The 57,671-nt window shown below is 37.3% G+C and carries 40 protein-coding genes (2 of these 40 only partly in view); 6 read left to right on the top strand and 34 right to left on the bottom strand.

Annotated elements, in window-relative coordinates; translation table 11 throughout:
* The 3 genes in view from G525_RS0109715 to G525_RS22245 are tightly spaced (at most 57 nt apart) and all read right to left on the bottom strand, a layout consistent with a single transcriptional unit that may run on beyond the window.
* Positions 1-238 carry the beginning of a mevalonate kinase family protein gene (locus G525_RS0109715; RefSeq protein ID WP_027125999.1) on the bottom strand. It extends 692 nt beyond the left edge of the window, so 238 of the gene's 930 nt are visible here — the first part of the coding sequence; its start codon is at positions 236-238; the stop codon falls past the left edge of the window.
* Between the two features lie 57 nt (positions 239-295).
* On the bottom strand, positions 296-1,414 hold the full coding sequence (locus tag G525_RS0109710) for a diphosphomevalonate decarboxylase (RefSeq protein ID WP_027125998.1): 1,119 nt from the start codon (positions 1,412-1,414) through the stop codon (positions 296-298).
* A gap of 34 nt (positions 1,415-1,448) precedes the next feature.
* The gene (locus G525_RS22245) at positions 1,449-1,595 is read right to left on the bottom strand and encodes a hypothetical protein (RefSeq protein ID WP_157491912.1); all 147 of its coding nucleotides are present in this window, start codon (positions 1,593-1,595) and stop codon (positions 1,449-1,451) included.
* Between the two features lie 301 nt (positions 1,596-1,896).
* Here G525_RS22245 and G525_RS0109700 point away from each other — a divergent pair, with 301 nt between their 5' ends.
* Entirely contained in the window at positions 1,897-4,101 is a 2,205-nt protein-coding gene (locus G525_RS0109700; protein WP_027125997.1) for a response regulator, read from the top strand.
* A gap of 9 nt (positions 4,102-4,110) precedes the next feature.
* Here the strand turns inward: G525_RS0109700 and G525_RS0109695 are convergent, their stop codons facing one another.
* From G525_RS0109695 to msrB, 13 genes are all read right to left on the bottom strand, one after another.
* A complete protein-coding gene (locus G525_RS0109695; protein ID WP_027125996.1) occupies positions 4,111-5,340 on the bottom strand; it encodes a BaiN/RdsA family NAD(P)/FAD-dependent oxidoreductase in 1,230 nt (409 codons plus the stop codon).
* Positions 5,337-6,023 (bottom strand): glycerophosphodiester phosphodiesterase, encoded by a 687-nt coding sequence (locus tag G525_RS0109690; protein WP_027125995.1) that lies wholly within the window; start codon positions 6,021-6,023, stop codon positions 5,337-5,339. The genes G525_RS0109695 and G525_RS0109690 overlap by 4 nt, the downstream gene beginning before the upstream one ends.
* Positions 6,024-6,107: 84 nt before the next feature.
* A complete protein-coding gene (locus G525_RS0109685) occupies positions 6,108-6,971 on the bottom strand; it encodes an acyl-CoA thioesterase (protein ID WP_027125994.1) in 864 nt (287 codons plus the stop codon).
* 65 nt (positions 6,972-7,036) lie between these two features.
* The gene (locus G525_RS0109680) at positions 7,037-8,353 is read right to left on the bottom strand and encodes a DUF2254 domain-containing protein (protein WP_027125993.1); all 1,317 of its coding nucleotides are present in this window, start codon (positions 8,351-8,353) and stop codon (positions 7,037-7,039) included.
* Positions 8,354-8,389: 36 nt separating this feature from the next.
* Positions 8,390-12,085 (bottom strand): metallophosphoesterase, encoded by a 3,696-nt coding sequence (locus tag G525_RS0109675; RefSeq protein WP_027125992.1) that lies wholly within the window; start codon positions 12,083-12,085, stop codon positions 8,390-8,392.
* 219 nt (positions 12,086-12,304) lie between these two features.
* The gene (locus G525_RS0109670) at positions 12,305-13,525 is read right to left on the bottom strand and encodes a bifunctional alpha/beta hydrolase/OsmC family protein (protein ID WP_027125991.1); all 1,221 of its coding nucleotides are present in this window, start codon (positions 13,523-13,525) and stop codon (positions 12,305-12,307) included.
* Between the two features lie 12 nt (positions 13,526-13,537).
* Complete coding sequence (locus tag G525_RS0109665) at positions 13,538-14,053, bottom strand: peptide-methionine (S)-S-oxide reductase (RefSeq protein ID WP_027125990.1); 516 nt, start codon at positions 14,051-14,053, stop codon at positions 13,538-13,540.
* A 91-nt stretch (positions 14,054-14,144) separates the two neighbouring features.
* A complete protein-coding gene (locus G525_RS0109660; RefSeq protein ID WP_027125989.1) occupies positions 14,145-14,840 on the bottom strand; it encodes a hypothetical protein in 696 nt (231 codons plus the stop codon).
* Positions 14,841-14,964: 124 nt separating this feature from the next.
* Positions 14,965-15,459, bottom strand: coding sequence for a peptide-methionine (S)-S-oxide reductase MsrA (gene msrA, locus G525_RS0109655; RefSeq protein WP_027125988.1), 495 nt, complete (start codon positions 15,457-15,459; stop codon positions 14,965-14,967).
* Positions 15,460-15,545: 86 nt separating this feature from the next.
* Positions 15,546-17,108 carry a protein adenylyltransferase SelO gene (locus tag G525_RS0109650; RefSeq protein ID WP_027125987.1) on the bottom strand — a complete coding sequence of 521 codons (1,563 nt, stop codon included), beginning with the start codon at positions 17,106-17,108 and terminating at the stop codon, positions 15,546-15,548.
* 87 nt (positions 17,109-17,195) lie between these two features.
* Positions 17,196-17,465 carry a GNAT family N-acetyltransferase gene (locus G525_RS0109645; RefSeq protein ID WP_027125986.1) on the bottom strand — a complete coding sequence of 90 codons (270 nt, stop codon included), beginning with the start codon at positions 17,463-17,465 and terminating at the stop codon, positions 17,196-17,198.
* 34 nt (positions 17,466-17,499) lie between these two features.
* Positions 17,500-18,060, bottom strand: a complete 561-nt coding sequence (gene msrA, locus G525_RS0109640) for a peptide-methionine (S)-S-oxide reductase MsrA (protein ID WP_084647740.1) — start codon at positions 18,058-18,060, stop codon at positions 17,500-17,502.
* A gap of 3 nt (positions 18,061-18,063) precedes the next feature.
* On the bottom strand, positions 18,064-18,522 hold the full coding sequence (msrB, locus tag G525_RS0109635; protein ID WP_027125984.1) for a peptide-methionine (R)-S-oxide reductase MsrB: 459 nt from the start codon (positions 18,520-18,522) through the stop codon (positions 18,064-18,066).
* A 146-nt stretch (positions 18,523-18,668) separates the two neighbouring features.
* Between msrB and G525_RS0109630 the strand changes: the two genes are divergently transcribed.
* Positions 18,669-19,949 (top strand): Pycsar system effector family protein, encoded by a 1,281-nt coding sequence (locus G525_RS0109630; RefSeq protein ID WP_027125983.1) that lies wholly within the window; start codon positions 18,669-18,671, stop codon positions 19,947-19,949.
* A 65-nt stretch (positions 19,950-20,014) separates the two neighbouring features.
* Here the strand turns inward: G525_RS0109630 and G525_RS0109625 are convergent, their stop codons facing one another.
* The 10 genes from G525_RS0109625 to G525_RS0109575 form a co-directional block, all read right to left on the bottom strand.
* Entirely contained in the window at positions 20,015-22,396 is a 2,382-nt protein-coding gene (locus G525_RS0109625) for a GAF domain-containing protein (RefSeq protein ID WP_342662752.1), read from the bottom strand.
* A gap of 169 nt (positions 22,397-22,565) precedes the next feature.
* Positions 22,566-24,227: an alpha-amylase family glycosyl hydrolase gene (locus G525_RS0109615; protein ID WP_027125981.1), complete on the bottom strand. Its 1,662-nt coding sequence runs from the start codon at positions 24,225-24,227 to the stop codon at positions 22,566-22,568.
* Between the two features lie 2 nt (positions 24,228-24,229).
* The gene (locus G525_RS0109610) at positions 24,230-25,651 is read right to left on the bottom strand and encodes an alpha-amylase family glycosyl hydrolase (RefSeq protein WP_027125980.1); all 1,422 of its coding nucleotides are present in this window, start codon (positions 25,649-25,651) and stop codon (positions 24,230-24,232) included.
* A 5-nt stretch (positions 25,652-25,656) separates the two neighbouring features.
* A complete protein-coding gene (locus tag G525_RS20665; RefSeq protein WP_035479388.1) occupies positions 25,657-28,038 on the bottom strand; it encodes a glycoside hydrolase family 31 protein in 2,382 nt (793 codons plus the stop codon).
* 76 nt (positions 28,039-28,114) lie between these two features.
* Complete coding sequence (locus G525_RS0109600; RefSeq protein WP_027125979.1) at positions 28,115-29,095, bottom strand: alpha/beta hydrolase; 981 nt, start codon at positions 29,093-29,095, stop codon at positions 28,115-28,117.
* Positions 29,096-29,212: 117 nt separating this feature from the next.
* Entirely contained in the window at positions 29,213-31,063 is a 1,851-nt protein-coding gene (locus tag G525_RS0109595) for a glycoside hydrolase family 13 protein (RefSeq protein ID WP_027125978.1), read from the bottom strand.
* A 41-nt stretch (positions 31,064-31,104) separates the two neighbouring features.
* Complete coding sequence (locus tag G525_RS0109590; RefSeq protein ID WP_027125977.1) at positions 31,105-33,411, bottom strand: glycoside hydrolase family 65 protein; 2,307 nt, start codon at positions 33,409-33,411, stop codon at positions 31,105-31,107.
* 174 nt (positions 33,412-33,585) lie between these two features.
* Positions 33,586-34,242 carry a beta-phosphoglucomutase gene (pgmB, locus tag G525_RS0109585; protein ID WP_027125976.1) on the bottom strand — a complete coding sequence of 219 codons (657 nt, stop codon included), beginning with the start codon at positions 34,240-34,242 and terminating at the stop codon, positions 33,586-33,588.
* Positions 34,235-35,767, bottom strand: a complete 1,533-nt coding sequence (locus G525_RS0109580; RefSeq protein ID WP_027125975.1) for an MFS transporter — start codon at positions 35,765-35,767, stop codon at positions 34,235-34,237. The genes pgmB and G525_RS0109580 overlap by 8 nt, the downstream gene beginning before the upstream one ends.
* Positions 35,768-36,050: 283 nt before the next feature.
* Entirely contained in the window at positions 36,051-37,091 is a 1,041-nt protein-coding gene (locus G525_RS0109575) for a LacI family DNA-binding transcriptional regulator (protein ID WP_027125974.1), read from the bottom strand.
* Positions 37,092-37,377: 286 nt separating this feature from the next.
* Here G525_RS0109575 and G525_RS0109570 point away from each other — a divergent pair, with 286 nt between their 5' ends.
* From G525_RS0109570 to G525_RS0109555, 4 genes are read left to right on the top strand one after another with little or no spacing between them, the layout of a single operon-like run.
* Complete coding sequence (locus tag G525_RS0109570; protein ID WP_027125973.1) at positions 37,378-40,281, top strand: SusC/RagA family TonB-linked outer membrane protein; 2,904 nt, start codon at positions 37,378-37,380, stop codon at positions 40,279-40,281.
* Positions 40,282-40,324: 43 nt separating this feature from the next.
* Positions 40,325-41,911 carry a RagB/SusD family nutrient uptake outer membrane protein gene (locus G525_RS0109565; RefSeq protein ID WP_245577764.1) on the top strand — a complete coding sequence of 529 codons (1,587 nt, stop codon included), beginning with the start codon at positions 40,325-40,327 and terminating at the stop codon, positions 41,909-41,911.
* Between the two features lie 12 nt (positions 41,912-41,923).
* Positions 41,924-43,276 carry a SusE domain-containing protein gene (locus tag G525_RS0109560; RefSeq protein ID WP_027125971.1) on the top strand — a complete coding sequence of 451 codons (1,353 nt, stop codon included), beginning with the start codon at positions 41,924-41,926 and terminating at the stop codon, positions 43,274-43,276.
* Positions 43,277-43,334: 58 nt separating this feature from the next.
* The gene (locus G525_RS0109555; RefSeq protein ID WP_027125970.1) at positions 43,335-46,193 is read left to right on the top strand and encodes an alpha-amylase family glycosyl hydrolase; all 2,859 of its coding nucleotides are present in this window, start codon (positions 43,335-43,337) and stop codon (positions 46,191-46,193) included.
* A gap of 168 nt (positions 46,194-46,361) precedes the next feature.
* On the opposite strand, the gene G525_RS0109550 is transcribed toward G525_RS0109555, so the two are convergent.
* The 8 genes from G525_RS0109550 to G525_RS20655 form a co-directional block, all read right to left on the bottom strand.
* Positions 46,362-47,417: a peptidoglycan bridge formation glycyltransferase FemA/FemB family protein gene (locus G525_RS0109550; protein WP_027125969.1), complete on the bottom strand. Its 1,056-nt coding sequence runs from the start codon at positions 47,415-47,417 to the stop codon at positions 46,362-46,364.
* A gap of 385 nt (positions 47,418-47,802) precedes the next feature.
* Positions 47,803-48,153: a DUF488 domain-containing protein gene (locus G525_RS0109545; protein ID WP_027125968.1), complete on the bottom strand. Its 351-nt coding sequence runs from the start codon at positions 48,151-48,153 to the stop codon at positions 47,803-47,805.
* A 215-nt stretch (positions 48,154-48,368) separates the two neighbouring features.
* Positions 48,369-48,497, bottom strand: a complete 129-nt coding sequence (locus G525_RS22770; protein WP_281170392.1) for a hypothetical protein — start codon at positions 48,495-48,497, stop codon at positions 48,369-48,371.
* Between the two features lie 308 nt (positions 48,498-48,805).
* On the bottom strand, positions 48,806-51,586 hold the full coding sequence (gene acnA, locus G525_RS0109535) for an aconitate hydratase AcnA (RefSeq protein ID WP_027125967.1): 2,781 nt from the start codon (positions 51,584-51,586) through the stop codon (positions 48,806-48,808).
* 501 nt (positions 51,587-52,087) lie between these two features.
* Positions 52,088-53,440 (bottom strand): Na+/H+ antiporter NhaA, encoded by a 1,353-nt coding sequence (gene nhaA / locus G525_RS20660; protein WP_051209876.1) that lies wholly within the window; start codon positions 53,438-53,440, stop codon positions 52,088-52,090.
* 428 nt (positions 53,441-53,868) lie between these two features.
* A complete protein-coding gene (locus tag G525_RS0109515; RefSeq protein ID WP_035479439.1) occupies positions 53,869-55,179 on the bottom strand; it encodes a DUF3472 domain-containing protein in 1,311 nt (436 codons plus the stop codon).
* 243 nt (positions 55,180-55,422) lie between these two features.
* On the bottom strand, positions 55,423-57,132 hold the full coding sequence (locus G525_RS0109510; RefSeq protein WP_027125965.1) for a RagB/SusD family nutrient uptake outer membrane protein: 1,710 nt from the start codon (positions 57,130-57,132) through the stop codon (positions 55,423-55,425).
* 11 nt (positions 57,133-57,143) lie between these two features.
* Positions 57,144-57,671 carry the 3' portion of a SusC/RagA family TonB-linked outer membrane protein gene (locus G525_RS20655; protein WP_084647739.1) on the bottom strand. Its footprint extends 2,478 nt past the window's final position, so only the last 528 of its 3,006 coding nucleotides appear in the window; its start codon lies off the right edge, out of view; the stop codon is at positions 57,144-57,146.

The raw sequence follows: 57,671 nt of genomic DNA, 5'->3' as shown, positions 1-57,671 counted from the left end.
TTACATCTTCTTCCAGAGCTTCGATATCAAAAGTCACCAATTCAGGATTGATGTTTTTCAAGTAATCTACGTACCTCTTTAGATTGCTGTTCGATGCTATTGAAGCTTCAGATGTGAGTCCGTCAGTTTTTAAAGCACCATTATAAAAATTATATGGAATAGATAATCCTTTGGAATCTTTGATGATGCCATACTCGCCAAAAAGCAGGATTTTAGAGTAAAATAGAGGTCCTTTCATGTTTCAGTCTTCAGTTTGCAGTCCACAGTAGCAGTGACTTAGTTGCAAATATACGGATTAAAATTGTATTTGGTTTGCTCCAAAACCAATTTGATCGCAAATATAATGTCCATTTTGACAATACCCAACTAACTCGTCTTTAATAAATTGTAAAATTTCTTGGCTTTCTCTTTTCGGATAAAGCACGTGTACATTCGCTCCCGCGTCCAAGGTAAAACTAATATTTAACCCAGTTTCTTGTCTGAAATTCCAGATTCTATTGATAATTTCCAAAGTATTAGGCTTCATCAAGATAAAATAAGGCATACTGGTCATCATCATGGCATGTAAAGTCAACGCCTCACTTTCTACCAAAGCGTTAAATGCCTCCAAATCTCCAGTCTTTAAAATAGATTTTAGACTCTCAAGATTTTGATGCGCTTGTTCAAATCTGTTTTGAGCGTAAGGATGGTTATGCATTAAGTTATGCCCTACCGTGCTGCTCACTTGCTTTTCGCCCTTATCAACCAATAATATAGTATCTTGATATTCTTTGAAATCTTCATGAACAGGGTAAGGAAATTTCACTCCAAACAAGTCTGTGCTTCCTTCAATTGATTTGGTTTCGCCCCAAACAATTAAATCACCTTCAATACTCCGGCACGCACTCCCTGAACCCAAACGCGCCAAGAAAGATGCTTTTTGGTTGAAATACTCTTGGTCAAAGGATTCTTCTACTGCTCCCGCAATGACATCAGCATCTAACAACTGCTTTTCAACACTCATTAAACACAAGGCTAAGGCACTCATGCCACTTGCCGAAGAAGCGATTCCTGAGCTATGCGGAAATGTGTTTTTGGTTTCTATTTTAAAGTGGTACAATTTTAAAAACGGCAGATAAAGTTCTATGCGTTCAAAAAATGTTTGGATTTTAGGCTTGAAATCTTCTTTTAGCGCACCATCTAGGTAAATATCAAAAGAAAAGGCATTATCAACATCGTTCTTTTTGATAAAACTTAAAGTTGTAATCGTTTTACACATATTCAAGGTAAAACTCAGAGAAGGATTTTCAGGAATTTGATCCTTTTTCTTTCCCCAATATTTTACTAAAGCGATGTTACTGGGAGATTCCCAAGTGATGCGTCCTTGGTCTATATTTGCATCATAAATAGGCGGAATAAAATCGTGTTCAGTCATTTGTTATTTGATATTACTACAAAAGTAGGAAATCCTATCGGTCTTTTTCCTCAGATAATGACATTGCCATCAATTTCATCATCGTAGTGTAATTTTTCGTGGTTGCTGTAATATTCAGTTTTCTCTCCACAACCGTCACGTTGAAGTTGGCCTGATCAATGGCAGCGACAGCATAAAACAAATACAGCCCTCTTTAATTATGAACTTTTCATTTTCATGGCATTCAAAAGCTTTTTTTAAAGGAGGATTTTAGAAATCTTACCTGTTTTTCCAAACAGGCATAATGACCGTATATATACCAAGTTTTAACTGTAGACTTTCATAATACACACAAAGAACTGACCATCAATACATTGAAAAACACCATGTAAATAATTACAGTGCTACACTATTTTTATGGAGTTTAGATGGTTTTTAATCGTTAAAATCCGTACGTTTGTCGGTGTTTATATGTGCCGTTTTTGTAGAGACATCCCCAAATCATGAATTTATATAAATATCTTTTTATATTAATAACACTCTGTTATTTACCTCATTGTAGTTATTCACAACGCGATATATATCAGAATACTGATCCCTATCATTTAGAAAAACTTATTTCAGCAGACAGCATTTATGAAGCCACACTATTATTAAATGAGGAATTGAACTATGCAAAATCTCATAATCTTTCGTTGTCTGTAGCATCGGCAAATGAAAAATTAGGCGATATTTTTTATAAAATAGAGAGCTATGAAACAGCCTCATCATACTATCTGAAAGCGTTTCAAGTATTTGACTCCCTCAACCAAAAAGAAGAAGTTGACCGCATCTTATCCAATTTAGCGAGGAATCACGTTCATGCAAGGAATTACAAAAGATTTGATAGTATTATCCCAATAGCTCTGGAATATTCCGAACAGCTCAATAGCATCAACTTATTTTATAACTTAGGATCAAAAATCATCAAAAATTATTCGGTCAGGAATTTTGAAGCCTCTCAAAAATACGCAGAAGAAGCGCTTTTAAAGCTGAAAACATTCTCTTTTTACAATGAGAAAGACATCGCTGAAAAACCGAAATTAGCAATGTCCTTTTCATATTACCAAGCTTTATCGCTGATTAATTTAAAGCAATATGATAAAGGCTATGAGCTTCTTTTTGAAATTGATCCTGATCAATTGAGTATGAACGTGCAACACAATACCGTGCCTTTAACCCAAATTGCGACGTTAAATTATTATAAATTCAGGTATTTTAATGAACATACTACAAAAGCAGACTCTGCGAACAACTATTTATTGAAGTCTGATTTTCTTAAATATAATGTCATCAAGGAATTTCAAAATAAACTTTCAAAAAACGGAGATCTTATTTATCGGATTATCAACACCGAAAACCAGCTCGAGCTCGCCGAGGCAAAACGTGAGCAAGATAAAACACTTGCAAATGCATTTCTAATTGCCACAATTATCTTGAGTTTAGTACTTGCAGCAATGGGTGTTTTCTTTTATTATTATTATTCTAACAGGAAGCAAATTAAAGAGATCAATTTAAAACTGAAGCATTCCAATAAAAAGCTAAAACTAATAGACAAAGAACGGCTTGAATTTTTCTCTATTTTGAGTCATGAATTAAGAACACCAATTTATGGCATTAGCGGCCTTGCCACCTTAATAGAGCAAGAACAATCTCCAGAAAAAAGAAGAGGTTATCTTAATGCACTGAGCTCCTCGAGTCATTATATCTCAGTTCTTATTGACAATGTCCTGCAAATTTCAAAATTAAAATTTGAACAGAAAAACTTACATTTAAAACCAACGAACATTTTCCAGCTTGCTCAAAAAATTGCAAGCTCTATAAAGATTTCCTCCGACCAGAAAGGATTGGAACTTTATACTAATATGGAAAAGACTAACCCTGATGAACTATTGTTAGCAGATAATGTTGCGTTGAGTCAAATATTAATAAACCTAACGTATAACGCTATTCGATACACATCAAAAGGGTTTGTATCAATTAATATTTCTGAACAACACCGCACAGATACCCACGTCAACCTACTTTTTGAAATTAAAGATTCAGGTATCGGAATACAACAACAACATAAGAACATAATTTTCAATGCGTTTGAAAATAAGACGTTTTTAGAAAAAAACAGTTCAGGATCAGGATTGGGTCTTTATATTGTGAAAACCTTACTAAAAAGTCATAATTCTGAGATCAAGTTTTTATCAGAAGCAAATCAGGGAAGTACATTTTATTTTGATATTAATTTTGAAATTTCTGACGTGCCAAAACAGCAAACCCAATACGTCCATGAAGATCCTGATTCCCCTTCAAAAATACTTATTGTAGATGACAACACTATCAATTTAATGATCACCCAAAAAAATATTGAGAAAATTTCAGGTTTTATTTGTGAAACAGTCACAAATGGAAAAGAAGCCATTTGCTTAATTAAAGAGAAAGATTTCGACATGGTTTTAATGGATATTAACATGCCAGATATGGATGGTTTTGAGGCTACCAAACACATCAGAATGTTCAATCCCAGTATTCCAATTTTGGCGTTGACTGCTTTAAATTCCAATGAAATTAAAGATAAAGCCTATGCTTGCGGCATGAACTACGTCATTACAAAACCTTTCGATTTTGACGAATTCAAAACCATAATTTTGAGATACAACCAAGTACTTCAAGACTAATTCAATCTCCTATATCGCTTTAGAAACGAGGTAAGCCCCTGTCCAAGCATTCTGGAAATTGAAGCCTCCAGTTACGGCATCAACATTGATGACTTCTCCAGCAAAAAACAAATTCTTGTGAAGTTTGCTTTCGAAAGTCTTAAAGTTGACTTCCTTTAAATGAACACCTCCGGCAGTTACAAATTCTTCTTTAAATGTACTTTTTCCGTCAACCTGAAAAACGGCCTGTGTTAATTGATTGGACAAATTTTCCATTTGTTGTCTGTTCAAATCAGCCCAACGGATTTCTAGATCAATATTTGAAGCCAGAACCAGCTTATGCCAAAGTCTTTTTGGCAAGTCAAATTGTGCCGATTTAAACACTATTTTCCTTGCTAAGTGGTGTTTCAGTGCTTTTAAATTTTCCAAACAATCTTCGAACGATTGTTTAATAAAATTAATTTCAATTTGAAATTTATAATGGCGATTTGCCAATTCATTCGCACCAAAAGCAGACAATTTCAATATGGCTGGTGCGCTCATGCCCACATGGGTTATAAGCAATGGCCCTTCTGAAAACAAATCGGTCCCAACAACTTTTACGTCTACATTTTGGGCCACCACGCCTGGAATATCGATAATCCGTTCATCCTTAATATTAAAAGTAAAAAGCGAAGGCACAGGATGTGCAATACGGTGTCCCAATTCTTCCAAGAGCTTCCATATTTTGGGATTGCTGCCCGTTGCGACCACCAATTTTTTACATATAAAATTACCCGATTGTCCTTCAACCTTAAAATTACAATCAAAATTTTCTATTTCTTTTACAGATATTAAGGAGATATTTTTGACACTCTCATTATAAATTATCTCAACCTTATGTTTTTGGGCTTCATTTAAAAAACAATCGATAATGGTTTGAGAAGAATCGGTAATTGGAAACATCCGTCCATCATCTTCGATTTTTAGTTCCACACCTCGTTTTTCAAACCATTCTATGGTATCGCCAGTCATAAATTGATGAAAAGGCCCCAACAATTCCTTTTCACCTCTTGGATAATTTAAAACCAATTCTGAGGGTACAAATTCGGCATGGGTAACGTTGCAACGTCCGCCACCGGAAATCTTTACTTTTTGAAGCCCCACTTTTCCGCGCTCTAGAATAGCAACTTTCAGCTCCGGATAGCGCTCAGCGATGTTAATGGCCGCAAAAAAACCCGCAGCACCCCCTCCAATAATGATAATGTCTCTTACAATCATATGCGATCAGGGAAATCAGAAATAATACCATCCACACCATAAGATTTCATAAGCGCTATGGCTTCAATGTCATTTACCGTCCAAGTATTAACCTTATAGCCTACTTTTTGCAGTTCTTTAACTTTATGCTGATCCAACAATTTATAAAATGGATGTATAGCTTTTGCTTTAATGGTTTCTGCAACATCTATGGCGGTATCGATGTCAAATTCGGTCAAAACAGCCAAGGGTATATTCTTGTTTATATTATATACTGTTTTTAATTCGTCATGCTTAAAACTAGAAACGATAAAATCTTCAAATTTCCATGCTTTTGTTTCGGTATATAATTGAATGCTTTTACAAGCTTCAAATGCTGTTTGCGGTCCTTTTAACTCAATATTCAGCACACACTTCTTATGAACCAAATCTAAAACTTCCAACAATGTCGGAATTCTGAATTGCCCGTTAACTTTGAGCGATTTGAGCTCTTCTAATGATTTCATGGCAATGTCTCCCTTGCCCTCCGTCAATCGTTCCAAAGTAAAATCATGAAAAACGACCAATTGCCCGGTTTGACATAAATGAACGTCAATCTCAATCGCATCCACACCCAAATCCAATGCTTTTTGAATAGATGCCAGGGTATTTTCTGCAACATATCCTTTTGCACCTCTATGACCAATTTTTAATGGATTATTCAAAATAAATACGTGTTATTCGTTTCTGTGGTTTCTTATTTTAATACCTGATTGGAATCTAGAATTTCAAAATTGGAATTCATATAACTATCCTTTCGGTCTCAGCAATCCTTCTTGGGCTACTGATGCAATTAGCTGTCCATCCCTTGTGAAGATATTTCCTTTTGCGAATCCGCGGGCGCCTGATGAATTTGGAGATTCAATGGCATATAACAACCAATCATCAAAATCAAAATCTCTGAAATACCACATCGAATGATCTAAACTTGCGGTTTGTGTATTTCCCCAATGCGCTTTACTGGCATGACGGTTCATGACCGCAGCCAAAATATTATAATCAGAAATATAGGTGAGAACTTGCTGTCTTGTAGCTAAATCCAGATGAGAGGCATCGCCTTTTAATTTAAACCACACATTGGTAAATGCCGGTAAATCTTCTTTATTGAACGGATTTACTAGCTCTACAGGTTTGAATTCAACAGGACGTTCTGCCTCCAAAAATCCCTTTGTTTTTTTTGGAATCACCTCACCAAATTGATCCAATATTTCCGTCCAGCTCATTAATTCTTCCGGCTGCTTGATAGTATCGTTGATTTCAATTTGATGATTGTGGCCTTCTTCCTTTTTTTGAAATGAAGCAGACAGGATAAAAATGGTCTTTCCATGCTGTTCAGCGGAAACGCGTCTTACAGAAAAACTTCCACCGTCTCTGACAATATCCACGTTATAAATAATGGGTAACTTTAAATCACCTGCCTCTAAAAAATAGGAATGCATTGAGTGCAACACCCGTTTATTGGTAATCGTTCTCGTTGCGGCATTAATGGCTTGGGCCAAAACTTGACCTCCAAACACGTTGGGACTTCCGACAGATTTACTAAAACCCTCGAATTGAGTGGTATTAATTTCCTCTAAATTAATAAGCTCAATTAACTGTTGAACATTGGTCATATGATATGTTTTTACGCTTTTCAAAGGTATTTAAATGAATTTAGAATGAAACCCCAGAACCTCTATTAAATATTAAAGTCAGATGAATTTATAGATTTTAGTTTCGCCATGCTATTTTCAATTACTGCTAAATCAGCATCATTCTTTTGATTTGCTATGGCATCTTGATATAGGTTTTTAATTTCCTTAATAATGATTTTTCTATAAATCTTATCAAATGCATCGGCATGGTCCAATAAATATGTGAGCATCATGAACAGCTTTTGCACGACTATGACGTCGTGCTTACTATACGTCCGAAGTGCCGCCATTACATTGTACATCAATGCTTCAAAATTCACTGTTTTAATACTCACATAAGCATTGTCATCCTCATCAAACAAGTAACTGGTATCTCGTTTTTTCATCCGAAGCGCAAACAATTCGGTCATATAATCAATGGCATTAATGGCCGTTCCAGGATCATTGATGCCGGGAGACATTGCTTTTAACGCAATTTCTGTGATTTGTTTAAAAGCCAAAACATAATTTTCTTCAACAAGTTCATTTTTTGAAAAATTAAAATAGCCCAAAACCTCATCAATAGCATCATTATCTAAGTCATTTCCAGAATACTTAAAAAGAGGCAACTGCTTAAGCACATAGGTTCCTTTTATTTGAACAATCTCGATTTTCAGTTTTTTTTCTTCAGCAAAATGCGCCAATGAATTTAGGCTCACATCCTGAAAATAACCCGACTTCTTAGCCACAACGGACTTCCAATTGGATGTGTCAGGGAATTTAGTTTCAATAGTCTTTTCGTTTTCAATCAGTTGACTTAAACGTTCGTAGGCCTTATCATAAATCTTATCCATGATTGTTCCAACCTGAATTTGCTGTGATATGGAATGGATAAAGTAAATAAATGCGGCCAAACAGACGGTCATAAAAATAATGGCCAACAATACTGAAAACCCAGGGAGTTGGTATTTATCGCCATGGGGTGTAATAGAAACTAAGGTGAAAATACAGTATAACAAGGTGGAATTATAAATCCCTAAAATCACTTGATGCCTTCTGTTGGAAATCAGGCCTGGAAGCAACCTTGGCGAAAAATTACTGGAAGCCTGATTCAATAAAATCATCACCAAAGAAAAACTGAAAACCATAATGGATATTAATCCTCCAATAAAGGTGGTCAAAAGATCTCTGGCTGTATCAATATTATTGATCACCAAAATTGGTGCATTTTCAACTAAATATTTAGAAACCCCCCAACTCTCAAGATAATACATGAAGAACGCAAACAGCAAACCAACCAAACTGATCAATGAGGGATAGAACGCAATATTACTTTCCAATTTGATAATATATTCAAGAATATTATAGAGATGCTTTTTCATAAATTGCTGTACTTATGGTCCGGTTGAAGGGACGTTTTAAAAATTAAACCCTAGACCAAATGAAAATCGTGTTCCATCTTCACCCGTGAATAGATTGAGTGTGCCCGAGAGTGACTTGGCGGCCGTAATTCGCAGTCCACCGCCATAGTCATTATGCCATTTGTTGGAATAATCACCTTTCCACCAGACACGTCCAAGGTCTCCACCTCCAAAAATAGTAATTTGCAGTGGTAACAGTCGCGTTCTAATATATGGAAAACTATACCGAAGATCTGCACTTGCAACCATGGAATTTTTTCCTGTAAAACGTTCTGCTCGATATCCTCTTAATCCTGTCTCCCCTCCAATATTTGCTGCTTGATAAAACAAAAAGTCATTTCCGAAGCGCACTTGAGCACGCACATCAGTCTTTAAAACCAAGCTTTTATCTTTAGTCAAGGCATTATAAAAACCAACGTCAGAATTGAGATAGCCGTACACCTCATCAACATCCTGTAGGTTGGTCCTTACGCCAAGATTCAAATTAAACGTCATTCCTTTTGTTGGATTTATTTTATTGTCAGCACTAAGGTAATCGTACTCAGCCTCCAAAGCACCAAAATAATGTCTTTCGTAATATTCCTCATTGCTTGGCGGTTGATATGTGGCTATATACCGTTCAGGAGAATCTCCTAGTTGAATACCGTCAAAAATTGCTCTAAAACCATAATCACTACCAAAGGCTGAACGTTTTACAATTCCAATTTGGCCATTGTAGATACTTTTCTTAACACGGTTGAAATTGAAACTATCAGCATCATAAATTGATTCATTGCCATATCCGAAAAAATTATCGGTGTAGGCTGGGGATGTTATTGTGCCTTCAACAATTAAATTCCAATCCAGATGGAAGTTGGCAAACTCTCCCAAATAATCCAACTTTAATCCATTGGTGTCAAAAGCATATTGACCATCAAAGCTGTGTTGTTGAGAAAACGGATTACGCTGAAATCCATTAACCGTATATACGACCGAAGCTCCCAATAAAACACCATCATCAGGATTGACACTCAATCCAGGTGTAAATGTGGTGGTTTTTGTTAGATTCTTCTCAAAATTATAGACATTTAAATTATAGACATCCGTAAATTTTATGGTGGCACCGTTTTTTGCCAACACTGTATTTTCTTTTGACTTATGATCGTATACTTTAATTCTCTTTCCGGATTGAATATCATAGATGTCATTGCCCTGACCACCGATAATTCTGGTAAATATCAAGTTTTCACCCTTTCCATTAACCACAAATTGATCGTTATCATTCAACCCATAAATCCAAAGTTCCTTGGTGACTTTACTATCATAAATTCGGTCAATAAAAGCCTCACTAATGCCGTCTTCCTTAAGTCTGGAGATTTTAACCTGGGTCAAACCTTTACCAAGTCTGGTAATTTCAAAATAATCTGCTTTGTCCGTTCCTGTTAAAACGACCAATTCATTTAAATAGTCATAATAGCGCTTTGCAATATCTTCCAGGTTTTCGCGACGCCCTTTCAGCTTTAATTTAATGTCCCCAATAATACTATCCTGAACCTCAATTGGCACATTTTTAAACGCATTCTCTATAACGGCATTGGTTATATTTTCTTGAAGAAACTTAGCTTGCTTCAACCAATTTGCCCTGTCCGATTGTTGCAGAAGCACCCGATCAAGTTTTACTCCTGCGCTATTCATCCATTTGATGTCCTTCAAAGTGTCATCATATATCTGAAGTTGCCTGGAAGATCCTGAGATTATTTTTGCAACATCCAGCAACGAACCATCAAAATTCGAGAACACCTGATCCCTATTTCTAGGAATTGGCTTATAGACTTTATCACCATTATCTTGATTAAATCTGGCCCATTGCCATTGATCTTGATGCCTATCCCAATCGCCAACCAGCATATCAAACAAACGTGCTCTGATGTAGGCACTCTCATCAATCTGATATTTTTCGTCTTCCCTTACCTTTTCGATAATATCGTAGGTACTTTCAATATCATCAGCAAATCCAAAATTACGTTCGTCCGTGTAGGATTCTTCAGGCCGTTCTTCAATCATATAGAGTTCTCCCCCAAAATCCGTGTTGAATTCTCCCAAATAGGTATGTTTCGGAATAAAAAATATGTTTGGATTGGTGTGGTATATTTTAGCGGCGTCAGACAGATCAGGAATGGCCATAAATGCATATGGATGGCCTGCTGTGTAAAAATCTAGAATGATTGATTCAATCTCAGTACGCTCATAATCATCTGCAACATAGGTGTTTTTAATAAGTACTTTTTCTAAATATTGGGTAGCATTTTTGCGAAGCGCCCTCATATTCAGTTCTTTTCCATCTTTTGTTTGGAGCCGTAAGGATTTTATTTGATGGCCACCTCCGGCACGCACAATTTCCAATCCGCCGTATAGTGTATCTAACGTAGCAACGGGCACTTTTATAGGTTTACTGTACAGGCTTCTGTAGCGCTCTCCCAAAAGCAATTTATAAATGGACGATTGATCTGTTTCTTCATCTGAATAAATGGAAACTTCCACTTCTTTGGGAAAAGTATCCGCCAATTTTGAAATGTCATAATGTGCTGTAGGTGGATAAACCTCCTTTTGAAACAACAGCTGTGGTTCATTATTTTCTGAACCAAAATATTGCACCCAAGAACTCCCATCCTTGAAAACCGTTAAGACGGCAAACCCTTGAAGTCCGTAGGCAAATATCCCATGATATTTTAAATTGACTTGGGATGTTTTTGAACCAGATCCAGAAACAATTTGCTTTATATTACCGTTGTCAATATATTGTAAGGTATGCTCATGACCTGACACAAAAACAATATTTCCATTTTCAGTCGCCAAATTTTCCAAACGGTTCACTAAATCATTATAGAGTTCATTATATCTATCCTGAATAGAAACACCACCTTGCGACCTTATTTGAGCTGCCAATGATGCCAAACCTGGCATTGGAATCTTCTTCTGAATGGGGTACAAATGCTTTTCTAATGCAAACTGACCGCCGTGAGTACTGTTAGTGTACATAGGATGGTGCATTGCAAAAACTATAGTCTTTCCTTGGGCATTTTTTATCTCATTCTCTAATTCGAGCATCAAGCGTTCTCGTGTTTTAATGACACAATCATCATTAATGGTAGGATGTTTATCCCAATTTTCAAGATACCATTGGGTGTCAATGATAAGCATCTGAATAGTTTCACTTACATCAATACTTTTAAGTGGACAACCGGCTTGTGGGAAAAAACTATTTTCATCAAGCGCCTCCTTGATGTAGTTTTCTTCCAATTTCACCCCAGTCACACCGTCAGCGTACCATTCATGATTCCCAGGAATAAATATACTTTGCCCCTCAAAGTTCTCTACTGCTTTTACTTGAGCGTTGAGCATGTTTTCTGCCGCATTTCTATATTTATGTTCTGTATGTGGAAGGCCAGCAGGATAAATATTATCTCCCAAGAACAAGGTGTAATCGTCTTTAGTATCTTTATCTGAGATGTATTTATGAAATGCCGTCAAGCCTTGGGACATCCCGTTCATTGGGGACAACCCAGCATCACCAACTAAATAAAAGACTTTATCAACTTTTTTGTTTGGAAATATGTTTTGTTGATCGCTTTCGTCCAAATATTGAGGTTTATAGGACGCACAAGCATTAATAAATAAGGCAGTTAAAAGAATGAAACTGAGTTTTTTAATCATATTCAATAATAGTTGTCTTATTTTTTGAATGTTTTCCGGAATTTGCAAAACGAAAAGAGGAATGGCGGTCTGTTATATTTTATTTATTATTGAAAATTGCGGACTAGGCCAAAGCTCAAAATTATTCTACAAACCCAAAATATATAAGAATGTCCTCGGTTTTTAAAACTTACAAAGTAATTTATTCCACGGACATGTCAAATGGAATCCGGTGTTTTGTCATGAAAGGACCTCGGTTTCAATCACAATTTCACTTAATAACGTTCTATGTACCGGACATTTTGAAGCAATCTCCTTTAATTTTTCTTTTTGGGAATCATCCAATTTTCCTATAAATTTCAACTTTTTTAATAGGTGATCAAGACGCGTTGGCTTGTCTACATCCAATATCAAGTCTTGACTGTGCTTTTTGGAATAGGTGATATAAACAAAAACTTCCTGTAGATCCCACTTCTTTCGTTCAGCATATAACTTTACGGTCATGGCCGTACATGACGCTAATGCAGCACTTAAAAAGTCATAAGGAGAAGGCCCAAAATCATCTCCTCCAAAAGATTCTGGTTCATCTGCGATGAAACTGTGTTTTTTAGTTTGCATAGAAGTGGTAAACTTATCTTCCAACAGGTTAAGATGTGCTACCAATTGTTCGTCTTGGGTATCTAAAATTTCGTTGTTTGTGGTATCAAAATACCTTTGCACCCAAGTTCCAATCATGTCTCCAACATAGTTGCTATCTTTTTCAACTAATAATAAATGATCGGCATCATCAAGGCTAACAAAGCTTTTAGGATGAAAGGCATTTATAAAAAGTTCCTGTGCATTATCAATTCCCACGGTCTTGTCAAAAGGTGCGTGCATGATCAGAATGGGCTTACGAAGCTGTTTGGTAATTTTAGGCAGATCAGTCTTGTCAAAATCATCCACAAACTCTTGATTTATTTTAAACGGCCTTCCTCCTATATTGACCTCCACATCACCTTTTTGGGCAATCTCATCAAACTGGTGAGAAAAATGTCTTTTTACGTGTTCTGTGGTTGATGGTGCCCCAATAGTAGCGACCGCTTTCACATTATCGAGCTGTGATGCTGCTACAATTACAGCCGCTCCGCCCAACGAATGACCAACTAACAAGGAAGGTGCTTCATAATGTGTTTCCATATACGCATTGACCGCCAGAAGATCATCCACATTAGCAGAGAAATGACTGTCTGCAAACTCACCTTGGCTCTTTCCTAATCCTGTAAAATCAAATCGGACCACACCAAAACCATGATTGGTCAATGCCCTACTAATATTTTTAACTGGTTTTAAAGAACTGCTACACGTGAAACAATGAGCAAAAATGACGTAATTATTTGGTTTCTGATTGGCAGGAAGTTCTAAATAGGCTTGTAGCTGAAGGCCTTTGGAATTCTTTATATTGAGTTTCTTACTTTGCATGATCACTGTCGTTTAATCGTTTATATAAATGCTTTTATTTTGGTCAACAAATTTTGAAAACTGTTTGAAAAGCAGTTTGAGTTTGGGATTAATATAAGTCTTACAGAACGGTTTTTCTGGATTTTTAAAATAATAATTAGTAATTTCTTCTCTTGAGGTTTTAAAATCATGAAAAGAGAGCACTTTAGTTATTAATTCGCCATTATATTCACTTTGAAACTTATCGAGTAAAGCCTCTGCATCGGTGAATTGTTGGTCATTAAATGTATAAATCGCAGACCGGTACTTATCACGCATGGAATGATTGGAGGCACTGTTATGCGTCAACAAATGTATTTCAATCAAGGTGCCTAATGTGACGCATTTACTATTAAAATGAACGATTACAGCTTCAGAGAAGTAACGGTTAGCATCAATAGAAGCAACATAACCCTGTTCAACTTTCTCCACACCTATCAACGACTGAAAAACTGCTTCAGTACACCAGTGACATCCGCCACCAAACGCTATTTTTTGACTTGTTGTCATTCTGATCTTTTATTTAAACCTTTAAGGCATTTACATAAACCTACAAGGTTTTGAAAACCTTGCAGATTGGATCAACTTAGTCAACCATTTGCTACATTTTAATTTCACAAACACATCTAAAACCTGTATAGTCATAAGGAGGCCTATCGTTAAACACCTCTCCTGATAATGTCATTTCTTTAACCGGAAAAACAGTAAATTCCCTGGTAATATTTTCCTTCCTTATTTTAAACAGTTTCTTTTTAAATATAACAGCCTCACCCGATTTAGAGAAAAAATCAAAACTATCAATAAGTTCATTTTTTGTAGCTAATCTGTAAGAGATTTTATGAGATAACGTTTTGTTTGATGCATATTCTTCTTTATTATCCCAAAGATGTTTAACCATTTCAGTTCGCCATCTACAATAATCATGGACTAATTCTATTGGCACATTCAACACGGGATGATCACTAAAAAGATAGTCTCTATGATACCCTACTTTTATCAAATAAGGTTCATTTATATATAGCGAAATCAAGTAAGGTGACAGATAGTTTATTCTATTCATAACCGGAAAACCTTTTTCATTTGTATCCGATGCAAACTGACTAAATGAAGAATAGCCTTTTGCATCCAAAGCTATTTTCACCGTCAAATACTCTTCAAACATAATATTTGTAATGGGTGAAGTATCGATATACAAACTGTCGTTTAATTTAATCGTACCAGGGGGCATTGCTAATTCGTTTTGCGCATTTAAAATGCCAATACTAAAAAGTAAGAGGATAATAGAAATTTGTTTCATAAAAATGATTCCGATTGAATTCAATTAATTAAGCATTCAGAAGAGTCAATTACCAAAACTAAACTTATATTACTGTAAAATCTCTTTTCTTCCTTTTATCAGATCTAATCCTATGGTTTTTATATCAAATAAATGGCTGATCAAATCTTTCGAAATGGCAAGTATATCCGTTTGGTTTTTTCTGCAGATAATCTTGATGCTCCGGTTCTGCCGGCCAAAATTTGGAATAAGGTTCCAAGGTAGTTGCAACTTTACCATCCCATTTATTGGAGGCATTTACAATTTTGATGACGTCTTCTGACTCGGACTTCTCTTCTTCATTCTGAAAAAATATGGCAGAACGGTAACTTGAGCCTATGTCATTTCCTTGACGGTCAACAGTAGTAGGATTGTGGATTCTAAAAAAGTAATCCAAGATGTGCTTAAACGAAGTTTCAGTGGGATCGTAAGTAATTTCAATGCCCTCTGCATGTCCGGGATGGTTTCTATAAGTTGGATGGTCATTTTCTCCACCAAGATACCCAACTTCTGTATCGATAACTCCTGGACGCACTCGAAAAAGGTCTTCCATTCCCCAGAAACAGCCTCCTGCAATATATGCTTTTTTATGTGTACTCATTTTTGTCTGTTTATTTTAAAGATTGTTATATTTATTTTGTCCTGAACTTTCAAAAAGTTCTGTAATTCTTGTCAAATATATTGAAATTAAGAGCTGCAAGACAACATGGAACAGCCCACTTTATGCCTTGCCCATTCCGGACGCTTTGCAAACCATTTCTCATGCTCAGGTTGCTCGTCATAAGGTTGTTTGAGAAGTTGAAAAAGTTCATCAATGAGGTGATAATCGCCCTTATCAGCATCATCAATAGCTAATTGCGCCATATAATTGCGTAGCACATATTTAGGATTGACTGAATTCATTTGATCTTTTCTTTCCACATCTGATACAGTTTCCATTTCCAAACGTTCTGAATAGCGCATCAACCAAGTATTCCATTTTTCATTTAGACTCCCAGTCACTTCGATTGGATTATAAAACGCATCCTTTATGAGCGTTAAGCCTTCAGAAGCATGGCCTTTTTTAAAGGCGCCCAAATCTCGAAAGAAAATCGTCATATCCGTTTCGGTCAATTGCAATAGGTCTTCCAAATCCTGAATCAGGGATGTATCTGAATCAACTTCTGATTGCAATCCTAATTTAGATCGCATCATTTTTAACGATTCTGTCTCAAAATCAGTGGCATAGGTTTCTAAAATAGTCTCCATTGCCTTTGCATCTTCAATCAACGGATAAAGCGCATTGGCAAGTTGATACAAATTCCACAAGCCAATATTGGGCTGATTGCCATATCTATAACGTTTATGTTGGTTATCGGTGGTATTGGGGGTCCATCCAAAATCAAAACCTTCCAACCAACCATAGGGTCCATAATCAATCGTTAAACCAAGGATGGACATATTATCCGTATTCATCACCCCATGAACAAAACCAATGCGCTGCCAATGAATGATCATCTGCAAAGTACGTCTGGACACTTCAGCAAAAAACTGAAGATAAGTCTCTTTGGATGGTTTTCCTAAATGTGAGAAATGCTCATTTATTGTAAAATCAACTAAGATTTTTAAATTTTTATGATCTTGTCTCGCGGCAAAGATTTCATAACTTCCAAACCGTAAAAAGCTTGGCGATACCCGACTGACAATAGCCCCTTTTTCATAGTCGGGATTTCCATTATATAACACATCACGCAACACTTGATCTCCAGTTAGGGCCAAGGATAAAGCTCTTGTTGTAGGTACTCCCAAATGATGCATGGCCTCACTACAAAGATATTCTCTAATTGACGAACGCAAGACTGCCAATCCATCGGCAGACCGAGAATACGGTGTCTCACCCGCACCTTTCAATTGGACAACCCAACTCTTTTGGTCGTGTTCTACTTCAAATAAGTTAATGGCACGGCCATCTCCCAATTGTCCGGCCCAATTCCCAAATTGATGGCCTGCGTAACACATAGCATAAGGATTTGTATGTTCCAAAACCTCATTCCCTGTCATTATTTTTAAAAACGTTTCAGATTCAGCATCAGATTTTGTAAGACCTATGCTGCTCAGCATTTCTGGGGACACATGGAGGAGCTCAGGATTGGATGTGGATTTTGGGGTAACATAAGAAAAACACGCTTCAGCAACCTGGCGTCTGCTGTTTTCTAAATTCGAATCTGCAGGCAATTGCGTGGTAAATTTATTTTTGATATTAAGTTTCATTAATTGAGTTGTTTCTTAATACCTGTGTGGTTTTGAAAACCTAATAGGTATGTTCTATTCTCCTGATATGGCTTTGGAGCAATCCCTCTAACCAATAATAGCATTCCATTTTTCACTGTTTCTAGCCACTGATTTTATGTAGCCACAAACGGCTATGGCGCTATAACCTTCATCAGTTAATTTCTCAAAAGTTTTTTCTACCAGTATTTTACCAATGCCCTGTCCTCTAATATTGAATGGCACTTCACTATACTCCAAATACATTTTACCATCCTTTAGTGAATAGTCCACTTTTGCTATCTCGCCATCAACTTCCATGGTAAATTGTTTATGATCTTTATCGTGTACTACTTCCATTTCTTTCTGTTTTTATAATTAATAATAGGAAAGTTTATGCTGATTTCAATTTATCAGCATGCATTTTCCGCAACTTTGCCAACTTAGGTTGAATCATTGCAATGCAATATGCTTCTGTAGGATTGTTAGCGTAATATTTTTGGTGAACATCTTCTGCCAGATGAAAAGTTTCTGCCGGGCTAACCTCAGTAAAAATTGGGTTTTCATAATAAGATGCAATTTCTTTGACCACCAATTGCGCTGTGTCTTTTTGACTCCCGTCGTAATAATAAATTACACAACGGTACTGTGTGCCCAAATCAGCACCCTGCCCATTCAATATGGTCGGGTCATGACTTGTCATAAAAACGACCAGCAAATCTTCGTAACTTATGACTGACGCATCAAACTTGACCTGAACCACTTCAGCATGACCGGTCAACCCAGAACACACTTCTCTGTAGGTAGGTTTCCCGGGAACAGTACCACCCATATAGCCAGAAAAAACATTTTCAACGCCTTTTATTTCATTAAAAACCGCCTCAACACACCAAAAACAGCCGCCACCAACGGTCATCATCGCTATTTTGCTATTTGACACAACGGGCTCATCCATAAATTAAACTGGCTTTTTTGAAGTGTCCATGACCATCGATTCAGAATTGACACAGTAGCGCAATCCACTTGGTTCTGGTCCATCAGGAAACACATGTCCTAAATGTGCATCACAAACATTGCACATCACTTCTACCCTCACCATTCCAAATGATGTATCTTTTTCATATTTAATGGCATTCTCCTTTATAGGTTGGGTAAAACTTGGCCAACCAGAACTGGATTTAAACTTAATAGTAGAGTCAAACATTGGCGTATTACAACATACACAATTGTATTGACCTTCATCATAAACACTGCAAAGCGCACCCGTTCCAGGAGCTTCCGTTCCTTTGCCCCTTGTAATCCTAAACTGTTCAGCGGTCAATTTTTCACGCCATTCCGCATCAGATTTCTCAATTCTTCTATCGGGTTCTGGATTCCCATTTACTGCAAAATCCATCACATTTTTCCATGTAATCATATTATCTGAGTATTTTTCTTAAAGTTAAAAATTATTGTACGGTTTTGGTCGGATTTTAACGTTTTGCATTACAAATAGTTGTCATTGCATTCATTTTCCTTATTTATTTTTTAGTACTTTGTATCACAATTTTTTACATAAAATTCATGTCTCATATCATTACAAAAACAGAGAACTTTGTATTTAATCTGTTTAAAGAAAACTTACCAAACACCTTTCTTTATCATAACTTCACTCATACAAAGCGTGTCTTGCGCAGCGTCAATGAGATTATTGAAAACTCTGATATTAATGCTGAAGATTCTGAAATTCTCCAACTTTCTGCCTTACTTCATGACACCGGTTATATCAAATTAAGAGAGCACCATGAGGAGGAAAGTGTTAAAATAGCGACCACCTTTTTAGAAGATCAACATGTGGATAGGCATATTATAGATGCCGTCAATGAATGTATCATGGCTACAAAATTCAGTGATTCTCCAAAATCTGAACTTGGAAAAATAATAAGGGATGCTGATTCTTCTCATTTTGGAAAAGATTATTTTGATGAAGCAAGTGAATTTTTACGAAAAGAGTTGGAATTGCAAGATGTAAAAACCTATAACACTTCAGAATGGCTAGCGGAAAACATTAAAGTACTGTCACAAAAACATCAATATTACACCGATTATGCTTTGAGAAATTGGCAAGAGCAAAAGGAAACAAATTTAGCAGGCCTCATCCAATCCAAGAGAAAAGAAAAAAAGAGACTGAAGAAAGAGCAAATGAAGGCGCAGTTAAAGGCCAAAGCAAAAGATGCAAGTCCGGAGCGTGCCATTCAATCGTTTTACAGAACTACCTTAAGGAACCATATGAAGCTCAGTGATATTGCGGACACCAAAGCAAATATCTTGCTTTCAGTCAATGCTATTATCATTTCATTGATGCTCTCCACGTTATTCTCAAAATTTGACAATCCTGCCAATCAGTTTTTAATTGTGCCTACCATTATTTTAATGCTTTCCAGCATTACCTCTATGATTTTATCCATCATTGCGACGCGTCCAAACATCACCAGTGGCGAATTCACTAAGGAGGATGTGGAAAATCAAAAAGTGAACCTTACTTTCTTTGGAAATTTCCATAAGATGAAACTCGAGGATTTTGAGTGGGCAATCAATGAGCTTTTAAAAGATAAAAATTACGTCTATAACTCCTTAACAAAGGATCTCTATTTTTTAGGAAAAGTACTCGATCGGAAATATCGGATTTTAAGAGTCACGTATACCATCTTCATGGTAGGCATGATCATTTCAGTAATTGCCTTTGCGGTATCCTTTAAATTTACGCCAAATGCAGATTTTGAAGAAGTTATAAAATCATCAGATGACAAAGCAATCAATATAATTAAATTAGAACCGTTTACTTTAGAGGACTATTTTATTTAAGACCACTGCTAACCGATAAGCAAACAAGAACGCTTCTTATAGAACAAAGGCGTGATTAAATGATATTAAGACCGGATTTCATTCATTAAATCATCATAGGAATAATAATAATCATCCTTTTGATCATTGTATAATATTGGAACACGGATGGCCTTTAAACCGGCCAGTCCTTGAAGATCTTCTAACTCCAACAATTCAACAGAGGTGTCAAACACTTTTTTATGCTGTAAGAATTTAATATAATTTAGATACGCATCCTCATCCTCTTTTTGAGAATATATGATGGTCAATTTGCCATTGACGGTCACACGTTCATTTGTGCCTTTGATGAGCGCTTTGTCCACGCGCTTTTTTGCAATTTCATAACCCGCATTGAAAGTGCCGTAAACATCAAATTGTTTCTCATCCATTCTGAATTGAATAGTTAAAGGCTTATTGAAAACTAACACCATAGATGCTACTTCAACGGAAGCGGGATACTCATTTTTATTTCTATAAAACTCATTCTCCATTTCACAAATGACCTGAAGTTGCCAAAGCCTCAAATTATAAAGGTACAAATTATGAAAATCGGCCTCTTTTGCAATGGACTGACCGATATACATATTATGATCGACACCATCGGTTTTATAGCGCTCAAAATAATGAGGATATACTTCTTGCGCTTCCACCTGCTTAGAATCAAGAATATGGGTCATGCTTTTGTTGATCATCGTGATGGTATCATCATAATTCTTTCGATTGAAATAAATAAGATTTAAACGTTCATCAATTTTTGAAAAGTAATTCTCGATGTCATTGCGGACGGCATCATTCTTTTGTTTTATAAAATTAAATAATGGATGGATTTCCTTTTCAAAAAAATCACTGATTTCTTGCTCACTATCAATTATAAAATGATTATCAAGAATATTTAAAAAACGCTCCAATTGATGCAACAAATGCTCATAAATAGGTAAATTTTCAATTTTTAATTGTGTTTCCAATATATTTTTGGATAAACTCAGCTGCAAGGACAAATCTTTTCGAGTTGCCATATTTCGAGTTTCTGAAGAGCCTATAACATCAACTTGTCCAAATAGCGGATAGACATCTTCAAAAGTAATTTCCTCAAAAGCTACATTTTTGCCTTCAGTTCTTTTATTATTAAGAAATACACGGGCGGCATCCTCAAATTTCCAAGACACACTCGGGTGGATAGAGGTGCACTCCTGCTGAATAACAGCCTCTATTAAATTCTTTTCTTCTTCTTTTGAACGCAATAAAGACGATACAATAAAGGGCATCACAGAACTCAATAAGTTTGCGTTGACACTATTAAGCTCACCTACTTTATGAGAAACTATTTCCAATACGCCCAACAGTTCCCCTTGACTTGAGAGCGGTGCAAAAATGGCACTCTTGATGTTTTGGTCATACAGGTTTTTATAAAAGGCTTCATGAGACTTATGATAACATTCTTCAACATCATAAACTGAAAAATAATCCTTCTCTGTGATAAGCGATTTGTACGAAGCTTGACAAAGCGCATTTTGGCAAGGCAAGATTGCAGTATCAGTGAGCAAATAACTCTCAATGATCTCCCCTTCAACACGTTCAAAAGTTTGACTTTTCTTATTAAAAATTACAAATCCTACTTTTAGATTTTTAATATTGAACAATGATTCAAACGTAACTTGAAAATCACCTATAAAATTATCATTCTTCCGCTTTCCAGAAATTAATAAAGTAGACTTGATGTCAGAAATTGATCGATCATCAGTAACGTCAAAAATGTTATTAATCGTAAAGCCTTTATAAATATAGCTTAAGGGAGGAAATTTCTCTCGCCACAACTCAATATCGTCAAAATTACTCAACAACAAGCGGTAATCTTCTGCAGTAATTTCCGGTGCTGAATCTGTTTTTATAACCTCAGCAAAATCGGCATTGAACAAGATTTTATAAGTCCTTAAAATTCTATTTGCATCAGGAATCTCATAAAACAGAGACCTTCTAAAGTTCATCTGATAGCCATAATAAAAGTACAAAATGATGGTACAGGCCACCCTGTAATGATCATCTTCAGGCATATTTGAAATTTTCAAACGAAAATCTGGACCGGCATTTTCAACAATTGACTTAAACCTGGAAGACGCATTAAAGTTTAGATCGTGCAGAGGCATTGATGCCGTTTTAATCTCATTGTGCGTGAGCACTTCGCTGAAAGAATCTTCAAGAATGATCTGGATTTCATTTTGATAGGTCTTAAGTAAGGAGGGATCGCTAAAACCAGCTCTTAATTCTGGAGCTGAATTTCCCGCATTCAAGACACGCTCCGCTTTTTGTACCATAAACGGATCATCGCTTTCGGCAAGTCTGTCATAACGCTCCAAAAGTTTGTTAAAACTTATTTTAAGCGCAAGGGGCGAATCTAAATGGTCATTGATATCTGTCATGATTTTCATATCTCCCAAATTTACGCATTTTTGAGTAGGCCATAAAAAAAGAATCGGGAAGCTCAAAGTAAAACTTCACGATTCTTTGATCTATTAAATCACTATGGACCCATAAATTTAAGGTCATGAAAGAAGACCTTTTATCAAAAAATCATCTCTAATGTCCGAAAAATTGAATCTATTTTAATTCTAAGAGCACAATATCAAATTCAGAATCTATTTGAACGCTACCATTCTCTACAATTACATCTTGATTTGAATAAGCATCATGCAGTTGCGCACCCTCTTCAAACAACCTGCCAACATTCAAGATTTTAGAGCCTTTAGGAAGTTCTAAACCTATAATGACGACATCTTCATAACCTTCCATTTGATAACTCCTATAAAACACATAAGGCGCTTCCGTTATCATTTGATGAACACCAGCGCCAACCGCGGGATGATTTTTTCTAAACTGTCCCAGTTTTTGCCAATGGTTTAAGATGGACTTGGTATTTATATCTGCATCTATCTCATCCCAATTCATAAAAGAACGCAAGGTGGCATCTCCAGTTGTTCCTTCAATACTCAAGGACCTCGCCGATTCATCTCCATAGTAGGTTTGTGAAGTTCCAGGAGCTAAAAGTAATTTCGTGCCTGTTTCAAACGCTTTTTCTCGCGACGCATCAAATGGTTCGCCATCATCATGGGAAGACAAATAATTTAAAACACTATAATCCTTTAAAGGACCATAGAGTGCGTCAGTATATTTTTTGAAAAGGCTTTCGTAATCTAGGCGTGCCGCATCATATTTAAATTCAAAATTTATCAAACTGTTGAACGCTTCATCAAAATAATTAATGGATCTTCCACCCAGATTATAAAATTTCTCCGCTGAAATACCATAACCATAAACCTCTCCCACCAAGTAAAATGCATTCTCATCCAATACCGCTTCCTTATTGGCGGTTTTCCATTGGTTGAATGCAAAATCACACTCTAACCTGAATTCTTGCCAAACGGTTTCCTCAGTATGCTTTACAGTATCTACACGATACCCATCAATACCAAATTCAGTGATATAATCCGTTAACCATTTTATGATATAAAACCGAGGTGCTCTTGGATAGCCCGTACGCTCAAAAAATGCATCCAATTCGGCCACTTCCTGTTCATAACGCCCTTCTGACTTCCATTTTTCAACAAGTTGTGGCGGCAAGTCAACGGCGTCGTCACTTTCTGTTTTAATATCTGGCAGATTTTTAACCAGCGTACATGAAATGGTCGAATCATAGGACGTATAATCGCAAGTAGGATCTGTCCGCACCCAATCGTCGGGCCAAACAGGATCCACAGGAGTAACCGGCCCCGTGTGATTGATGACGGCATCCAATAGAATACGAATCCCTCTTTTGTGGGCCGCCGCAACCAAAGCCTTTAAATCTTCCTTGGTTCCGAAATTTGGGTCAATGGCTGTCCAATCTTTAGTCCAATAACCATGAAATCCGTAAGTGATTCCCGTGCCCTCATCCGTTCCTCCATGGATTTGCTCCACAATGGGCGTCATCCATATAGCACTGACACCCAAGTCGGAAAAATAGCCGTCTTCTATCTTTTGTGTGATGCCTTTTAAATCGCCTCCTTCAAAGCCTCTTAATGTGCCGGTTTCCTTTGTCCGGTCAAAATTTACATCGTTTGACGTATCGCCATTATTAAAACGATCTGTCAATAAAAAATACAGGTTAGCACCTTCCCAAACGAAAGGTACTTCTTTCTTTTCATTCATTGTTATCAGTTTATTCTCTTCTTTACAGCTTAATAAAACGAAGCTACAAAGAAAACACCACAAAAAATTCCTCATAATTAATTTGTTAAGATTCGATATTCCCAAGGCTCTAAAACAAGCACATTATCATTCATCTCAATAGGTTCATTAGTCATATAATCTGTAAAACTTCCTTTTAGAGGCGCAGAAAATGATTGCTCTTTATTTGAAAAATTCCCAACAAAAGAGACTGTGATATTGTTTTTGCTCCGTTGAAATGCCAACACCTTATCATTTGTAGTTTCCAAATTCTTGTATGATGCTGGATTTTTCCCTCCATTTAATGCAGGATTTGTGTTTTTCAACTTCCCAAGCTTTTCAAGCAGTGGCCACATTTTTGCTTTCGTTTTAGGAATGGAATCCTTTTCGAAAAACTTCAATCGGTGGTCCATATCATACTCCATTCCCGAATAGATCAATGGCATTCCTGGAATCACATAACTGAACGCGGTCATTAATGGTGCAGCGTCTTTCATACGTTCATTGATGGTTCCATTCCAAGAATTCTCGTCGTGGTTAGTCACGAAGTTCATGATGATATCATCTTTTTCGTAAAGCGAATCCATTTGGGACAAGCGTTCTTTCCAAGCGTTTAAATCTTTTTCGCCTTTAGCCATAGCGTTCATGACGTGATGGGTGTCCCATCCATAAACCGCATCAAATAAATCTGCTTTTGCCAATTCAGGTTCCCAAGCTTCAGCCAACATAAAGATGTCCTTTGTTTCTCTAAGCTGTGGAATCGCTTCTACCCAGAAATCGGTTGGAACAGATCCTGCCACATCACATCTAAATCCGTCAATTCCTTCTTCCTTTAACCAATATTGCATGTCGGCAATCATCTCTTTGCGCATCTCCTTATTGTCATAATTTAAATCGGCTACATCCGTCCAATCCGTATCTACAGGATGTGTAATGTTGCCATCTTTATCCTTTGTATAATAATCTGGATTACTTTTGATCCATGTGTGATCCCAACCTGTATGGTTTGGTACCCAGTCCAAAATAACGTAAATACCATTTTCATGCGCAGTTTTTACCAAATTTCTAAAATCTTCAAGGGTTCCAAACTCCGGATTTATTTTTGTGAAATCGGATACGGCATAGTAGCTTCCAAGGTATTTGGATTGTTCCGCTTCTGGGAAATCGGAGGCAAATTTACTGTCCTCTCCACCGGTAGCCTTACGTTTAGTTTCGCTGATTGGGAAGATTGGCATCAACCAAATCACTTTAACGCCCAGTTCTTTTAACTGCGGAATGTCTTTTGTGAATTCATCAAAATGTCCCGAAGGCGAGTATTGTCGAATGTTGGCTTCATAAATAACGGCAGTTTCCAACACGGCATCGGAAATAGGTTGAATGTCTTCTTGAGTCGTTTCATCAATGAAAGCTTCAACTTTCTTTTCTTCTTTACAAGCAACAATCAACATAATACTGAAGACTGCCAAAATGATTTTTTTCATGGTAATTAATTTAATTTGATGTTTAGTTTTAATTCTTTTGATGTGTTCCATTCTAATGGAATAGTTATTGTTTTTTGATCTTTATGATAAGTAAAATCCATTTTTTTACGTCCATTCTTGACCGATTTTGATTTCACATTTATGTTATGAAGGACAAGTTCAACAGACTTCGTTTGCGATTGATAATCCGAACCAATTTCAGCTTTTATTTCAATTTCAATTTCTCTCGCGCTCACTTTTGATGAAAAGGTCATCAGTTCATAGTGTCCTTTCTCATAGGCATCGGCCATCAATCCATCATCATTATATAATTGACCTTTACTTTCCTTAACTGTAGCATCATAATAGAAATGCAATTCAATAGTGTTCCCATCATAGTCCTTGGTACTTTGCATCGGTTTTGCCATAGGAATAAAAGCACCTCCACGTACAAAGGTTGGAATCTGGTCTTCGGCAACTTTAACAGTGACTCTTTTTCCACCTACAAACTTGTCATTGGTATAAAAATCGAACCAATTGCCGTTTTTAGGGAAGTAAATCTCCTTTTCAGTAATTTGAGATTTAAGAATTGGTGCGATTAAAAAATCACCACCCCAAAAGTATTCCGAAGCATCGGTTTTGAGCGCTTCTGATTCGTCTTCAAAAAACAACGGTCGCATTAATGGCGTGCCTTTCTTGTGATTTTCAAAGCTGAGATTATAATTATAGGGCAACAATTTGTAACGCAATGCGATGGATTTTTTAGCCAAAGCCTTGGTTTTAGAATCCCAAAAAACAGGTTCTGCAGGTACATCTTCCTGAGCATGGGGACGATAAATTGGCTGAAAAACGCCATACTGTAACCAACGTGTATAAAGTTCAGCTTCTTGATTGTCGCCTGCAAATCCGCCTAAATCAGAGTGCATATACCCCAAACCTTGCATGCCCATTTGCAGCGCAATTTCAGGTTGACTTTGTAACCCACCCCAAGTTCTATTGACATCTCCAGACCACGGAATCATACCAAATCGCTGAGATCCCGAATATCCAGCGCGCATTAATATGAAAGGTCTTTGGTTAGGGAAGTCAGTCTTATAGCCGTCTGCAATCAATCCTGCCCAATCGTGGCCGTAAATATTGTGGACTTCATCTGCTGTGCCTGTGGCATGAATTAACTTTGATGGATGGACTTCAGGTTCGCCCAAATCGCCCCAAACGCCGGTCACGCCCATATCAGCAAGATCCTTGTAAATATTCCAAAACCAAGCTTTTCCTTTCGGGTTATAGATATCAATCAATCCCGTATTTCCAAAATAGAAATCGAACGTATAGGGATTTCCAACAGAATCTTTCGCCATGACATCTTTATCGACGACCTCCTGCCAACGCTTGGAAGTGGTCAAAACAAAGGGTTCTGTTACCAAAATGGTGTTGATATGGTCAGACTTCAAATCTTTGATCATTTGGGTTGGATTTGGGAAGGAGTCTTTTAAAAACTCCAGATTGCCCATATGGCCTTGAATGTCCTTTCCAAACCAAAAAATATCGATGATGACCACATCCAATGGGATTTGTTCATCCCTAAACTTTTGAACTGTGGCTGCAACTTCCTTTTGGGAATGGTAACCAAAACGGCTTGAAAAATTCCCCAAGGCCCAACGCGGTGGCAAAGGTTGTTTCCCAGTTAAATCAGTATAATTATCGATCAAATCTGTCCAAGAATCGCCCACAATAACTTGGTAGGTTTTTCTGCCAGAAGTAGTTTCATAAGTTAAGGTGTTATCTTTTTTACTGTCCAAATCCAAAAATCCGATAGGCGCATTATCAAAATGGATCATATATTGGTATGATGACATCATGATAGGCATGGTGTAGTTCATCAACTCCGAATGGGTTTCGTAACCATAATGCGCACGATTGTATAGTTTCAATCGGTGACCACGACGGTTCATGCCCAAAGCTCTTGCACCGCCACCATAGAGAATTTCATTTTTTGTGAGGTTGAACTGGATGGTTTCCAAAATGTCGTTTTTGACATAGCCCATTTTTTCTGAGATGATGGGTTTGCCCTGATAACTATATGAAATTTGAAAAGGTTGTTTTTGGATGCTAACCGAAATTCCTGGTGTTTTCAATTCAAAGGCCGCATCGGTTTTGAGCAATTCTGATTTTACGGTTTCTGGTTTTAAAACGACGGCGTGTGAATTTTCTTTGAAAGTCTCGCCGTTAGGAATGAACGTGGTTTCAACAATACTTTCACTGTAAGGAATAATTTTATAAACACCATCGTTGACTTTTAATTCCAGAACGTTATTATCGTAAGTGATGGATTCAAAAGAACGGTTTGGGTTTTGGGAGACACCCAGAAGTGATGAGAATAGGAATATTATTAATAGGTGATTTTTCATTTGTTATTCTCTTTCAAAATTCAAGTTTTTGCTCAAACCTGACAGATTTTAAAAACCTGTTAGGTCTGATAACGTACTATTCGGTCCTTCTTAATAAAAACGTCAGTGGAATATCCAATCGTTTTTGCCAAGAAACCTCTGTATGTTCTGCGCCTTCAAACTTCAGGTTTCTAAAATTTGAATGGTCATAGCCTTTATCTTTAAAAATAATGTTTACTGTTTTTGCGTATTTCGGATAGAATTTATCCAATGTTTCCGTTCCGTAATCAAAATAAAACCGGTGGGTTTTTGGAGAAGGCACATGAGTTTTCATATACTCAAAAAAGGTATCGGCCAATAATTCGCCATCATTAGGATTTGTTCCTGGCCAATGAGTTGATAAACATGCAGCGCCTCCAAAAACTTCTGGATATTCGCAAATGGCATACATAGAAATCAATCCCCCCATGCTCGATCCTGCAACAAACGTGTTCTCCCTATCCGTCAATACCGAATAATTGGTATCTACATAAGGCTTTAACTCCTTAACTATAAAGCTCAAATAGTTGTCAGAAGTAACCGTATCAAATTTAAAATTGTTCAGTTTGGCTTGTTCAAAAAGCGAGTCTCTCACAGATTCTGACAAGGATTCAAAAGGTTTCTGAGGAAAGTATTCGCTATGGCGCAAATCATTAATATTGAATGGAGCGACAACGATAAAATCTCTGGTGATACTGTCCTTCATCAATTTATTTGAAATTTCATCTACTTTCCACTCTTGGTTATTCCAAGTGATTGTACTATCAAAAAGCATTTGTCCATCATGCATATATAATACTGCATATTTTTTACTGTTGGAATAGCCTTCTGGCAACCAGATATCAACTTTTCTTGGCGGGATATAATTGGATGGAAAATCATCAATTCGCAACAAAGTGCCTCCGGCAAAATCGCCTTCAACGGTTTCTGTTTGAACCTTGGAAATGTCCGCAGGTTTGATAATGACCTTCTTTTCTTTTTTAGATTCACATGAAAGTGAACTAATGAAAATGACAAGTATGTAAATAATTTTTTTCATCTTTTGTTTTAAACCAACAAGGTTTTTCTCCTTCGGCGGCAGTTAAAAACCATGTTGGTTGATTTTTAGCAAAACTTAGGGGATTGCGAGTTGGAATTAGTGAAATTTTTTGAGAATTTAAAATTCAATGATCATCGATGTTTTTCCGTCAATGGTCAAAGATTCTTCCAATGATATTCTTTCTTCCGACAAAATCTCCTTCCCATCAATGGCTGTACCAATCATTTCTCCAAAGCGCTTCAAATCGAATGTTTGAACTTCAGGATTGTTATTGATAATCACCATTACTTTATCTTGATTGTTATATCTAAAATAAACATATACGTTATTTTCAGGTACAAACTGCATGGTTTTACCTGTATGAATCACCGATTTCAATTTTCGCCAGTTAAAAATCTTCTTTGAAAATTCAAAATATTCGGTTTGCTGAGCAGTTCTGCCTTCGGTGGTAAACGCATTCATAGGATCGTCTTCCCATCCTCCCGGAAAATCACGTCTTATATCCCCATCTCCCTTCAAATCCTTATTTCCCAGCATTCCCAATTCGTCTCCATAATAGACCTGAAGAATCCCTCGAACTGTGGCAATGAGCGTCATGATCATTTTATAGGTGTTGACATCGGACCTATAAATTTCGTTGATCCGATTCGTATCATGATTGGCAGCAAATACAAAAATATTGTTGATGTCTGGGTACAGGAAATCATTGGCAAAATTCTCATAAGCTCTGAGCATCCCTTTATCCCATCCTTGTTCATCTTCTGAAAACATTTCCAAAATGGCATCGTGAAGCGTAAAATCCATAACGGTTGGCAAATGGGAATTGTAATTATCAATTGCTCCTATTTTACTGTCCTTTTGCCAATAAGCCATTTGCGCCTGATTATGCATCCAAACTTCTCCAGCGATGTTGAAATTAGGATATTCGTCCATAATGGCTTTGGTCCATTTTGCAATCCCATCTTTATCATTATAAGAATACGTATCTACACGAAACCCGTCCAGATCAGCAAACTCCACCCACCAAATGGCGTTTTGAATCATGTAAGTCAAGACCAACGGATTTTGCTGATTGATGTCTGGCATAGTAGTATCAAACCACCCGTCCATGCAGGCCTCTTTGTCGGCTTGAGAAGCGTTGGAATCAAACTGCGTCGTCATTCTATAACTGCTTCTTTGAAATCCATTTTCGCCATTTTCCCAATAGTGGATCCAATCCTTGCTAGGTAAATCTTTTATCATCCAATGCTTACTTCCCCAGTGGTTCGTCACATAATCCATCAGGAGTTTCATATCGCGCTTGTGCATTTCTGATGCCAATCGTTTGTAATCTTCATTGGTTCCAAAACGTGGATCAATTTTATAATAATCGCTCTGCGCGTATGTATGATACGAATAAATGGGTTCATTGTCTTCCAACAAAGGCGTGCTCCATATTGCCGTCACCCCTAAATCGTCTAAATAATCCAAATGGTTAATGATGCCCTGAATATCGCCACCATGACGTCCGGAAGGCTCCTCCCGATTCACTTTTTCAAGAGTGTCTTCGGTATTATCGATATCAGGATTCCCATTGGCAAACCGATCTGGCATAATCAAATAAATCAAATCACTGGAATCGAAACCTTTTCTTAAGGCAGAATTCTCACGACGCGATTTCAACTCATACGATTTTGTTTCAATGACTTTATTATCCTTTGAAAAATGAAGCTCATAGGTGCCAGGACTTATATTCTTGGTATTGATGGTGATAAACAGATAGTTTGGGTTTTCGGTTTTTTTAATATCAGTAATTTGAATGGTGTTCGAAAACGCCACGTCGTAGTGTGCGATATCCTGACCATAAACCATCAATTGAAGTTCTGGATTATGCATTTCCGTCCACCAAAAAGGAGGTTCAATCTTTTCAACCTGCGAAAAAAGTGTCATGCTTAAAAGTAGTGCTAAAATGCTCAATAAGTTCTTCATTACATTCTCATTTTTGAAATTTTAATCGGGTCATGATAATCTTAGACGGTAACGACATCATTCGGATTTATGGTCACCACTTTTCCATTGACCAAAATATCCATGGTCCGGTCGCCTTCCAATTCGAATTTTGTTTCAGTTTTACCAACGCTTATTTCAAGAATCTGATTCCTAAAGTTGATTTTAAATGCATAAGAATCCCACTGCTCAGGAATTTTAGGCTCAAAGGACAGTTGGTTATCAATAACGCGCATCCCGCCAAAACCTTCTACAATACTCATCCAAGTTCCTGCCATGGAGGTGATGTGCAATCCTTCTTCTACCTCGTGGTTATAATCGTCCAAATCTAATCTTGACGTACGTAGATAAAACTGATAGGCCTGCTCCATTCTACCCAGTTTTGCGGCTTGAATGCTGTGTACACATGGTGACAAGGAACTTTCATGGACTGTGAACGGTTCGTAAAAATCAAAATGGCGTTCAAGCTCTTCTCTCGTAAATTGATCTTCAAAGAAATAAAACCCTTGAAGCGTATCTGCCTGTTTAATGTACGGCGAACGCAAAATCCGATCCCAAGACCATTTTTGATTGATTGGACGTTCTGATTTTGGGAGATCTTTTACCGTAATCAATTCCTTATCCAAAAACCCGTCTTGTTGTAAATACACTTGATGTTCTTCGGAATATGGAAAAAACATATTGGATGCGATCTCTTTCCAATCTGATAGTTCACTATCTAACAACTTTGTTTTGTCTACAACACGTTTCAAATCTGAAGCATATTCATCCTTCATTTTAGAAATGATTTCCAAAGTGTAATTAAGGCACCATTGTGCGATATAATTGGTGTGGAAATTATTATTGATGTTGTTTTCGTATTCATTCGGTCCTGTTACACCCAAAATCACATACTTATTCTTATCCGTCGAAAATGTAGCGCGCTGCTTCCAAAAACGTGCAATAGCGATTAAGACTTCCAATCCTTTTTCTGGGATATAACTAAAATCGCCAGTATAACGGTGATAATTAAAAATGGCAAAAGCAATGGCTCCGTTACGGTGGATTTCCTCAAAAGTGATTTCCCATTCGTTGTGGCATTCTTCTCCATTCATGGTTACCATTGGATAAAGCGCCGCACCATTTTTAAATCCGAGTTTTTCAGCATTTTCAATAGCCTTTTCCAAGTGATTGTAGCGATAGGTCAATAAATTCCGTGCCACTTCCTGATCTTTCGTCGCCATATAAAAAGGAATACAATAGGCCTCAGTATCCCAATAGGTACTGCCGCCATATTTCTCACCGGTAAATCCTTTCGGACCAATGTTTAAACGTGCATCCTTACCTAAATACGTATGGTTGAGTTGCATGATATTAAAACGAATCCCTTGTTGCGCGCTAACATCGCCCTCAATAGTGATATCTGACATTTTCCAAATTTTTGCCCAAGCCTCTTTTTGGTCTTTAAGCATTTGATCGAAACCAAGTTTTGAAGCTTTGGTCAAGGTCTCTTTGGCAATCGAAACCAAGTTGTTTTTATCATGATTTCTATCTACGGTATAGCCACCAAATTTGGTCATGGTCAAGGTTTCTCCTTTGCTGACCTTGCAACTGTATTCAAAAGCGATGGTTTTCTCAGTTTTTTTAACGGTCTTGGTGTCATTTAAAACCTTCCCGTTTAAAGACAACTGCGTCTGCATGGCGGTACACACATGAAAATTAGTGATCATGGTGTGCGACAAAATAAATGCTTGATCGTCTTCAGAATCAACACTTAAAACATTCCAGAATTTATCATCCCAATTGCTGTCTTCATTGGTGATTCCAGCATCGAGATAAGGTTCAAAAACTAGTTGGACATCCTTATTCAGAGGCGTTACATTATATTGAATAACACCAACCTCATCCATATCCAAACTTAAAAAGCGTTTGGTTTCGACCTTTACGTCAACGGAATTTTGAAGCGTAACCTCAAAACTTCTGGACAACCAACCTTCTTTCATGTTGAGTTCTCTTCTGAATTCTCGGACTTCTTTAGAGGCTGCCAAATCCATGGCTTCACCGTTGACAGTGACATTGATTCCAATCCAATTGGGAGCATTGATTACTTTAGCAAAATATTCAGGATAGCCGTTTTTCCACCACCCAACTCTCGTTTTATCAGGATAATAAACTCCAGCAATATAGCTGCCCTGGAATGTTTTTCCTGAATAGTGTTCTTCAAAATTGGCGCGCTGGCCCATGGCACCATTACCAATACTGAAAATACTTTCAGAGGATTTGACACGATCGGTATCAAAGCCCTCTTCAATGATGGACCAACTGTTTGGTACGATATAATTTTGATTCATTTGTTATAGATGTTAGATATTAGAATTAAGACCGCTTTGCTTTTAGAAGACTCATCAGCTTATTTGTCCAATTCTCTTTATTTATTTTTATTAACCGCAATCGACACAAGGTTTTTCGCAAGGGTCGCAATGAAGTTGTTCTTTTTTATTACTATTCGTTTTTAATACTATGTACTACCTGTTGATTAACTCGTTTAAAAAATCAATATTAATTTCCGTAAAATCAGTAAATACATAATCGGCTTCATGAAGCGTGTTCTTATCGCCAATACCTATAGAAATCATTTTGGCATTATTTGCCGCTTGTATTCCTGCTACGGCATCTTCGAAAACAATACAGTGTTTTGGGGGGACATTGAAATGTTCTGCAGCTTTCAAAAACACTTCAGGATCTGGTTTGGCTTTGCTGACGTCGTTTCCATCTATGATCACATCAAATTTGTTGATGATATTGACTTTTTCCAAAATCATTCTTGCGTTTTTACTTGCAGAACCCAAAGCGATATGTTGCTTTTTATCCTTAAGAAAATCTAAGGTTTTAGTGACATCAGGAAGAATTTCTTGCTCGTCCATTTTATCAATATAAGTCAAATAATCATCATTTTTTAGCCCCATCAATCTTGTAAATTCAGCATCATTGATGCTTTTATTTCCCCAAGCAAGGATTTTCTCCAAAGACTTGACTCTACTAACGCCTTTCAATTGTTCATTTTGATGTTCCGTAAAATCAACACCAATAGTAGCTGCCAATTTTTTCCAAGCTAAAAAGTGATATTTTGCGGTGTCCACAATGACGCCGTCAAGGTCGAATATGAATGCTTTTTTATTCATTTGTTACTGTATTTACTTTGTCATTTACCATTAGTGAAAGAAGTCCTGCCAAAATCATCGAGCAGCCTCCAATCAATAAAGCATAAATAGGTTCATTGTTAAAAAATTTCGATACCAAAAATCCAAGGATTGAAGCGGCCACCAATTGCGGAATCACAATAAAGAAATTGAATACGCCCATATAATATCCCATCTTAGATGCAGGAAGCGCTCCTGAAAGCATGGCATAGGGCACAGACAAAATACTGGCCCAAGCGATTCCCACACCAATCATAGGTAACCATTCAATAGTAAAGGTTGTTGGATTGGTAATAAAATAGAGTGACATCATGCCGAGTCCGCCCGCGAGCAGAGCCAAGAAATGTGTAAATTTTCTGCTGGTTGCTTTTGCCAATAAAGGCAACAAGAACGCCACCGCAGCAGCGATAATGTTGTAATTTGCAAACATCTCACCCACTTGGTTTGCACCAGTATTATAGGCTAAAGACGTGGTATCCGTAGTTTGATAAATGTGTTCCGTTACTGCTGCTGTGGCGTATATCCACATAGAAAATAACGAGAACCACGAAAAAAACTGCACCCATGCCAATTGCTTCATGACCTTTGGCATCATCTGAAAATCATTCATAATGTTTACAAAACCATTTCTGATTTTGTTGGTTTGCAAATACCCAGAAATTATAAGTGCGAGCCCACCAAAAGTAATCAGTCCTAAAGTAAGCACATAAAGATCCTTTTTAAGATCATAGGAATACACCAAATAACTGGAGATTAATCCAACAACTAAAACGATGAAGCCTTTACTTAAATGTGATTTTCCGTTTTTTTGGTACCACGCTTCAGAAAAACTTTCCCGTACCGGTTTGAATTCTTTCTCCTGTTCTTCAAAAATTTTCATTTCTTCAGGCGTGTATTCTGTAGATCTTATCACTGTCCACAAAACAGCAAGAAAAAAAGCGATACCACCAATGTAAAACGAATACTTGACAGAATCAGGAATAACACCCTCCGGCGCAGTATTGGCAACACCCAAATACGTTAGCATTAATGGGAGTTTGGAGGCCACATAGGCGCCAATACCAATAAAGAAACTTTGCATGGCGAAGCCTTTGGTGCGTTGTTCTTCGGGAAGGTTATCTCCAACAAACGCACGAAATGGCTCCATGGATACATTTATGGACGCATCCAAGATCCAGAGCATTCCTGCTGCAACCCAAAGGACGGGCGAATTGGGCATTACAAACAAGGCTAAAGAAGCGAGAATAGCACCCACCAAAAAATAGGGTCGGCGTCGTCCCAATCGAGAATGCCATGTCTTATCACTTAAATAGCCAATTATGGGCTGGACAATTAAACCAGTTAATGGCGCTGCCACCCACAGGATTGGAATATCATCAATCTCAGCTCCTAAAGTTTGGAAAATACGGCTAACGTTAGCATTTTGTAGGGCAAAGCCCATTTGAATTCCTAGAAAACCGAAACTCATGTTCCAGATTTCCCAAAATCCAAGCGTACGCTTTTTCATCTAATAGTATGTTTAAATTAATACTATTGATAAGCGATAAAACTTATCAAAACTTATTTGTAAGAAGTGAAAATAAAGTTTTGATTACGCCGTAAAGATAGTAAAGTTTTTAATTCTGCAATACTTTTCTAGGTGATGATCAATTTTTTGAGATGATGTGAAACTTATGGGCTTTGAACAAAAGCACTTCAGACCTATGATTTTGGAGGGTTGGCAATGCTATTTTAATCTTATGTCTTGCTTTTAAAATTCTTAGGTCAAAATTCTCAACGAGGCATCCATTTTATTTCGTAGAGTTTCTTTCAACAAGCTCGGTTGCAATGACGATAGTCTTGTAGTGTTCCTCTTCATCTTCACGCTCAAGATTATCAATTAACAATTCTGCAGCTTTCTCCCCCATTAATTGTCCATGCTGGCTCACCGTCGTTAAACTAGGCGTGGCATGTTTAGAAAGCACACCATCGGTAAAGCCAATAAACTGGATATCTTCAGGGATTTTCATGCCTAAATTGCGGGCCACTTTCATGGCTATAATGGCGTAAAGTTCATTTACTGCGAATACGCCATCAATGTTTTTATTTCCTTGAAACAAACCCTCAATTTCGTTTTCTAGAGATTCCAAATGGTCTTCAGAAACCAATTCGTCATCTACTTTTAAAATCAAATTTGTATCTGGCGTAATTTTGAAATCCTCTAATGCTTCCAAATAGCCCTGCGTTCTTAATTTACCAACACTCACATAGTCCTTTGTAGTAATAATAGCCACATTTTGACAGCCATTAGAGAGGAGTTTGGACACGGCGTTCTTGGAGCCTTTCAAGTCATCAATAATGACTTTATCACAGTGAATTTCATTAACAATACGGTCAAACATCACAATAGGCATCCCCTGATTGATGGTTTCCTTAAAATGGTGATAATCCTGTTGCTGTAAAGTTTCTTTCGCAATAGAGAGGATAAATCCATCAATACTGCCATTGGCCAACATTTGCATATTAATCACCTCTTTATCAAAGGATTCATTGGAAAGACCGATTATTACATTATAGCCTCTTTTGTTAGCAACCAATTCAATACCTCTGATGACTTTTGAAAAAAAATGATGTACAATTTCTGGAATTATAACGCCTATTGTCTTCGTTTTTCTATTTTTAAGACTTAAGGCAATGTTGTTGGGCCTGTAGTTATAAAGCTTGGCAAAGGCTTGTACTTTTTGCCGGGTGTCTTCACTTATTTCAATACTATCTCTCAGCGCTTTAGAAACTGTAGAGATAGAAACATCTAGCTCTCTAGCAATTTGTTTAAGGGTAATTTTCTTCTTCATAATGTGGGTATTCAGCAAATGTGGTGCTTAAATGTCAATAAATTAATTATTAATCACAACAATTTATTCAGTAAAAACTAAAGGTAAGACATTGTTACTAATTGAGCGTTTTTTTGATTATATTTAGGTCAAAGCGCTGATTTACAAAAAAGTTGTCAACACGCAAACGTTTTCGCTATTAATATGACAATAGCATTTCTTCAATTCAAATAAAATTTACATAGTTTTAACGCAAGAAGTGAAAATATAAGGGAATTATTAACGCAATAAACTTTAAAAATAGTGTATGAAAACATTTATGAATAGCTTAATGTTATTGGTATTTTTAATACCCTCGCTCATGTGGTCCCAATCCACTGTTTCTGGGACGGTAACAGACCAAGCTAACGCATTACCTCTTCCGGGCGTAAATATTTTAATTAAAGGAACTACCACCGGAACCACTACAGATTTTGATGGTAACTACAGCATCAGCGCAAAAAATGGTGATATTGTTGTATTTTCCTATGTGGGGTTTAAACCTCAGGAAATCATCTATAACGGACAGCTGCCATTTAATGTTGTACTTAGTGAAGATGCCGCTCAGTTGGACGAAATTGTTTTAATTGGATATGGTTCAACGACTAAGCAAGACGCAACCGGAGCTGTTGAGAAAGTAAGTGAAAAAGAATTTAATCAAGGTGCCATTGTATCGCCTGAGCAATTATTGGCAGGTAAATCTGCTGGTGTTCGTATCACTTCGGGTGGTGGTGATCCTGGTGGAGGTTCAGAAATCAGAATTAGAGGTGGCGCTTCTTTATCCGCAAATAATTCACCCTTAATTGTTGTGGATGGTTTGCCATTGGATCAACGCGGGGTGCAAGGTGTAAGAAATCAACTGAACGCCATTAATCCGCAGGACATTGAAGACTTTGTGGTCTTAAAAGATGCCTCTGCAACGGCAATTTATGGATCTAGAGCCTCAAATGGTGTCATCTTGATCACTACCAAAAAAGGAAAAACCAATGCACCTTTAAAAGTAGAATATGACTTAAAAGCTTCGGTTGCCAATGTCAACGATTTTGTGGATGTACTTTCTGCTGATGAATTTAGAGCTATTGCCATAACGGATTCTAATTTCAATGAAAGTCTATTGGGCAATTCCAAAACAGACTGGCAAAAGCAAATTTATCAAACCGCTGTTGGAGCCATCCATAATATTACCGTTTCTGAAGGCTATGATACGTTTAATTTTCGTGCCAACATTAACCATACGTCGCAGCAAGGGGTTTTAACTGGAGATTTGTACGAACGAAATGCAATTAGTCTTTCGGCAGTTAGACGTCTTTTGGACAATAATCTAAAACTGACCTTAACAACAAAGGGCATTCTGGATGACAACAAATATGCTGATAAAGGTGCTATTGGTGCAGCAGTAGGTTTTGATCCTACACATGAGGTTTATAATGCTGATGGCTCCTATTTTCAATATACAGGTCAGAGCTTAGCTTTCACAAATCCTGTATTTACATTGGCCAATAATAACAACAGTGCTCGTAATAAAAGAAATATTACGAATTTTAATATCGATTATAACTTACCATTTTTAGAAGGCTTAAAATTCAATTTAAACGCTGGTCTTGACTATTCTGAACTTTCAGGGAAAGAATATAAACTGGCAAGTCCAACCAATCCTGGAAGTTTCAATTATGAAAATTTCTATACAGGTTTAAACAGAAATACCCTATTGGATTTCTATTTCAACTATAAGACTACTTTAGAGTCTATCAATACTGATATCGATGTAACTGCTGGACATTCTTATCAAGAGTTCTATATCAAATCTGATCGTAGTGAAACAGAAACCTCTGGAAATTTGGTGGACCGAGCAACAATCATTAATAGAAATGCATTAGAATCTTATTTTGCACGTGCAAGCTTCGATTTTAACGACAAATATTTGTTGTCTTTGTCACTTAGACGTGATGGCTCTTCTCGATTTGGACCAGATAACAGATGGAGTAATTTCCCTGGAATATCGGCAGGTTGGAAATTGACCAATGAAGAGTTTCTACAAGATTCCTTCTTCTCAAATCTAAAATTGAGAGCAGGTTGGGGTAAAACAGGACAGCAAGAGATAGGTCAAAACTATGGTTATCTAGGGGTTTACACGCCTGGTCGATCAGACGCAAGTGTACAGTTTGGTTATATCAATGGAGTGCCACAATTCATAAACACCCTACGACCTGAAGAATTTGACGAAAATCTTAAATGGGAGGAAACTTCTCAATACAATCTTGCGCTGGACTTCGGATTCTTTAAAGATCGTTTAACAGGAACCATAGATGCTTATTACAGAGAAACTAACGATTTATTAGCAACCATTCCAACGGCTGCAGGATCAAACCTTTCAGATTTATTGACCACAAACGTGGGTTCTGTATTAAGTAAAGGTATTGAGTTTAGTTTAAATGGCGCTATAACACAATCTACTGATTTCAATTGGGATATGGGCTTTAATGTCACTTTGCAAGAGAATAAAATCACCAAATTATCTTTAGGAGATGACCCGGATTTTTCAATCGGTCAAGGTGGTATTAGCGGTGGCGTCGGTAACAACATCCAAATATGGAAAGAAGGCTTGGATCCTTCAACATTTTATGTTTTCAGACAAGTTTATGATACTGCCGGAAAACCTATAGAGGGCGCCTATGTTGATATCAATGGTGATAACCAAATCACAGAAGCAGATAAACAAGCCTATAAAAAAGCTTCGCCTGATGCTTATATGGGATTCACCAATACCTTGAACTATAAAAACTTAGATTTTAGCTTTACGTTCAGAGGAAGCTTTGGGAACTACATGTATAACAACGTTGCTTCCGACAGAGGAAATATTACAACGGTCAATGATGCACCAGGTCAATATTATGTGAATGCCCATTCAAGTGTTTTGGATAATAATTTCAAAAAACAAAATCTATTTTCCGATTATTATATTGAAAGAGCAGACTTTGTGAAATTGGACAACATTTCAATAGGCTATTTAGTTCCTGGCGAAAAAATCAATTTTAGAGCGTCGTTAACTGCAACTAATTTATTTACCCTTACAAAATATGATGGTTTAGATCCTGAAATCTCAAATGGAATAGACAACGACTTCTATCCTCGACCTCAAACTTTTGTATTAGGACTAAATTTTACATTTTAATATCATGAAAAATAATATTAAACACCATGTTATGTTAAGAACTATGAAAAATATCTTTCTTGCCTTCACAATCGTGCTTTTTGCACAATCGTGTGAGAGTGATTTAGATTTGCAACCTGAAGATAATCGTCTTACCGCAGATGCAGCCTTTGAGGAACCTGGCGCATATAAAGCTTTTTTAGCTAAACTATATGCAGGTATCTCGGTTAGTGGACAGCAGGGCCCAGCTGGAGATGCCGATCTATCCGGATTGGATGAGGGTTTTTCCAACTATTTACGTTTGTATTGGTCAATGCAAGAATTGACTACCGACGAAGCTATTGTGGGCTGGAATGACGGTACAATTAAAGATTTACACGCACAAACATGGACTTCTGGCAATGAGTTTATCAGAACTATGTACAGCAGAATATTTTATCAGGTTGCACTGACCAATGAGTTTTTACGGCAGACTTCTGATGCCAAATTAGATGCTCGTGGAGTCGATTCTAGCTTACATTCGGAAATCCAACAATATATAGCAGAAGCACGATTTATGCGAGCTCTAACCTATTGGCATGCTATGGATTTATTCGGCAACGTCCCTTTCGTTACAGAAAACGACCCTATTGGAGCTTTCTTGCCAGAACAAATTAAGCGTGCTGATCTCTTCATGTATATTGAATCGGAATTGCTGGATATTGAAGACAAAATCGTTGCCGCAAGACAGAACGAATATGGACGTGCTGATCAGGCTGCGGTTTGGATGTTACTGTCTAAGCTTTACTTGAACGCTGAAGTCTACACAGGATCACCTCGATATCCTGAGGTTATTACCTACACTTCTAAAACTATTGAGGCAGGATATTCTATTGCACCAAACCCTTATTATCATTTATTTCTAGCTGATAATGATACTAACGGAACACAATCAGAAGTCATTTTTCCTATTACGTTTGATGGTTTGCACACCCAATCCTTTGGTGGCATGACCTTCATCATCCATGCGGCAGTGGGTGGCAGCATGAAACCTGCAGATTTTGGCATTAACGGCGGATGGGCTGGTCTTAGAACGACATCTGCATTAGTTGAGCAATTTCCTGGAGAAGCGGACTCTGCCGATGGAAGAGCTTTATTTTATACGGATGGTCAATCCAAAGAAATCAACAACACCTCAACATTCACTGATGGTTATGCTGTTCAAAAATTCAGAAACGTAGATATCAATGGTGTTGCAGGCTCAGACCCTACAGGTGATATTCCAGATACAGATTTTCCAATGTTCAGACTATCGGACACCTATCTGATGTATGCAGAGGCCTTTATTAGAGGTGGCGGTGGTGATGCTGCTAAAGCTGTAACTTATATTAACCAATTGAGAGCAAGAGCTTATGGCAATGCTACTGGTAATATTAATCAATCTCATTTAACTCTCGATTTTATTTTATCTGAGCGCTCTAGAGAATTATTTTGGGAAGCACACAGACGAACAGATTTAATCCGTTTTGGTCAATTTTCTGATCAAGGCATTTGGCCTTGGAAAGGAAATGTGCCCCAAGGTTCAACAACTAGCGCATTTAGAGACCTCATGCCTTTACCCGCAACGGATTTAGGGATCAATACCAACTTAGAACAAAATCAAGGATATTAAAAAAACACACACATGAAAAATTTCAAAATATTAACTTTATTTATTTTAGCCATGGTTGGGCTAAATTCTTGTGAAACCGATGACGATATTGTTTTCATAGCTCAAGAGTCAGGAGAATTTGTTATAACAAATACACTCTTGCCAGAATATATCTTAAAGAGTTCCACTGGAAGTAATCTAGGTGAACGTTTCACTTGGAGCAATGCTGATTTTGGAGTTCCAACAAACGTTTCCTATGATTTGCAACGTTCTATTGCAGGCGACTTTAGTGACGCCGTTTTAGTTGGAACAACCACAGGCAATGAAATTGCAATGATAATTGGACAAATGATGACTATTGCCACGGAAGCAGGTCTAGACGCCAATCCTTCAACTCCAGAACCAAATACAGGAGCCTTTTCAGTTAGAATCCGTGCCTATGCTGGCAATAGTGGTAGTGCTACAGAAGTGTTTTCTGACGTTAAAACAATTTCGGTAGTTCTTCAAGAAGCTACTTCAGGCGGAAGTGAAATTACCAAATCCACATGGGGCATTGTAGGTTCTGCTGCGCCTAATGGTTGGGATGGACCCGACGCTCCTTTCTACACAACTTCTGAAAGTAACGTTATTGCTGCTTATGTGACGTTAATTGATGGACAGATTAAATTCCGCGAAAACAATTCTTGGGGTGGTGATTTTGGAGATATTGATATGGACGGCGTTTTAGATCAAGAGGGCGATAATAATATCGATGTGACCGCAGGTACTTATAAAATCACTATAGATTGGAATGACAACACTTATACTCTGGAGAAATTTTATTGGGGCATAGTAGGCTCAGCAACTCCAAACGGCTGGGATGGCCCAGACACCAAACTTCAATATGATTTTAACACGGATAGCTTTAAAACAGTTGTGCAGTTAACTGATGGCGAATTGAAATTTAGAATGAACGACACTTGGGGTGGCGATTATGGAGACCTTGATCTTGATGGCATACTCGACCAAGAGAACGAAAATAATATTAAAGTTACCGCTGGTTATTACTTGATTACGGCCAATTTTAATACTCTGGAGTATTCTATTGAGCCAACTGAAATCTGGGGCGCTGTAGGCTCATCAACTCCTAATGGTTGGGATGGCCCTGACTCGAAATTTACTCCAGATTTTTCAAACCCAGGAATTTGGACTTTAAAGAACTTCACTTTAAAAGATGGACAAATTAAATTCAGAACAAATGATGCATGGGGCAATGATTATGGAGACCTTGAATTAGATGGTGTTCTTGACAAAGAGAACGAAAACAACATCAATGTCACGGCTCGCACATATACTACTACTTTAGACTTTAGTGATAGTGAAAAACCAACATACAGCATCAAATAGAAATTCAAAAAAAGGCTATTCTTCAACGAATAGCCTTTTTAATTAAAATCCTTGTCATATGCAAAAAATTACTTTTTATATAGCATTATTACTGTGTTCATGGTCTTTTGCCCAGCAGCAAAATGTCACCTATTCTGTATCTCCAACACCTTTTGAAGAAAACCAGAATATTACCTTGACATTTAATGGCAGCAGTATCAATGAAGCGACATGGGGCGTCACTAATAATGCACTCTATTTATGGGCTTGGTCATTTGATACCAATAACCAAAACAATCACAATAGTCCCACTAATGGCATATGGAAAAACTCCAATGAAGCTAATAAACTTACTTATAATTCAGGGAATGACACCTATAGTATTTCCTTTACTCCATCAACGTTCTACAATAGAACGGGAATTGGACGCCTTGGATTTTTAATCAAAGCAAAAAATGGGGATGGTGATAAAAAAAGTCAAGACATTCTCCTAAACGTAGGAAGTTTTCAAGCCAGCCTAACAAACCCACAACAAAATAGTACCACCATTCTTTCTTCTGGTGGCAGTTTAAATATTTCGGCAACAAATACAGGGGGGAATGCCAGTTATAACCTATTTGCCAATGGCACGAGCATCAACACCAAAGCCAACACCTCTAGTTATTCTTACACGCACTCAAATATTGCTTCCAACCAATATTACGAGTTAGAAATTACCCAATCAGGAACTACCCTGAGCAAATCATTTTCAGTTATTGTTAGCTCAACACCAGTATCCGCATCTTTACCCTCTGGGATGCTTGATGGCATCAATTATAATACGTCAGACAACACCAAGGCCACTTTAGTACTTGATGCCCCAGGCAAAGATTATGTATATGTTGCAGGGAGTTTTAATAATTGGCAACCAACTGACACTTACACCATGAAAAAAGATCCTACATCAGGTAAATTCTGGTTAGAATTGACCGGATTGGTTTCGGGTCAGACCCATACTTATCAATATTGGGTTGGTGACCAAACGCCAATTGCAAAATCACCAAAAATGGTAAAAACAGCCGATCCCTATTCCACTTTGGTATTATCACCATTTGATGATCCGGACATTCCAGCAAACACCTATCCTAATCTTCCTGCCTTTCCCGCGGGACAGGAACGTGAAGTCACGGTTTTACAAACGGGGCAAACAGCTTACAATTGGCAAGTCACTAATTTCTCTAAACCTGAAAAGGAAAATTTAGTAGTGTACGAAGTACTGATTAGGGATTTTGATTCCAATCGTAATTTTCAGGATTTGATTGATCGCATGGATTATTTTAAAAATCTAAATATCAATGCTATTGAGCTTTTACCTGTTATGGAATTTGAAGGCAACGAAAGTTGGGGCTATAATACAGCTTTCCATATGGCCCTGGATAAGTTCTATGGCACTGAAAATAAGTTGAAGGAATTTATTGACATCTGTCATCAAAACGGTATTGCAGTCATTTTGGATGTAGCATTAAACCACGCTTTTGGCAGAAATCCAATGGTACGTATGTGGATGAATGACCCTGATGGCGATGGTTGGGGAAATCCAAGTACTGAGAATCCATATTTCAATACAACGCCAAGACACAGTTATAATGTGGGTTCAGATTTTAACCACGCTAGTCCTAGAACTCAGGAATATGTAAAGCGTATTGTCAAACACTGGGTTGAAGAATTTAAAATTGACGGTTTCCGTTGGGATTTAACCAAAGGATTTACTCAAAACTGCACTGAGAAAGACGACAGTTGTACCAATGCCTACCAGGCTGATCGTGTGGCTATTTTGAAAGAATATGCCGATTACTCATGGGCATTGGACCCAACCCATTATGTGATTTTCGAACATTTAGGTTCTGAAGATGAAGAAAAAGAATGGGCAAATTACAGGTATAATGAAGGAAAAGGCATCATAATGTGGGGTAATATGAACTACGCCTATAATGAATTAACCATGGGATATCCGGCAGATATTAGTGGTATTGGCCACAAATCGAGACCTCAATTTCAAGGTCCACGTGTGATAGGGTACGCTGAAAGCCATGATGAAGAGCGCTTGATGTACAAGAATTTAATGTACATAAATAGCAACAACAGCTCACATGATGTCAAAGATCTAAATACGGCATTATCAAGAATGTCCGCTTTGGGAGCTGTGACCTTAACTGTTCCAGGACCTAAAATGATTTGGCATTTTGGCGAATTGGGAATGCAAAACTCCATCTTCACATGTAAAAATGGCACTGTTAACGTTCCTGGTGGAATTGATGGTGACTGTAAGTTGGACACAAAACCACAACCGCAATGGGCAGAAAACTGGCTAGAAAACACCTATAGGAATAAAATTTATAATGATTGGGCCCGATTGATCCATTTAAAAACTAAAGAACCCGTGTTTAAAGGAGACTACAATATAAGCACCAATTCATTGACACCAACCATTGAAATTTTTGATAGCTCATTATCTGCAACCAATCTTAACAAAGTGATTGTATTAGCAAATTTTGATGTAAACCAAAAAGCATTTAATACAACGATCCCAACAGGAGAGATTTGGTATGACTTGATGGATGATACTGGCAATACCTCCTTTAGTGCTGCCACCGTAACAATTCCTGCAGGTCAGTTTAGAATTTTCGGAAATAAGGCGTCAACATTAAGTACGGACTCATTTGAAAGTGCATCAGAATTTAGTATTTATCCCAATCCGGTATCCAACACTTTTAAAGTCAATAAAGAAGTAAATATGCTTGACATTTACGATTTAACTGGTAAGCGTATCAAATCGTTCAAAGGTGATTTTACACAAGCGGATAGTTTTGATATTTCAGATTTGAACCAAAGCGTTTATCTGATAAAAGTTGAAAACAAGAATGGACAAACCTTAATTTCAAAATTAATTAAGTTATAGAATAGAGAAAATTTAATTAGCAAAAGGAGCTTTCCCTGAAACGGAAGGCTCTTTTGTTTTATACCATGTAACTCTTGGTATTATTTGATTTAGTCATCGTTAAATTTTACGACGGTTGACCTATTTATAAATCTCACACTTACACCTAGAAAACATCCAATAATGGTCTCAATGCAGTTGTTGTTTAGAAGAAATTCCTTTTACGCGATAAGCAGGAAAAAACTCATTACTCTCAGTCATCAATGAGGATCCTAAATACTTTTGGACAAGTGCCCCATAAACTTCTTCATTAACGATGTACTTCCAAATTTTAAATTGTTTGGTGTTTTTAGAAAAGCACTTTTTAAAAGTAAAAAGAGAATCTTCTTTACTTCCTCTTCCCCCTCCAAGATTTAAAAATATGAAATTATTTTGCGTAGAACGTATACGCACTTCATCAATTATAAGTTTAATGGCATTCAGATCATGATAATCTTCGTCGTACCCAGACAAATGATATTGCACCATTCCCCCTTTTTCAATAAATAGAGCGCCACCTATAATTTGTTGTGTTTCGTTATGCGAGCATAAATATAATTTGGTCGAAAAATCAGTACTTGTCAATAATTGGTGAAAATAACTATCCTCAAAAAAGTAGTTCGTATCGGCATCAACACGCTTCATGTTTTCATGATACAGCTTAATAAAGGTCTGAAGATGGTTTTCGAGTTTACTTTCAATAACCGTACAACTTTTACGGGATGCATTCAAATAAGACTTCATGCGCTTATTGAACATCTTTCGTTGATTTTCTATGGTATCAGTGAGATCAATATAGACAACTTTCCCCAAGTTAGCTACCGTTCCCAATCCTGACAGAATTGCTTCTTGATGATTTACAAAGGGATGTAGCCTTGAAAATACCGAAATAATTTTATAGTCATTGAAAAACACGTTGAGTTCCTTATAGAACTCTTCTGTTTTAAACTTATCGGACATATTTAATGACAAGACACCTGAATATCCATACACCGATGTTGCATCTTTGTAAATGGAGTTATCGATATCCCTTATTAGCAATGGTAAAAAAAGAGAGGTGCTCCCATCTGTATATTTTATGAGTACAGCTGATTCATTAGAATTCTTGGAAAGATGATGATAGTCATATGTATGATAAAAATCCACATCCTTCAATAACTCCAATTCTTTGTTCCATTCTTTTTTGTTCTCTATTACCTCAATCATTCCACCTAATTATTAATTCCAATTACCTGTTCAATGCAAAAAATCAGCTATTTTAATAAAATTCAATACATAAGATCACTAATCACATCTTATTTCACAACAACCTGAGTAATTCTTCACATTCTTAAAGCTTTGCTAAAAGCCAAAATATTTGAATTATTTTCCAAGGGCTACAGTAGATTTATGGGATTCCGAATCTATTTTCATTAAATTCTACCAATACAGCTATTCAGCAGTTGCATCAGTCGATAAAGCTTTTATATTCTTCAGGGGAATATAAATTTAAACGAGAATAAACATACTTAAAATTTATTAAACATCGATAATAAAAAAAGAGGAATTTTTCTGTTACAGAAATTTTTTTAAACTACAAACTGTATTGATCTCAAACATCCTCTAAAACCTTCTTAAGGACTAGAGCTTGGTTATGCTCGTTATCCTTGGTTCCATAGAGCAACGTCACAGTTTGTTTCTTTAATGTTTGACGCAATTGTTTTAGGGCATCGGTTCTGTCTTCCAATTCCGTTTTATATTTTACAGTGAAGGCGTCAAATTTGTTGGGATCATGGTCAAACCATTTTCGAAGTTGAGTAGAAGGTGCCAATTCTTTATTCCAAGCGTCTAATTTAGCTTCTTTTTTGGATACACCTCTAGGCCAAATTCTATCAATTAGCACCCGATATCCATCCGATTTTGACGGTGTATCATATACTCGTTTGATTAGAATCTTTTTCATCGCATTAAAATTCTTCCATAATGATAGGTTTCTTCTTCACATCCAAATTTTATAATTGCGCTTCAACAGCTTCCATTATTGGTGGTGGGCCGCAGAGATAAACAGGTTTGTCAAAAGAAACCTCGCAGTTTTTCAGAAATTCCTCAGTAATCTGCCCGCGTTCTAGACCTTCAACAGTTTCTTTAGAAAGAATATTGAAGTTGTTTCCTAACAGTTTACTGAATCCCTTTTCTAGTGGCCTGTCTTGGCTCAAACTCCATTCCTTCCGGTTTTTCTACCACAATATGCAACACATCGTGCGTGGCATGTTCAATCAATTTTATGCTGACTTCTTGATTTTTCATTATTTCGCAATTTCGATTATTATCTATTGGCCTGTAATGGTTATAAACCATTTTTCTGATAGCGTCCAAAACGCGAATAAAGATGCACGAGACCTAGATAGCTCTATATGCTATTGGTATTGGTCAAACCTACAATGTTTGTCCCAATTAAGAACTGGGGCAAAAAATGCCCAAGTTCACCTTCTAGTACGGTTCCATTTGGACTGCCGCAAATGCTACAAACGAGGGGGCGGCATGGCAATGCAACTTCCTTGTCGTGAATCCGTCCTATGGTATAGTTCATCTGCCATATCAACAATCGTTAATACCTATTTCTCATCCAAAAATTGTCTTAAAACATATTGAAGGATCCCTCCATTGCGATAATATTCAATATCTATCAAAGAATCCAATCGGGCAATAACCTTAAATTTAATAAGTTCACTTTTTTCATTTTCCGCAACCACATCCACAGATTTATGTGGTGTCAATCCTTCAGAAATCCCAGAAATAGTAAAGGTTTCGGTTCCCCTTAAGCCTAACTTTTCTGCGGTATCTCCAGCTTCATACTGCAGTGGTAAGACACCAAGGCCTACTAAATTACTTCTGTGGATGCGTTCATAACTTTCAGCGATAACTGCTTTAATACCCAATAAAAATGTTCCTTTTGCTGCCCAATCCCTAGAAGAACCACTTCCATATTCCTTTCCGGTAAGAACGACTAAAGGGGTATTATCTTTCTCATATTTAACCGCCGCATCATAAACGCTCATCTCTTGTCCTGAAGGCAAATGTGTGGTATATCCCCCTTCCTTCTCTGCTAGTTTATTTTTTATTCGAACGTTTGCAAAAGTTCCTCTCACCATCACTTCATCATTTCCACGTCGGCTTCCGTAAGAGTTAAACTCTTCTTTTTTGACACCTTTTTCTATGAGGTATTTTCCTGCTGCGGAATGCTCGTCAAAAGCACCCGCTGGAGAAATATGGTCAGTTGTAATACTATCTCCCAAGACTAAAAGTGCGCGTGCATTTTCAATGTTTTGAAGCGGTAGTGCTGTTGATGAAATGTCTTTAAAGAAGGGAATTTCCTTAATATAGGTAGATTCTTGATCCCATTCATATAACTTCCCTGTTGGAATCTCTAAATTTCTCCAAATCTCATTTCCATCAAATATCTCCGCATAGTTTTTTTGAAAATCCTTTGGTGTAAGTACTTCCTTCAGCACTGCATTAATCTCATCATCTGTTGGCCATATATCCTTCAAATAAACGGGCAATTGATTTTTATCGTAACTGATAGGTTCGGTAGTCAAATTAATATCCACTCGTCCGGCAATAGCAAAAGCAACAACCAGCATAGGCGACATCAAGTAGTTCATTTTGACCTGTGAATGGACACGCGCTTCAAAATTCCGATTTCCTGAAAGCACTGAACACACTACAAGGTCATTTTCAACTACTGATTTTGCAATGGCAGGAGGCAATGGCCCTGAGTTCCCGATACAAGAAGTACAACCATAGCCCACTAAATGAAATTGAAGCGCTTCAAGATCTTTTAGCAAATCGGCCTTTTTCAAATAATCCGTCACTACTTTTGATCCAGGTGCCAAGGAGGTTTTTACCCAAGGTTTAACATCAATACCGTGCTCTCTTGCTTTTTTGGCCACCAACCCCGCACCAATCATTACAAACGGATTAGAGGTATTGGTACATGAAGTAATTGCGGCAATAACAACTGACCCGTCTGATAATGAATATTTTTGTTCGCCTTTATCAATCCAAACCGTTTTAAGTCCGTTTTGTTCTTTAGTTTCAATTTTCGTTCCTTCAGCCATCTCCCTAGGTGGGCTAGTAGGTTGATTTCCACCTTCATTCTTCCATTTGATAACAGATTCCCGATCTTCATGCTCAATATATTCACGCTCAAAAGAAGAACTCAATAAATCAATGAATTTGGGCTTGAAATTCTTTAAAAGTATTTTATCCTGTGGCCGTTTAGGACCTGCAACAGTGGGTTCAATAGTAGACACATCCAACTCAACAACTTCTGTATAGGTGATACGATCTTCATTTTCACGCCATAGCATATTAGCTTTGCAATAGGTTTCAACCAAATTGATCTGTTCTTCTGATCGGTTACTTTCCCGCATGTATTTTAAGGTTTTATCATCAATTGGGAAATAAGTAATGGTACATCCAAATTCTGGAGACATGTTACCAATGGTAGCTCTATCCGGAACTGACAAATGGTCCAATCCTGGCCCAAAAACCTCAACAAATTTACCAACAACACCTTGCTTTCTTAGGATATTGGCAATGGTCAGTACCAAGTCTGTAGCGGTTGAGCCCAAAGGTAATTTACCGGTCAACTTTAATCCGATAACTTCTGGCATAATAAAATACAGCGGCTGCCCTAAAATAGCGGCTTCCGCTTCAATACCACCAATGCCCCATGCCACAACACCTATGCCATTGACCATGGGTGTATGGCTATCCGTGCCGACCAAAGTATCTGGAAAAAGTTCCCCATTACGGTCGATGACCCCTTTGGAAAAATATTCAAGGTTAATTTGATGGCAAATACCCATTCCTGGAGGAACCACACTAAAATTATCAAATGATTGTTGGGCCCATTTTAAAAATTGATAGCGTTCTTTATTCCGTTTGTACTCTTCTTCCATATTCCTTTGGTAAGAATAGTCCGTACCAAAAAAATCGACTTGAACAGAATGATCTATCACTAAATCGACGGGCACTAGTGGATTAATGCTATCTGGATCGCCTCCTTTACGCGCAACTTCAGCTCTAAGTGCTGCAATATCAACAACTGCAGGAACCCCTGTAAAATCTTGCATTAATACCCGAGCAGGCTTAAAGGGGATGTCCTTGTCTACCCCTTTTGGCTTCCAATTGAGAAGTGTTTCAATATTTTCTTTAGTAACCGAAAAGTCATCAAAATTTCGCAAGGCATTTTCCAATAAAATACGAATTGAAAATGGCAACTTATCGATCTCGTGACCTTGATTGGAGAGTTCTTGAAGGCTATAATAAGTGAAGTTTTTACCGTTAACTGCTATTTCTTTTTTAGTTTTAAAAAGATCATTTCCCATAGTACTATAATTTAAAATGTTAGTGATTTATGCTATTACAACAAGGATAATTGGACCATATGGCCATTTGTAAAAAGCGCCGAGGCCTCTTCATAAAACTAACCACATGCCTATTAAAAGAAGATTTACTTTTCCAAATCCATTTGTTAAAACATGGTCATCAAATCACCAATGTTTTATTTAAGCCCTTTAAAGTTACGGATTTGTTCTAATATAACTCCTTATATCTAAAAAAAGAAAACTATCATTGGTCATGACGAATAAAATTCTGAAGTTGACCTTGCCTCTCTCATAAAAGAACCTGACATTCAATAGGATTCTAGAAAACCACCCAACAATCAACTTAAAAACCCCAAGAGACAGAAGTGTCAATTAATTAGATCAAGGAAATCTAAATTCGAGATGAAGGAGTATAGAAATCCGACACATATTTAGATTGGTTAAAAAACAAAATCCAAGACCGCCCATCAACACTTATAGTATGCATCCGGTTTTGGGATACTATAATTCCTGTTCTGGCAATTGAGACAAATTAATTCTAATCTTATCTTCAGTAATTGCTTCTGGCTTACGGGTGGCATTGCGAAGCACTAAATATCCTAACACGCCACTTAACGCAGACGCCAATAGAATTCCAATTTTAGCTTCTTCTTGTAGCATTTGATCCGTAAATGAGAGATTTACTATGAACAATGACATCGTGAAACCGATCCCACAAAGGAGAGATATTCCGAAAAGCAGTCGCCAAATTTCTGGAGTCTTTTTCGCACTTTTATAGAAAAAGGTCAAGAAGATCCAGCTGGCAAACATAATTCCCACCGGTTTGCCAATCAAAAGCCCTAACATAGTGCCCCAGGTAATGGGCAGATGGAATGCTTCATTTAAAACCTTAGAATCAAATACAATTCCAGCATTTACAAAAGCAAAGGTAGGCATGATAAAAAAGTAGACAAACCCATGAAGTTTACGTTCCAATCGTTTTAAAGGAGATTCCATCTCACGTTGTATGTTTTCAAGAAAGTGATGGACTTGAGTCGTGGTCATGGCAAGTGTTTCATCTTTAGCTTGCTTAAATAGCAGATAGCCTTGTATAGAAACCTTTCTTATTCTTTCAAGCTCCCATTCGCGCCGCAGCGGTAGGGTCATCGCTAAGATAACCCCAGCAATTGTAGCGTGAATGCCAGATGCCAAAATGGCCCACCACATTACAAACCCAATAACGAGATAGGGCGTCAAACGGTTCACTCCCTTGCGATTAAAAATAAGAAGTATTACGGTGCATCCAGCTGCAATTCCCAACGCCAGCCAATGTATTTCTTCAGTATAAAAAAAAGCAATGACCAATACCGCAATAAGGTCGTCCACAACTGCTATGGTGGTTATAAAAACTTTTGCCCAAGACGGCATTCGAGAACCAAGCATGGCCAAAATACCAATCACAAATGCAATATCTGTAGCCATCGGTATAGCCCATCCCTTAATATATTCAGTGCCTTGATTGAACACAAAATATATGATAGCCGGAACAAGTGCCCCGCAAAATGCAGCAGCCACTGGGAAGATAGCAGATTTAAAAGAAGTTAGGCTCCCAAATTTAAGTTCGCTCTTAATTTCAAGTCCAACCAACAAAAAAAAGAGCGCCATTAAGCCGTCATTCACCCAATCGTGCAGCGTCTTAGAAATATATAGGTCTTTAAAGCCCATTCCAAAATTATACTGCATCACCGTATGATAAAAACCATTTAAGGAGCTGTTTGCAACTATTAAGGCTGAAGCAGTGGCAATAATCAATAAAATTCCTGGTGCGGACGCTTGTTTAAAAAAAGCGTTTATACGCTGGGTAACTTTGCTCATTCTTGGAGACTTTTGTATTTAAGGTACAATTTCGCATTTAAAATTATTTATATCAATAAAAACAAGAATTTTATTTGAAAAAAAATAATTGTTACACCAACCTCCATCAAAGCCCCAATTCCCCATGGAATTTTACAAATTATACATTGCACTTATTCAATCTATAATAAGCGAGCGTATCAAAAAGGGAAACCGAGGTTTACTCACGTTATTAAATTTGATCATAATAGCATCTTTAGCATGGTATGTAAAGTTGAGATGACTTAATGAGAATCAAAAAATATCAGGATATAGCTGCTGTTAACGGCGGCATTAGCTCAATCAGCAAAAACAATATGCCGCTATTTTGGTTTTTGGGTTTCACTAAAAAAGGCCCGAGAAAATAATTTTCTACGGGCCCTACCAACTAATCAAATAAACTTAAATTTCTATTTTTTTGGCTTTTCTAATTTAGAGAAATCAATATTTGGAGCTACGCCGTTTGCCGTTCTTGAAAATTCAGAATCAATTGGGGTGGTCTCACTAAAAAAGCCACCATTTTCCATAAAAAACTGGTTCCCTTCAACCCCACCAGCATAATCCATTCTCGATTTCTTTCTTGCTGTGGCATCGGCCGTAAATTTTGCTTTGGTCAACTCTATCCATTCTTTATCCGCCGTATATATCCATTGATTGTTGTAGTTAGCTTTTCGAGATATATTGCCGGTTGAAGGCACAAAATTTTCTAAAAAAGAATATAATCTTTTTAAGTGTCGACTGCCCTGCGGTCTTCTAAAACTCGCAATCAAATTCCAAGTATTAGTTTCTGGCGTGAAGAAATATGCGGTATAATCTGTTGAATTATTTTCTGCTGGCACTCCTTTCAATAAAAACCGATAGGATGTGCCCGCCTTCCAATTGTACACTTTATAGCTTTGGCCTCCAGAACCCTCGTTGCCAAACTCTCCTGTGGTTACATTATCCCCTTTGCCCAGTAAAAGTATTTTATGATCGTCGGGAATCTCTTTAGGATCTTGGGTGTCAAAAGGACTCCAAACGGAGAACAAAATGCGTCGTTCAGTTTCTGAATTGACCTGAATTCCAAAATACCCATCCATGAAACCGTTGGCCATATAATAGGATCCAATGACATCTTCGCCTTCAGGAACATTAATTTCATTGTAAAACCAAACCACATCCTTGTCCTCTGGTAATTCATAAGACAAATGGACCGATGGTCCGCGACGCCCAAAATAGAAATCGTCTTTAATAAAATAAACGTTGCCTTCGGTGGCTGGTCCGCCAATTAAAACTTCATTAATATCCGCAACAACAGGACCGGATTTTGCTTCGCCAACTATCTCAATAACATGATACCCCGCTTGAACATCAAAAACACCAAGATTAACAGGTTGGTTTTGCGAAGAATTTACCTTTACATTTTTGGTTTGATTTTCTAGGGACACTTTAATTCGTGATGTACCTTCTGGTACATTCAAATTCAACCCTAGGTGTAGTTTTCCTGCAGTGTCTGTTTTGAAATAGGTACGAACTACAGTTTTTAAATCCGACCAATTTTTAATTCCAGAATCACTGATCATATCGGTATTAGCGGTAGCACTGTTCACCACCCAGCTGTTTGGTCCGACGGGAATTTGGATGGATAAATCTAGTTCTTCTTGTTTTTCAGTCGATTTAGTAGTGTTACAATTTGTCAAAAAAACGGACAGCAGCAACACGAAAAGATTAAGGAATCTCATTTTTAGCATATTTTTAGTCTTGATTTCCGATATTTATTTAGATGCGATATATCATAGTTTTTGAAAAATTTAGATTAATCAGTTAGGTCTACTTAAAACAATGACAAATAAGAAGGGAGAAGCTTAATGTTTAAGTCAAGGTTCTCCCTATATTAATTTTTATCGCAACTTAGGTAAAAATAACTTCGGTAGATTTCTACACTGATTGCCGGATATTTTAAATTACCAGGCTGCACCAAACAATTATTGCGTTGGATTTTGAGTCAATGTGCCTGGGTAGGAGTTAATCGCATCTTGCGGAATATAATACACCACTCGGAAATCAGTTGCTGAGATATCATCAAACTGTTTATGAGGTCCTGGGTAGTGGCGCTCCAACTCTTTCCCATTACGAAACACATCATAGCTTCGTTCAGCTTGATAGGCCAGCTCCAACTGACGCTCTTTGTCTATTCTTTCACTCGCATTGGAAGCGTCCAGAGTCGAGTACCCTGCGTCTACAATAGAGCGCTCTCTAATGGTATTGAGATCAATAAGTGCCGCGCTATAGTTTCCTAATTTAGCATAAGCTTCTGCACGGTTGAGATAGACCTCACCCAAACGGCTGATGACTGGAGAATGCAAATGAGATTCCTCACCTTCCAATGAGGATTTTGTAATGTAGAACTGTGGGTAAACTCGATTGAGCGTAATATAGTCATCAATTACTCCAGAATATGTTTTGCCGTCCTTATACAATATGGAATAAGTTTCCTGAGCAGCATCAATAGCAGTGAGCGTATAAGTAATATCTCCTTCTTTAGCTGTGATAGTACTACCGCTTCGGGTGATTGTAGCCTGCACATAGTTTAAATTATCAGGACCATCTTCTTTCACAAAACGAAATACTTCAGAATATGCACCATCAGCATCCTGTGAGTAGGTAGGTTCTATAAAAGCTGCACGCGCATCTACCAGATTATAGCTATCTTCACGCCAGTCATTACGGCCTGTTTCGTTAAGCAAATCGATGTACTTGGCACTGGCATACATTTCACCCCAGCCCATGCCACCTAAATTGGCATACATTCCACCAACACCATAATAGTGGTCAAAACCTGAATACTCTGATGCCACACGTTTGATGGCAAAGATGGTCTCCACATTGTTTTCAGGAATAAAAGTATTGTACTTCATAAATTGCGCTCTTGGCAATAAGGCATATTTTCCGGAGTTAATTACTTTGTCAGAGTACTCTACAGAAAGCTGTGCATACTCAGCATTAGGCGCAGTATAAGTGCCACTCATATAAAGATAAACACGAGACAACATGGCCTGAGCAGCTTCTTTAGAAGCAAAAATTGAAGTTTTATCCAGAGTCAACAATTCTTCGGCTTTCTTCAAATCACTGATTGCTTGCTCATAACTATCTTTAACCGTTGCACGATCATCAAGATTCATATTAAGCACATCATCTGGAGTGCCATTTACGATAGGCACGCCCAAATTTGTTTCTGGACTTTGATAATAGGGACGACCGAATGCACGCGTCAAGTAGAAATACATCATCCCACGTACGTAGTAAGTCTCTCCAATCTTATTGTCTATTTCAGCACTTTGGCCTTCATCAATCATATCAATGATATTTGAGGCTTGTGCAATTGCCTTATATCCGGAATCCCACATTTGGGTTAAACGATAGTTATTTGGTGTACGCGCATATGAGATGAATTCGTAAAAAGCATCTGTAGATGATCCGCGAATCATCATATTGTCTCCTGCGTACTCCCCCATTCGATGCATAGGGTCTGACCAAGATTTTAACTGAGCGTACATTCCATTAAGCAATGCATCTAGAGAAGCATCTGGATTACCGACAATAGTCTCTGAGTCCATGCTTCCTTTAGGCAAACGGTCTATATCACACGCTGTGAATGTTGCCGCGACCAATATGGCTATAAATATTTTTTTCATGGTGTTTCCTTTTAAAATTGTAAGTTAAGTCCGAACATAAACTTAGTTGTTGCCGGATATACCGCAGGTCCTGTTGAGCCCATAACGGATCCATCAATTGCCGGGATTTCTGGATCTACTCCTGAGTATTTAGTAATAGTGAACAGATTCTCTCCTGATAAGGAGACACGTAAGTTGTCAATCTTATATTGACTCAAGTCAATATTATAACCCAAGGACAATGAACGCAACTTTAAGAAATCGTTGTTTTCCAAATAACGCGTAGATGTGGCATTACCTTTATCTTGGTTATTATATCTTGCAATTGGGTGCGTGGCAATATCACCTGGTTTTTCCCAACGGTTCCATTCTGGTCTCAGACGCATTTGGTTACGATCAGTATAAGTTCCATCAGAATCATATTCTTGTCTTGAATAATTATAAATTTTACCACCTAAGGCATAACCAAATACTGCATTAAAATCAAACTTCTTATAAATCAAAGCAGTAGAAAACCCTCCAAAAAGATCTGGAGATACTTTTCCTGTTTTTTCAAAAGT

The sequence above is a fragment of the Gelidibacter mesophilus DSM 14095 genome (genome assembly GCF_000423005.1).
Taxonomy (GTDB): domain Bacteria; phylum Bacteroidota; class Bacteroidia; order Flavobacteriales; family Flavobacteriaceae; genus Gelidibacter; species Gelidibacter mesophilus.
The sequence above is the reverse complement of the archived record's forward strand: the minus strand, read 5'-3'. Positions and strand labels throughout refer to the sequence as shown.

What these genes read in the sequence shown, in the direction of transcription:
- G525_RS0109710 (WP_027125998.1), bottom strand. Translation starts at nt 1,414, where the DNA reads ATGACTGAACACGATTTTATTCCGCCTATTTATGATGCAAATATAGAC.
- G525_RS0109700 (WP_027125997.1), top strand. Translation starts at nt 1,897, where the DNA reads ATGAATTTATATAAATATCTTTTTATATTAATAACACTCTGTTATTTA.
- G525_RS0109695 (WP_027125996.1), bottom strand. Translation starts at nt 5,340, where the DNA reads ATGATTGTAAGAGACATTATCATTATTGGAGGGGGTGCTGCGGGTTTT.
- G525_RS0109685 (WP_027125994.1), bottom strand. Translation starts at nt 6,971, where the DNA reads ATGACCAATGTTCAACAGTTAATTGAGCTTATTAATTTAGAGGAAATT.
- G525_RS0109680 (WP_027125993.1), bottom strand. Translation starts at nt 8,353, where the DNA reads ATGAAAAAGCATCTCTATAATATTCTTGAATATATTATCAAATTGGAA.
- G525_RS0109675 (WP_027125992.1), bottom strand. Translation starts at nt 12,085, where the DNA reads ATGATTAAAAAACTCAGTTTCATTCTTTTAACTGCCTTATTTATTAAT.
- G525_RS0109670 (WP_027125991.1), bottom strand. Translation starts at nt 13,525, where the DNA reads ATGCAAAGTAAGAAACTCAATATAAAGAATTCCAAAGGCCTTCAGCTA.
- G525_RS0109665 (WP_027125990.1), bottom strand. Translation starts at nt 14,053, where the DNA reads ATGACAACAAGTCAAAAAATAGCGTTTGGTGGCGGATGTCACTGGTGT.
- G525_RS0109660 (WP_027125989.1), bottom strand. Translation starts at nt 14,840, where the DNA reads ATGAAACAAATTTCTATTATCCTCTTACTTTTTAGTATTGGCATTTTA.
- msrA (WP_027125988.1), bottom strand. Translation starts at nt 15,459, where the DNA reads ATGAGTACACATAAAAAAGCATATATTGCAGGAGGCTGTTTCTGGGGA.
- G525_RS0109650 (WP_027125987.1), bottom strand. Translation starts at nt 17,108, where the DNA reads ATGAAACTTAATATCAAAAATAAATTTACCACGCAATTGCCTGCAGAT.
- G525_RS0109645 (WP_027125986.1), bottom strand. Translation starts at nt 17,465, where the DNA reads ATGGAAGTAGTACACGATAAAGATCATAAACAATTTACCATGGAAGTT.
- msrA (WP_084647740.1), bottom strand. Translation starts at nt 18,060, where the DNA reads ATGGATGAGCCCGTTGTGTCAAATAGCAAAATAGCGATGATGACCGTT.
- msrB (WP_027125984.1), bottom strand. Translation starts at nt 18,522, where the DNA reads ATGATTACATGGAAAAATGTGATGGATTTTGCAGTAAATGGGAATCCA.
- G525_RS0109630 (WP_027125983.1), top strand. Translation starts at nt 18,669, where the DNA reads ATGTCTCATATCATTACAAAAACAGAGAACTTTGTATTTAATCTGTTT.
- G525_RS0109625 (WP_342662752.1), bottom strand. Translation starts at nt 22,396, where the DNA reads ATGAAAATCATGACAGATATCAATGACCATTTAGATTCGCCCCTTGCG.
- G525_RS0109615 (WP_027125981.1), bottom strand. Translation starts at nt 24,227, where the DNA reads ATGAGGAATTTTTTGTGGTGTTTTCTTTGTAGCTTCGTTTTATTAAGC.
- G525_RS0109610 (WP_027125980.1), bottom strand. Translation starts at nt 25,651, where the DNA reads ATGAAAAAAATCATTTTGGCAGTCTTCAGTATTATGTTGATTGTTGCT.
- G525_RS20665 (WP_035479388.1), bottom strand. Translation starts at nt 28,038, where the DNA reads ATGAAAAATCACCTATTAATAATATTCCTATTCTCATCACTTCTGGGT.
- G525_RS0109600 (WP_027125979.1), bottom strand. Translation starts at nt 29,095, where the DNA reads ATGAAAAAAATTATTTACATACTTGTCATTTTCATTAGTTCACTTTCA.
- G525_RS0109595 (WP_027125978.1), bottom strand. Translation starts at nt 31,063, where the DNA reads ATGAAGAACTTATTGAGCATTTTAGCACTACTTTTAAGCATGACACTT.
- G525_RS0109590 (WP_027125977.1), bottom strand. Translation starts at nt 33,411, where the DNA reads ATGAATCAAAATTATATCGTACCAAACAGTTGGTCCATCATTGAAGAG.
- pgmB (WP_027125976.1), bottom strand. Translation starts at nt 34,242, where the DNA reads ATGAATAAAAAAGCATTCATATTCGACCTTGACGGCGTCATTGTGGAC.
- G525_RS0109580 (WP_027125975.1), bottom strand. Translation starts at nt 35,767, where the DNA reads ATGAAAAAGCGTACGCTTGGATTTTGGGAAATCTGGAACATGAGTTTC.
- G525_RS0109575 (WP_027125974.1), bottom strand. Translation starts at nt 37,091, where the DNA reads ATGAAGAAGAAAATTACCCTTAAACAAATTGCTAGAGAGCTAGATGTT.
- G525_RS0109570 (WP_027125973.1), top strand. Translation starts at nt 37,378, where the DNA reads ATGAAAACATTTATGAATAGCTTAATGTTATTGGTATTTTTAATACCC.
- G525_RS0109565 (WP_245577764.1), top strand. Translation starts at nt 40,325, where the DNA reads ATGAAAAATATCTTTCTTGCCTTCACAATCGTGCTTTTTGCACAATCG.
- G525_RS0109560 (WP_027125971.1), top strand. Translation starts at nt 41,924, where the DNA reads ATGAAAAATTTCAAAATATTAACTTTATTTATTTTAGCCATGGTTGGG.
- G525_RS0109555 (WP_027125970.1), top strand. Translation starts at nt 43,335, where the DNA reads ATGCAAAAAATTACTTTTTATATAGCATTATTACTGTGTTCATGGTCT.
- G525_RS0109550 (WP_027125969.1), bottom strand. Translation starts at nt 47,417, where the DNA reads ATGATTGAGGTAATAGAGAACAAAAAAGAATGGAACAAAGAATTGGAG.
- G525_RS0109545 (WP_027125968.1), bottom strand. Translation starts at nt 48,153, where the DNA reads ATGAAAAAGATTCTAATCAAACGAGTATATGATACACCGTCAAAATCG.
- G525_RS22770 (WP_281170392.1), bottom strand. Translation starts at nt 48,497, where the DNA reads ATGAAAAATCAAGAAGTCAGCATAAAATTGATTGAACATGCCACGCAC.
- acnA (WP_027125967.1), bottom strand. Translation starts at nt 51,586, where the DNA reads ATGGGAAATGATCTTTTTAAAACTAAAAAAGAAATAGCAGTTAACGGT.
- nhaA (WP_051209876.1), bottom strand. Translation starts at nt 53,440, where the DNA reads ATGAGCAAAGTTACCCAGCGTATAAACGCTTTTTTTAAACAAGCGTCC.
- G525_RS0109515 (WP_035479439.1), bottom strand. Translation starts at nt 55,179, where the DNA reads ATGAGATTCCTTAATCTTTTCGTGTTGCTGCTGTCCGTTTTTTTGACA.
- G525_RS0109510 (WP_027125965.1), bottom strand. Translation starts at nt 57,132, where the DNA reads ATGAAAAAAATATTTATAGCCATATTGGTCGCGGCAACATTCACAGCG.